Annotated in this window: 44 protein-coding genes and 2 pseudogenes (2 of these 46 running past the window's edge); 19 read left to right on the forward strand and 27 right to left on the reverse strand. The window is 58.4% G+C overall.

Annotation, left to right across the window (positions count from 1 at the left end):
- The 3 genes in view from B3N48_RS03485 to B3N48_RS03495 are tightly spaced (at most 27 nt apart) and all read right to left on the reverse strand, a layout consistent with a single transcriptional unit that may run on beyond the window.
- Positions 1–27: the 5' portion of a hypothetical protein gene (locus B3N48_RS03485; protein WP_296179447.1), read on the reverse strand. Its footprint begins 1,617 nt before the window's first position; the window shows 27 of its 1,644 coding nt (coding positions 1–27); its start codon is at positions 25–27; the stop codon falls past the left edge of the window.
- Entirely contained in the window at positions 20–1,213 is a 1,194-nt protein-coding gene (locus B3N48_RS03490; RefSeq protein ID WP_296179450.1) for a hypothetical protein, read from the reverse strand. Before B3N48_RS03490 ends, B3N48_RS03485 begins: the two co-directional genes overlap by 8 nt.
- Positions 1,214–1,240: 27 nt before the next feature.
- Positions 1,241–2,407, reverse strand: a complete 1,167-nt coding sequence (locus B3N48_RS03495; protein ID WP_296179453.1) for a hypothetical protein — start codon at positions 2,405–2,407, stop codon at positions 1,241–1,243.
- A 137-nt stretch (positions 2,408–2,544) separates the two neighbouring features.
- Here B3N48_RS03495 and B3N48_RS03500 point away from each other — a divergent pair.
- Positions 2,545–2,796, forward strand: a pseudogene (locus B3N48_RS03500) (phosphate-starvation-inducible protein PsiE); the annotation flags it as partial.
- 58 nt (positions 2,797–2,854) lie between these two features.
- Here the strand turns inward: B3N48_RS03500 and B3N48_RS03505 are convergent.
- The 3 genes from B3N48_RS03505 to B3N48_RS03515 all read right to left on the reverse strand — a co-directional run bounded on the left by B3N48_RS03505 (position 2,855) and on the right by B3N48_RS03515 (position 4,572).
- The gene (locus tag B3N48_RS03505; RefSeq protein ID WP_296179456.1) at positions 2,855–3,199 is read right to left on the reverse strand and encodes a YXWGXW repeat-containing protein; all 345 of its coding nucleotides are present in this window, start codon (positions 3,197–3,199) and stop codon (positions 2,855–2,857) included.
- Positions 3,200–3,396: 197 nt separating this feature from the next.
- A complete protein-coding gene (locus B3N48_RS03510; protein ID WP_296179459.1) occupies positions 3,397–3,726 on the reverse strand; it encodes a DUF3509 domain-containing protein in 330 nt (109 codons plus the stop codon).
- A gap of 426 nt (positions 3,727–4,152) precedes the next feature.
- On the reverse strand, positions 4,153–4,572 hold the full coding sequence (locus tag B3N48_RS03515) for an HPF/RaiA family ribosome-associated protein (protein ID WP_296179464.1): 420 nt from the start codon (positions 4,570–4,572) through the stop codon (positions 4,153–4,155).
- A 568-nt stretch (positions 4,573–5,140) separates the two neighbouring features.
- Between B3N48_RS03515 and B3N48_RS03520 the strand changes: the two genes are divergently transcribed.
- From B3N48_RS03520 to B3N48_RS03530, 3 genes are read left to right on the forward strand one after another with little or no spacing between them, the layout of a single operon-like run.
- Complete coding sequence (locus B3N48_RS03520; protein WP_296179467.1) at positions 5,141–5,749, forward strand: RNA polymerase sigma factor; 609 nt, start codon at positions 5,141–5,143, stop codon at positions 5,747–5,749.
- A complete protein-coding gene (locus B3N48_RS03525; protein WP_296179469.1) occupies positions 5,746–6,750 on the forward strand; it encodes a FecR family protein in 1,005 nt (334 codons plus the stop codon). Before B3N48_RS03520 ends, B3N48_RS03525 begins: the two co-directional genes overlap by 4 nt.
- A gap of 54 nt (positions 6,751–6,804) precedes the next feature.
- Positions 6,805–9,186 (forward strand): TonB-dependent siderophore receptor, encoded by a 2,382-nt coding sequence (locus B3N48_RS03530; protein WP_414704202.1) that lies wholly within the window; start codon positions 6,805–6,807, stop codon positions 9,184–9,186.
- Between the two features lie 60 nt (positions 9,187–9,246).
- Here B3N48_RS03530 and B3N48_RS03535 read toward each other — a convergent pair whose 3' ends face one another.
- Positions 9,247–10,119 carry a helix-turn-helix domain-containing protein gene (locus tag B3N48_RS03535; RefSeq protein ID WP_296179472.1) on the reverse strand — a complete coding sequence of 291 codons (873 nt, stop codon included), beginning with the start codon at positions 10,117–10,119 and terminating at the stop codon, positions 9,247–9,249.
- A 209-nt stretch (positions 10,120–10,328) separates the two neighbouring features.
- On the opposite strand from B3N48_RS03535, the gene B3N48_RS03540 reads away from it, so the two are divergent.
- Complete coding sequence (locus tag B3N48_RS03540) at positions 10,329–11,228, forward strand: DMT family transporter (protein ID WP_296179475.1); 900 nt, start codon at positions 10,329–10,331, stop codon at positions 11,226–11,228.
- Positions 11,229–11,445: 217 nt separating this feature from the next.
- On the opposite strand, the gene B3N48_RS03545 is transcribed toward B3N48_RS03540, so the two are convergent.
- The gene (locus B3N48_RS03545) at positions 11,446–12,420 is read right to left on the reverse strand and encodes a 2-hydroxyacid dehydrogenase (protein WP_296179477.1); all 975 of its coding nucleotides are present in this window, start codon (positions 12,418–12,420) and stop codon (positions 11,446–11,448) included.
- Between the two features lie 144 nt (positions 12,421–12,564).
- Entirely contained in the window at positions 12,565–13,512 is a 948-nt protein-coding gene (locus B3N48_RS03550) for a LysR family transcriptional regulator (protein WP_296179479.1), read from the reverse strand.
- A 181-nt stretch (positions 13,513–13,693) separates the two neighbouring features.
- Between B3N48_RS03550 and B3N48_RS03555 the strand changes: the two genes are divergently transcribed.
- The 4 genes from B3N48_RS03555 (at position 13,694) to B3N48_RS03570 (ending at position 18,747) form a co-directional block, all read left to right on the forward strand.
- Positions 13,694–15,205: an efflux transporter outer membrane subunit gene (locus tag B3N48_RS03555; RefSeq protein WP_296179482.1), complete on the forward strand. Its 1,512-nt coding sequence runs from the start codon at positions 13,694–13,696 to the stop codon at positions 15,203–15,205.
- 290 nt (positions 15,206–15,495) lie between these two features.
- Entirely contained in the window at positions 15,496–17,682 is a 2,187-nt protein-coding gene (locus B3N48_RS03560) for an FUSC family protein (RefSeq protein WP_296179484.1), read from the forward strand.
- Positions 17,672–17,872 carry a DUF1656 domain-containing protein gene (locus B3N48_RS03565; RefSeq protein WP_296179487.1) on the forward strand — a complete coding sequence of 67 codons (201 nt, stop codon included), beginning with the start codon at positions 17,672–17,674 and terminating at the stop codon, positions 17,870–17,872. Before B3N48_RS03560 ends, B3N48_RS03565 begins: the two co-directional genes overlap by 11 nt.
- 17 nt (positions 17,873–17,889) lie before the next feature.
- Positions 17,890–18,747: an HlyD family secretion protein gene (locus tag B3N48_RS03570; RefSeq protein ID WP_296179489.1), complete on the forward strand. Its 858-nt coding sequence runs from the start codon at positions 17,890–17,892 to the stop codon at positions 18,745–18,747.
- Here the strand turns inward: B3N48_RS03570 and B3N48_RS03575 are convergent, their stop codons facing one another.
- The 3 genes from B3N48_RS03575 to B3N48_RS03585 form a co-directional block, all read right to left on the reverse strand.
- Positions 18,748–21,426 (reverse strand): hypothetical protein, encoded by a 2,679-nt coding sequence (locus B3N48_RS03575; RefSeq protein ID WP_296179492.1) that lies wholly within the window; start codon positions 21,424–21,426, stop codon positions 18,748–18,750.
- A gap of 182 nt (positions 21,427–21,608) precedes the next feature.
- Positions 21,609–22,433: an SDR family oxidoreductase gene (locus B3N48_RS03580; RefSeq protein ID WP_296179495.1), complete on the reverse strand. Its 825-nt coding sequence runs from the start codon at positions 22,431–22,433 to the stop codon at positions 21,609–21,611.
- A 29-nt stretch (positions 22,434–22,462) separates the two neighbouring features.
- Positions 22,463–22,927: a multidrug transporter gene (locus tag B3N48_RS03585; protein WP_296179498.1), complete on the reverse strand. Its 465-nt coding sequence runs from the start codon at positions 22,925–22,927 to the stop codon at positions 22,463–22,465.
- Positions 22,928–23,436: 509 nt separating this feature from the next.
- Between B3N48_RS03585 and B3N48_RS03590 the strand changes: the two genes are divergently transcribed.
- A complete protein-coding gene (locus B3N48_RS03590; protein WP_296179500.1) occupies positions 23,437–25,893 on the forward strand; it encodes an RHS repeat-associated core domain-containing protein in 2,457 nt (818 codons plus the stop codon).
- A 109-nt stretch (positions 25,894–26,002) separates the two neighbouring features.
- Entirely contained in the window at positions 26,003–28,783 is a 2,781-nt protein-coding gene (locus B3N48_RS03595) for an RHS repeat domain-containing protein (RefSeq protein ID WP_296179503.1), read from the forward strand.
- 77 nt (positions 28,784–28,860) lie between these two features.
- On the opposite strand, the gene B3N48_RS03600 is transcribed toward B3N48_RS03595, so the two are convergent.
- The 13 genes from B3N48_RS03600 to yaaA form a co-directional block, all read right to left on the reverse strand.
- A complete protein-coding gene (locus B3N48_RS03600; protein WP_296179506.1) occupies positions 28,861–30,315 on the reverse strand; it encodes a mannose-1-phosphate guanylyltransferase/mannose-6-phosphate isomerase in 1,455 nt (484 codons plus the stop codon).
- Between the two features lie 358 nt (positions 30,316–30,673).
- Positions 30,674–31,354, reverse strand: a complete 681-nt coding sequence (locus tag B3N48_RS03605) for an alginate O-acetyltransferase AlgF (RefSeq protein WP_296179509.1) — start codon at positions 31,352–31,354, stop codon at positions 30,674–30,676.
- 13 nt (positions 31,355–31,367) lie between these two features.
- Positions 31,368–32,543 carry an alginate O-acetyltransferase gene (locus B3N48_RS03610; RefSeq protein WP_296179512.1) on the reverse strand — a complete coding sequence of 392 codons (1,176 nt, stop codon included), beginning with the start codon at positions 32,541–32,543 and terminating at the stop codon, positions 31,368–31,370.
- 10 nt (positions 32,544–32,553) lie between these two features.
- Positions 32,554–34,119, reverse strand: coding sequence for an MBOAT family O-acyltransferase (locus tag B3N48_RS03615; RefSeq protein WP_296179514.1), 1,566 nt, complete (start codon positions 34,117–34,119; stop codon positions 32,554–32,556).
- Between the two features lie 247 nt (positions 34,120–34,366).
- Positions 34,367–35,512 carry a mannuronate-specific alginate lyase gene (locus B3N48_RS03620; protein WP_296179518.1) on the reverse strand — a complete coding sequence of 382 codons (1,146 nt, stop codon included), beginning with the start codon at positions 35,510–35,512 and terminating at the stop codon, positions 34,367–34,369.
- Between the two features lie 7 nt (positions 35,513–35,519).
- The gene (locus B3N48_RS03625; protein ID WP_296179519.1) at positions 35,520–36,959 is read right to left on the reverse strand and encodes an alginate O-acetyltransferase; all 1,440 of its coding nucleotides are present in this window, start codon (positions 36,957–36,959) and stop codon (positions 35,520–35,522) included.
- Positions 36,960–36,972: 13 nt separating this feature from the next.
- On the reverse strand, positions 36,973–38,622 hold the full coding sequence (gene algG / locus B3N48_RS03630; protein WP_414704191.1) for a mannuronan 5-epimerase AlgG: 1,650 nt from the start codon (positions 38,620–38,622) through the stop codon (positions 36,973–36,975).
- Between the two features lie 27 nt (positions 38,623–38,649).
- Positions 38,650–40,161 (reverse strand): alginate export family protein, encoded by a 1,512-nt coding sequence (locus tag B3N48_RS03635; protein WP_296179521.1) that lies wholly within the window; start codon positions 40,159–40,161, stop codon positions 38,650–38,652.
- Positions 40,158–41,561 carry an alginate biosynthesis TPR repeat lipoprotein AlgK gene (algK, locus tag B3N48_RS03640; protein WP_296179524.1) on the reverse strand — a complete coding sequence of 468 codons (1,404 nt, stop codon included), beginning with the start codon at positions 41,559–41,561 and terminating at the stop codon, positions 40,158–40,160. The genes B3N48_RS03635 and algK overlap by 4 nt, the downstream gene beginning before the upstream one ends.
- Positions 41,562–41,563: 2 nt before the next feature.
- Positions 41,564–42,736, reverse strand: a complete 1,173-nt coding sequence (locus tag B3N48_RS03645; protein WP_296179529.1) for a PilZ domain-containing protein — start codon at positions 42,734–42,736, stop codon at positions 41,564–41,566.
- A gap of 43 nt (positions 42,737–42,779) precedes the next feature.
- Positions 42,780–44,261 carry a mannuronan synthase gene (gene alg8 / locus B3N48_RS03650; RefSeq protein WP_296179532.1) on the reverse strand — a complete coding sequence of 494 codons (1,482 nt, stop codon included), beginning with the start codon at positions 44,259–44,261 and terminating at the stop codon, positions 42,780–42,782.
- A 134-nt stretch (positions 44,262–44,395) separates the two neighbouring features.
- Positions 44,396–45,712 carry a nucleotide sugar dehydrogenase gene (locus B3N48_RS03655; RefSeq protein WP_296179534.1) on the reverse strand — a complete coding sequence of 439 codons (1,317 nt, stop codon included), beginning with the start codon at positions 45,710–45,712 and terminating at the stop codon, positions 44,396–44,398.
- A 990-nt stretch (positions 45,713–46,702) separates the two neighbouring features.
- Positions 46,703–47,482, reverse strand: a complete 780-nt coding sequence (yaaA, locus tag B3N48_RS03660; protein ID WP_296179537.1) for a peroxide stress protein YaaA — start codon at positions 47,480–47,482, stop codon at positions 46,703–46,705.
- Positions 47,483–47,782: 300 nt separating this feature from the next.
- Here yaaA and B3N48_RS03665 point away from each other — a divergent pair.
- The 5 genes and pseudogenes from B3N48_RS03665 to moaE all read left to right on the forward strand — a co-directional run.
- A pseudogene (locus B3N48_RS03665) lies at positions 47,783–48,931 on the forward strand (polysaccharide deacetylase family protein); the annotation flags it as partial.
- Between the two features lie 428 nt (positions 48,932–49,359).
- Positions 49,360–50,754: a PhoH family protein gene (locus B3N48_RS03670; RefSeq protein WP_296179539.1), complete on the forward strand. Its 1,395-nt coding sequence runs from the start codon at positions 49,360–49,362 to the stop codon at positions 50,752–50,754.
- Between the two features lie 189 nt (positions 50,755–50,943).
- Positions 50,944–51,429 (forward strand): cyclic pyranopterin monophosphate synthase MoaC, encoded by a 486-nt coding sequence (gene moaC / locus B3N48_RS03675; RefSeq protein WP_296179542.1) that lies wholly within the window; start codon positions 50,944–50,946, stop codon positions 51,427–51,429.
- Between the two features lie 2 nt (positions 51,430–51,431).
- Positions 51,432–51,677 (forward strand): MoaD/ThiS family protein, encoded by a 246-nt coding sequence (locus B3N48_RS03680; protein ID WP_296181568.1) that lies wholly within the window; start codon positions 51,432–51,434, stop codon positions 51,675–51,677.
- Between the two features lie 2 nt (positions 51,678–51,679).
- Complete coding sequence (gene moaE / locus B3N48_RS03685; RefSeq protein ID WP_296179545.1) at positions 51,680–52,129, forward strand: molybdopterin synthase catalytic subunit MoaE; 450 nt, start codon at positions 51,680–51,682, stop codon at positions 52,127–52,129.
- A gap of 69 nt (positions 52,130–52,198) precedes the next feature.
- Here moaE and rhlB read toward each other — a convergent pair whose 3' ends face one another.
- Positions 52,199–53,668: an ATP-dependent RNA helicase RhlB gene (gene rhlB / locus B3N48_RS03690; RefSeq protein ID WP_296179547.1), complete on the reverse strand. Its 1,470-nt coding sequence runs from the start codon at positions 53,666–53,668 to the stop codon at positions 52,199–52,201.
- A gap of 109 nt (positions 53,669–53,777) precedes the next feature.
- The gene (locus B3N48_RS03695) at positions 53,778–54,434 is read right to left on the reverse strand and encodes an alpha/beta hydrolase (protein ID WP_296179549.1); all 657 of its coding nucleotides are present in this window, start codon (positions 54,432–54,434) and stop codon (positions 53,778–53,780) included.
- 488 nt (positions 54,435–54,922) lie between these two features.
- On the opposite strand from B3N48_RS03695, the gene B3N48_RS03700 reads away from it, so the two are divergent.
- The 3 genes from B3N48_RS03700 to B3N48_RS03710 all read left to right on the forward strand — a co-directional run.
- Positions 54,923–55,954: an amino acid ABC transporter substrate-binding protein gene (locus B3N48_RS03700; protein ID WP_296179552.1), complete on the forward strand. Its 1,032-nt coding sequence runs from the start codon at positions 54,923–54,925 to the stop codon at positions 55,952–55,954.
- Positions 55,955–56,020: 66 nt separating this feature from the next.
- Complete coding sequence (locus B3N48_RS03705) at positions 56,021–57,202, forward strand: amino acid ABC transporter permease (protein WP_296179554.1); 1,182 nt, start codon at positions 56,021–56,023, stop codon at positions 57,200–57,202.
- Between the two features lie 10 nt (positions 57,203–57,212).
- Positions 57,213–57,671 carry the 5' end (the start) of an amino acid ABC transporter permease gene (locus B3N48_RS03710; RefSeq protein WP_296179557.1) on the forward strand. The gene runs 639 nt beyond the window's last position, so the window shows 459 of its 1,098 coding nt (coding positions 1–459); its start codon is at positions 57,213–57,215; its stop codon lies off the right edge, out of view.

A 57,671-nucleotide genomic window follows, 5' to 3' on the forward strand; every position in this document is an offset into this window, starting at 1 on the left:
CTTAGTAATATCAGTTTCCTTAGGCATGTTCTCTATCCCCATTCGTGGGGAAACTGAAATTTTTGATTATGCTGTACGCGTCGCTGTAAGCTTTTCTCATATGTTGAAGTAATTCAGTGTAAATTAGTTCGTGTGAGAAATTTTCCTCAGGAAGCTCTAAGCGTAAATTTATAGTTTTCATAATTCTGATCAAGTCATATTCGGATTGAAGATGTTGAAATAGCCCTCGGTAATCATTCAGCACAAAAAAAGGAGTCATTATCTTGTAAGCACTTTCTTTATCGCTTAATTTTTCTATGAGCAGTGATAGAAGTTTCAACCCCTTTAGATTTTTGGTCTGAGTTAAAGGGGGAATTTTATTTATAGCTATTTTTACGGTTTTTTCATCTATTGATTCAACAAATATTCTATTTAGGGCTTCAGTGAGATTGGCGACGTGTATATCAGTCCAAAAGATGGGTTTCTGTAAATTCCCTATAGTTTCAGCGATTTCTCCTTCGAGTTTGTAAAGGGGAGTGCTGAAAACAATTTCTACTAGCGCTGACGTATCTTCTCGAAGTGTAAATAATTGACTTTCAATATTCGGCTGCGCCCATTCATTTTCTATTTGCGCGTTATAAAATTGTGAGTGTACGTCGAACTGTGGTTCCACGTTTTCTGAAAGTAGATAGAATTTTTCATCTAAGGGGAGTTCGTCTATATCGCCGAGCCACATTATTATATTTTTGGATGCATTAACGCCGAACGAAATTTGCCATTCGTCTAATTTGGTTATACTGCCATACGTTGATGAAAGTAAGGTAAGGCTATAGGATGGATGCAATGCATATTTGTTTAATACCTCTGGTTTGAAGTATATGGGAGCTAGAAATCCGGAATTGCTGAACTCGTGGGCTAGGCCTGGTGTTGATAAATATTCCACCGCAGAGTAAGCAAAATCTAAATCTTTGCAAAGTGCGTACTGGGTTTTTTTTATTTTCTCTGGCATTTTCACAATAATTTTCAAAGCTCTGCTTTTTGTTTTTATTTCGTCGAAAATTAGTATTTCGGATAATTTTGTTATATACAGCTGCTTGGTTTTTGGCTCTATTAGAAACGGCAGGTCTTTAGCAACTATATGTATCTCGTTGACTTTAAATTCACGCTTCGCAATAGATAGTTGTAGTGGGTTTCCATTTTTGTCGAATAGCTCTCTGCATAACTCTGGTAGCATCTGGCTTTTCTCCAATTTCCATTTTTATTAAATACTAGAAGTTATCGCGTGGAAAGACTCTCTCAGTTTTGCTATCAACGCATCATGTACTTCGAGGGTAGTACTGCTCTCATCAATTTCTAGTTCTAGTTTGATCTCATTGATTTTTTTATTTTTGCTTGCCTCTGAACCTGTATGTGCATGAATTAATCTAAGATCCTGCAGCAAAAATAACGGTTGCATTATTCGTGTCGCTTGCTCCTCTGATGATACTGCTGCGATAAACAGCTTTAGCCTCTGCAAGACCCCAAGATTTACAATTTCCTTTTGTGCGCATTCTTTTGCAATTGCTTTGCTTAAAATGTTTTTGTCTAAGGATTCTACATATACTTTGTAAAGGTTGTTGATTAATTTTTTTTGCTCTGTTGGTGTGTCAAGCGTCGGGCGGGTAATACTTAGCGAAATCTCTAATACTTCTTGGTCAAGCCTCGATACTTTTGTGCCGAAACGTGCGTAAAAAGACTCGATGAAATTTGACCGTTCTTTAAATAACTTGTCTTCGGGAGTTAGGTCCGTAAATACACATTCAATTTGGCCATCGTAGAATTCGCTGCCAATACAGTGGTCAGATATAACATTTTCGGATCTTAGATAATATTGCTCTTTTATAGGCAGTCTGGATATGTCTCCCAACCACATTACAATTTTTTCATGTTTATTTATACCGAATGGAACGCTAAAGTCATCATTGCACCATATTGTTCCATAAGTTTTGGAGGCGAATTGCACTCTGTATGATGGGTGAGAGTCGTATTTCACAAGTACTTCTTTATTGAAGAATACCGGTGTCAAAAAACCTTTATCAAAATCTCTTTCCAGGCCAGGTATGTATAGATAGTCATCTGAATCATAAATGAATGGTACCTTGGTAAAGCCAAAATCATTTTGAGTCTTTTTTCTATCAGATGTAATCATGTCTGAGCCTTTTTCAAAAGCTTGACGATGTAGGTGTAATATTGCAGACTTTGACCTGTCAGGTAAATACCGTATCTGACATTGAATGCAGCGAAGAAATGGAAGTCCGTTGATTTTAAAGTGTACGCCGGAAATTATTTCGTCCAGTACCTCAAATACTAAACTCAAATGTGAAGAGCATTTTCCGCAATAAATTCTTTGGACAGAACTTGCCGAGTCTATTAATTCATGAATTTCCATTTCATTACTCTTAAGGTCCGGTTAATTTAGGAAGAGTACACACAAGTAAACTCGAATTCCAGTGGTGTAATTCGAGATATGAAAGTGAGTTTCCTCCTTGCCGCAGAATGTCATCCGATTGGGCTGCACTCGTCGTCAAGACCAACCACATGCCCGTGCGCTTCCTGATCTATGTGGCAATCACGGCGCTGACCCGCCTGCTGATCTCAGACGTCTCGCACCATGCGCCGCCGGATTTGGGGGTCGTGTACCTCAGTGGTGCGATTCTATTGTTGGCGTTCGCGATTCTGGTGGTGCGTTACGCCTCGTCGCAGTTTCCGTCGGTAAAAGTGCCGGACCCGCACAGCAACAAGAAAGGCGCGGTCATCGAGGAGAAGGGGGAGGTGTGAAGGGCGGGTGAGCGGCCCATCGGTTGAGCCGCTCGCGTCACAGAGCGCTGGTGTGGACTCAGTTCACCCAGACCCCAACGTGGTAGTGCCAGCCATCGCCACGGTTTTCCCAGTAGGGGTGCTGATAGCGATAGCCTGGGCGCACGACCTCCCAGTGTCCATGGACGGGCACGTAGCGGTTGCCTTCCCAGCGCCAGTAGCCACGGGACCAGATGTAGCCGGGACGCGGCGCCGGTTCTTCTTCGACGATGCGCGTAGGAGGCGCTTGGGGGGCGACGACTTCGACGTATTCGCCGCGAGGCGCCGGTCGTTCGACGACGCGACGTTCATGCACGACTCGCTCTTCCACACAGCCGGTCGCCATCACCAGTGCACCCACCAAGGCCAGATAACGTAACGACATAAACACCTCTGCTCATCCACGTCGCCCTTTCAGCGTCGTGCTCGGGGCGGCGTCTTGTGGATTGGTTGTAACAGGTGGTGTCTGTCTGGGGGCTGAACTGGGACGTGTGTCGAAGGGGGTAGACGACCAAAGGCCTGGCCGGACACTGCGAAGGGGAGGCGATGAGGGATCGCCTCCGTCAGATGCGCGTCATGGGATCAGATGCCCACGTTCAGTTGAGGTCTGTTGAGAAAAGCGTTGCGCGCAGGGGGCGGGGACAGCTGCTTGAGGTCGCCATCGGTCATGGCGGCCAGGATCTTGATGGCGCTGTGGCCTTGTTCGATGGCGATGCCGAATTGCACGCTTTCGATCAAGCGGCGCAAGCGCGTTGGAGAATTGCGCTGTTCAGCGCTGATCAAGCGTTTGGCAACAACGCCTGACTCATTGGAAAGCGTCAGCATGATGGTGCCGTCGAGGCCCTGGATGCTCAGGTTGACCCGGTAGTCTGGGTGAAATGCATCGGTGATCTGTTGAAAAGGATTGTCCATGGGCTGCTACCTGATTATCGATCTGCATGAGTTGACTTGGGATGGGTCCCTTTAGTTCTCGACGCAGGATCAACGGCGGTTGAAATCAGCGTCTGAGTTGACTAGTCAGCTGCCCGTCGAGCCAGAAATGGCGGGGCTTGCAGAGGTGGAGGCTCGACGAAGGGAGACTTGCAGAGTTCGGGCCATTCAGGACGAACGGTGCATTTAAAAGAGGTATGAATCCTTTCAGCGGTTAAACGCTGAAGAGATTTACCCTTTCGAATGAATACTTTAGTAGTAGCCAAATGCCCAGTTGATCAGATAAGCGCCCTGTTTGAGCGCTGGACGCTTGCTTTGAGTGCGACAGACCCTGTTCGACCCGGCACAAAAAAGGGCGGGCCTGTGTGCACAGGCCCGCCCTTCGTATCGTTGTTCAGGCCGCCGGTATTAACCGTGCAAGGCCTCGTCTTTCTCTAGAAATTCTTCCTGCAGCAGCGCATCCGGGTTTTCCGAATCGGTGCCTTGGACGGGGTCGATAGACGCCACACCTCCACGTTTGCTGCGCAATTTGCCGAACAGATGTTCGAGCGCGTGATCAAGTTTGACAGCAGCGCCGTCAACAGCCTGGTCCAAGGTGTCAGCCTTGTGCGTTACGGAAATGGGTTGGTGTCCTTTTGGCCGGGCTTCCATCTGGCAGCGGATGTCGTGCGGGCCGGGTTTGTCGCCGTTCTCGTCGCGGATATGGACTTCGATACGGGTGAGGTCTTCTTCATAGCGGTCGAGCGTGGTTTCAACGGTGGTTCGTACCCACTCCTCCAGTCGGATGCTGCTTTCGATGTGGTTATCGCTGTTGACCTGGATTTGCATAGTTCTTCCCTTACTTTGGCTTGCTCGGGAGAGTCTCGACGAAGGTGAATTTCCGTCTGCCCTCGAGCACAGTGTTGGCCCCGAACGGAGAACAATTCAACCCCCAAATCGAAGAAATATTTCATTGCAGAAATTAATGTGCAGCTCGGCGGAAGATGCTCTACCTCAGGGAACATCCCCTGCTTTAGCGGGTCATGGCGCCGAGGATGCTCGAATGCATCGACCAAGCGGACGTCTTGGCTGAACCATCCCACACCAAAAGCAGCTCATTCGGCCGGTCTGCCAGGCCAATCACTGACGTGAGTCAACGTATCGGCAGGCCGCTGCAACGCGCTCGACCGCAACGGCCATCAGACTCTTTTGCATATGAGAATATTTATCATTAATATTGCGTCTTTTTGTGCGTAGCGGCCTCCTTTGGCCGAGTCTCAGGAAAATCATCTGCATGTCGACGCGTTCAAAAAGCCCCTCCAATGTTCACTCTGTCGACGTTGCCGCCCTGTTGGCAGTGATCCGAGCGTCGCTGGTTCCAATGGCCGCCTGCCTTCAAGTTCTGGCCTGAGCTCACATGATCGACCTCACCCCACCGACGCCCGATGCGTCTTCTGCCGACGATGACCAGGACGCCCCCAAAGCCGCCCGCGCGCGCTTTCTCAAGGCGTTTCTGTCCCAACGCCCGCAGATGGAGGCGTTGGTGAGTCGCCGTGTCGGATGCCGAGCCACAGCGGCGGATCTGATCCAGGACCTGTTCGTGCGTTTCTGGCGACGTCCGTTGGTGCAGGTCGAAGAACTCAACACCTATCTGCTGCGCTGCGCGGGCAACATCGCCATCGATCACCTGCGCAACGAAGGCACCCGCGCGCGCCTCAACGAAGGGCTGATGCCGGACGCGCCGACGCCGCACAGTGACGAACCGCACGCCGCGCTAGTGGCCAGCAACGATCTGCGTCATATCGAAACGGCGTTGCGTGGCCTGCCCGAAAAGACGCGGCATATTTTTCTGCTCAACCGCATCCACGGGCGCACCTACGGCGATATCGCCAAGGCCATGGGGCTTTCGCAAAGCGCAGTGGAAAAACATATGATGCGCGCCCTGCAAGCCTGTAAGGCGAGTCTGGATCAGCACGCCGCGCAGGCGACCCCCCTTCGTGCGAAGTCCGAGGACGCGGGTCGATGAAAGCGCTTCCGGATTCGGCATTGATGATCACCCCTGAACAACACCAGGCCGCTTTGAGCTGGCTGAGTCGGCTGCATGACCAGCCGAGTGCGGCGGATCAAGCGCGTTTCAAGCGCTGGCTGCACGCCGACCCTGCGCACGTTGAGGCCTATGCGCAGGCGCAGGTCGTGTGGGAAATGAGCGAGGCGCCTGCTGTCAGACTCGCCGTTGAAGAAGCCGTTGCGCTGGAAACGTTGCTCAGCGCGATGGATGCGCCAGTGGCCGAGAAGCGTCGGTCGGTGCCGCGCTGGGGCGCAGCTTTGGCGATGGCGGCGTGTCTGGTGATGATGGTCGGGGTCGGTCTGGGCTGGCAGCCGAAGCGCTGGGTCGATGACGTCGGCGCCGATTTCGTCTCCCCGCCGGGGGAGGTGAGGACGGTCACTTTGGCCGATCAATCGCAGGTGACCCTGGACGCCGACAGTGCCATCGCCGTGCATTTCAGCAAGGGCGAGCGTCATGTGCAGGTGCGGCGCGGCGCGGCGTTTTTTCAGGTAACGCACACCGGTGAACCGTTCGTTGTCGAGGGCGGGCGCGGCGAAACGCGCGTACTCGGCACGCAATTCGAGGTGCGTTTGCTGCCCGAAGGCGCGCAGGTCACGGTGTTGTCCGGGCGCGTGGGCGTGAAAGCCGGCGCCGACTTGCCGCAGCAGATACTCACGGCGGGGCAGCGTGTCCGTTACGACGCGATCCGCACCACCGCCCTGCAAGCTGTCGACAGCGAGCATCAACTGGCTTGGCGTCAGGGCTGGCTCAATTACTACCGCACGCCGCTGGCCGACGTGATCGACGACCTGAGCCGCTACTACCCCGGCCGCATCGTGGTGCTTAACGACGAGCTTGGGGCCAGAAAAGTCAGCGGCAGCTTCCCCAGCAAAGACCCGGTGGCAGTCTTGGCGGCGTTGAAATCCGTGGTGGGTTTCGAGCAATACGAAGCGTTTGGACGGGTGATCGTGATTCGTTGAGCAAGCCGGCTGCCACGGCACTTGCGTTGAGTCATTGAAATCCGCGACGCGTGAATAAAGGGGACCTCATTGAACGTCTGGCTCGGCCTATCCATCCTCACCGCCTGGACCTCATCGGTTCAGGCGGCGGAGCCTGCCTATGACTTTTCCATTCCCGCCAAGCCTTTGCCTCAGGCCCTCAGCGAGTTCAGCCGTGTCACCGGCCAGACCGTCATTTACCTGCAAGACTCGCCCTACGGCATCCAGGCTCCAGCGCTGAAAGGCACGTTCACCGCCGAGCAGGCGTTGCGGCAATTGCTCGATAAATCTGGCCTCAATTTCCGCCGCGCCACCGACAGCGCCTTTACCCTCGAGGCCGCGTCCTCTGCGGGGGCGATCACCTTGGGGCTGACGCAGATCGACTCGCGCCGCGAAGCCGCCGACCGCTATCTGCCGCCGCGCGCTACGTCAGTGATGCGCACGTCGACGCCTCAGCTGGAGATCCCTCAAGCCGTAAGCGTGGTGCCTGCACAGGTGTTGCGCGATCAAGCGCCGCGCAACCTCGACGATGCGTTGACCAACATCAGCGGCGTGACCCAGGGCAACACCCTCGGCAGCACACAGGACACCCTGATGAAACGCGGCTTCGGCGACAACCGCGATGGCTCGATCATGCGCGATGGCATGCCAGTGGTGCAGGGCCGCAGCCTCAACGCCACCGCCGAACGGGTGGAAGTGCTCAAGGGTCCCGCGTCGCTGCTCTACGGCATTCAAGACCCCGGCGGGGTGATCAACGTGGTCAGCAAGCGTCCGGCGTTGCAGTCGCACAGCGAGCTGACGGCGCGGGGTTCGAGCTATGGCCCTGGCAAGCATGGCAGCGGCGGCGTGCTGGACAGTACGGGTGCTTTGGACGGGACGGATCTGGCCTATCGTCTGATTCTCGATCACGAATACGAAGATTACTGGCGCAATTTCGGGGTGCATCGCGAATCATTGGTCGCGCCGTCGCTGGCTTGGTATGGCGAGAGCACGCAAGTGCTGGCTGCCTATGAGCACCGCGAATTTCTTTCGCCGTTCGACCGAGGCACAGCCATCGATCCCGGCACTCGTCGTCCGCTGGACATCCCCTCCACGCGGCGTCTGGACGAACCTTTCAACAGCATGGAAGGGCGCTCGAACCTGTATCGCGTCGAGGTCGATCATTCATTCAATGACCGCTGGACGGGCCATTTGGGCTACAGCTACAACCGTGAAACCTACGACGCCAGCCAAGTGCGCGTCACGGCCGTGAATCCGGATAACGGCACGTTGACACGCTCGATGGACGGCACGAGCGACGCCCTTGGCACTGACCGGTTCACTACCCTGACCTTGAACGGCGACGTTGAGGTGGCCGGCATGCGCCACGACCTGTTGTTCGGCGCCGATGACGAGTACCGCAAGATTTATCGCGGCCAGCTGATTCGGCAAAAGAGCCGCACCACGTTCAGCTACGTGAATCCGGTTTACGGCCAGGAAGCCGAAGGCGTGCAAGTCAGCGTTCCTGACAGCCGCCAGCTGGACATGTTGCGCAGCGATTCACTGTTCGTTCAGGACTCGGTGCATCTGACCGATCAATGGATCGCCGTGGCAGGCGCGCGCTATCAGTGGTTCGATCAGCAGGCCGGGAAGGGCACGCCCTTCATCCGCAACACCGACCTTGACGGCCAGAAATGGGTGCCGCGCGCCGGGTTGGTGTACCGCTACAACGACGCGCTGTCGCTCTACGGCAGCTACACCGAGTCGTTCAAACCCAATGCCAGCATCGCTGCGCTGGCGGGCGGCATGGTGTTGGATTCGACAACGCTGCCTGAGCAATCCAAGGCTTGGGAGCTGGGCGCAAAATGGGACGTGGACGAGCGCATCAGCGGCACGCTGGCGGTGTTCGATATCCGCAAGCGCAACGTGCTGGTGGCCAATTTTGACTCGCTGACCGCGAACACGGTTTACACCACAGCGGGACAAGTGCGCTCGCGGGGCATCGAGCTGGATTTGAGCGGGCAGTTGTCGGAGCGCTGGAGCGTGATCGGGGGCTATGCCTTCACTGACGCGCGGGTGGTGGAAGATCCGACCTTGGAAGGCAATCGGCTGCAGAACGTGCCGAGACACAGCGGTTCAATGTCGGCGGTGTACGACCTTGGCAGCGTGCTTGGCGCAGACCGCCTGCGAGTGGGAGCGGGCGCCCATTACGTCGGTGCGCGCGCAGGCAACCCCGATAATGATTTCGACCTTCCCGGCTACACCGTCGCCGATGCCTTCGCGACGTATGAAACGAAACTGGATGGGCAAATGCTCAAGTTTCAACTCAACGTAAAGAACCTGTTCGACCGCACCTACTACAGCTCGGCCGTCAGCCGGTATTTCGTGTCGCTGGGAGATTCACGGCAGGTGGTGTTGGCGACGACCCTGGCGTTTTGAGGTTCAAGGTCCGGTCACTTCGTTCCTGTGGGAGTGTGTCAGCTGTCGATGTAGGGGCTTTCACTGAAACGCCAACCGATACTCCCCCGGCGTGGCCCCCATGGCCTGTCTGAATCGGTTGCTGAAATGACTGGCGCTGGCAAAACCGCAATCCAGCGCAATATCGCCGAAGGCCAGGCGTGTCGTGCGCAGCAGGTGCCGGGCGCGGTTCATGCGCCGGGCCAGCAGGTATTGATGAGGCGGCAGGCCGAAGCTTTCGCGGAACATGCGGGCGAAATGGTACTCCGACAACGCACACATCCCGGCCAGTTGCCCCAGACTCAAAGGCTCGGCGAGGTTCAGTTCGATGAACTCTACCAACCGCCGACGCACATGGGGCGCGAGGCCTCCTTTCAGGCGCAAACCGTCGCGCAGCCCCACCTGATTCAACATCATGTGATCGAGCAGTTCGTGGGCGAGGGTGCTGGTCTGCAGGCGCTCGCCCGGTTCGTGCCAGTTCAGGCGAATCAGCCGATGAAAACGCTGAGCCTGCAGCGGGTCGTCGATGAAGGTGTTTTCCTGCAGCATCATTTGCCGAGGCTCGCGGTCCAGCAGCGTGACGCAGTTGAGCGCGAACTGTTCGGGGCTGATGTAGAGATGCGCCAGTCGGATGTCGCCGTTGACCACCCACGACGACTGATGCCCGGCGGGCAGGACGCAAAGCTTGTCGGGCGCGCCTTTCTGGTCCGGGCGATCCCGGCGATAGGTGCCCGTGCCGCCACCGACGTAGCACGACAACGTGTGATGACTCGGCCCGTGGTAGTCCTGCGCGTCATGCCGGTTGTTCCACAAGGCTGCCACGACGCCGTCACCCAGGGATGCGCTCTGTTCCAGCTGCGCATGGGGCGAGCGGTTGAGCGATTGAAACACCTGGATTTGATCGAGTGATGACATGTGGGCGCTCGTGGAACAGGGCTGAACAATGACCTTTGGGGTAGCACCCCCTCTGAGGGAGTGAGCATCGACTGCGGTATTGCGTGAAGCGAGACGTATCGTACTCCGCCGTTGCGTTGCTGCCATCGGGCCGCCGATCAAATGCGCAAGATTACGCAAATGGTCGCCTTCACACGCGCACAGACTGAGGCTTCACTGAGGAGCCCGTCATGAACATCTCGCTGTATCTGCTGACCGTTTTGATCTGGGGCACGACCTGGATCGCCCTGAAACTGCAACTGGGCGAAGTGGCGATTCCGGTGTCGATCGTCTACCGCTTTGGCCTGGCGGCGCTGATTCTGTTCGCCATGCTGCTGGTCAGTGGCAAGCTGCAAAAGGTGAATCGGCGTGGGCAGTGGATCTGCCTGGCCCAGGGAGTATGCCTGTTCTGCGTCAACTTCATGTGCTTCTACACCGCCAGTCGCTGGGTGCCGACCGGGTTAGTGGCCGTGGTGTTTTCCACGGCAACCCTATGGAACGCGCTGAATGCCCGGGTGTTCTTCAAACAGAAAATTGCTCGCAACGTGTTGATCGGAGGGGCGTTGGGATTGGTGGGGCTGGGCTGCCTGTTCTGGCCCGAACTGTCCGGGCACAGCGCCAGCCGTGAAACCCTCATCGGTCTGGGCCTGGCCCTGCTCGGCACGCTGTGCTTCTCGGCGGGCAACATGCTGTCGAGCCTGCAACAGAAAGCCGGGTTACGCCCGCTGACCACTAACGCCTACGGGATGTTGTATGGCGCCGCGATGCTCTGCGTGTACTGCCTGATCAGCGGTACTCCGTTCGCTTTCGAATGGAATGCGCGCTACGTTGGCTCGCTGCTGTATCTAGTGATTCCGGGTTCAGTGATCGGCTTCACCGCCTACCTGACGCTGGTCGGCCGCATGGGGCCTGAGCGCGCGGCGTATTGCACCGTGCTGTTCCCGGTGGTGGCGCTGAATGTTTCGGCGTTCGCCGAGGGTTACCAATGGACCCTGCCCGCGTTGATGGGGCTGGTGCTGGTGATGATGGGGAATGTGCTGGTGTTCAGGAAGCCGAAAGCCGTGGTGCCGGTCGAGGCAAAATTGGCGTGATGAGGTCGCTGGGCTGGTTGAGTGGTGATCATGCTCACGCTCTGAGTGGGCATGTTCACAGAAGCATCGCGAGCAAGCTCACTCCTACAGGATGGCGCTGTTCATAGAGCGCGCAAGCTCACTCCTACAGGATGGCGCTGCTCATAGAACGCGCACTCAACACATACCTGTAGGAGTGAGCTTGCTCGCGATTGGATCTTCCAGGCGGTGACGTTGATCAGCCTTTCCACACCTGCTGATTCACCAGATCCTGCGGTTTCTCGCCCAGCAACGCGGCACGCAGGTTGTGGTATGCCCGATCCGCCATGGCCTGTCGGGTTTCGTGGGTGGCAGAGCCGATGTGTGGCAGGGTCACGGCATTGCTGAGCTGGAACAGCGGGGATTCGGCCAGCGGCTCTTTCTCATAAACGTCCAGACCCGCGCCGCGAATGGTGCCGTTCTGCAGCGCTTCGATCAGCGCGGCCTCGTCGACGATCGGGCCACGGGCGATGTTGACCAGAATCGCGCTCTTCTTCATCAGGCCCAGCTCGCGGGTGCTGATCAGGTGTTGGGTCTTTTCGCTCAACGGCACGACCAGGCACACGAAATCCGACTCGGCCAGCAGTTGGTCCAGCGTGCGGAATTGCGCGCCCAGTTCCTGCTCGACTTCGGTTTTGCGCGAGTTGCCGCTGTACAAAATCGGCATGTTGAAGCCCAGACGACCTCGACGCGCAACGGCCGCACCGATGTTGCCCATGCCGACAATGCCCAGCGTCTTGCCGTGAACGTCCGTGCCGAACTGCGGTGCTTCGATGCTGCGGGTCCACTTGCCGGCTTTGGTGTAGGCGTCCAGTTCGGCGACGCGGCGAGCGCTGCTCATGATCAACGAAAAACCAAGGTCTGCGGTGCTTTCGGTCAGTACGTCCGGGGTGTTGGTCAGCATGATGCCGCGCTCGGTGAGGTAGCTGACGTCGTAGTTGTCGTAACCGACCGAGATACTCGACACCACTTCCAGCTGTTTCGCGCTTTCCAGCTGTTCGCGGCCCAACTTGCGACCTGCGCCGATCATGCCGTGACTGTGGGGGAGGGCTTCGTTGAACTGCTCGTTCAGATCACCCTTTTTCGGGTCCGGGATGATCACGTTGAAGTCTTGCTGCAAACGCTCAGCCATTTCCGGGGAAACGCGGCTGAAGGCAAGGACAGTCTTTTTCATCGGATAGCTACTCTCGGGCAGTTCAGAGGGGAAGTGCGTAGCACGCTAACATTCTTGTTGGTGGATGTGCAGGGGGGACTGAACGCGCACCGTGGGAGCCGGCTCCCACCCGTATGAAGCTCGCAGGCTCGCGCTCTTTTGGCCTTACCCCACCTGCGGCAACACGTGAGTCTGCAAATCCGCTTCGTGGGCAGCCATGATTTCCGGCAGCGAGCCGCGCAGGTATTCGACCCAGGTCTTGATCTTGGCATCCAGATACTGACGCGACGGGTAGATGGCGTACAGGTTCAGCTCCTGGGAGCGGTACTGCGGCAGCACACGCACCAGCGAACCGTTGCGCAAGCCTTCGATGGCCGAGTAAATCGGCAAAATCCCGATGCCCATGCCGCTGCTGATCGCCGCTTTCATCGCGTCGGCCGAGTTCACCAGAAACGGCGAACTGGGAATGGTCACCGTTTCCTGACCTTCGGGCCCGTCGAACGCCCATTTTTCCAGCGGAAACACCGGGCTGACCAGTCGCAGGCACGCATGATTCAGCAAGTCGGCGGGCTTGTAGGCCATGCCGAACGCCTTGATGTACGCGGGCGAGGCACAGACGATGCTGTACGTAATGCCCAGCCGCTGAGAGACGAAGCCTGAGTCCGGCAACTCGCTGGCCAGCACGATGGAGACGTCGTAGCCCTCTTCGAGCAGGTCAGGGACGCGGTTGGTCATGGTCAGGTCGAAGGACACATCGGGATGATTGCGCCGATAACGGGCGATCGCGTCGATCACGTAGTGCTGACCGACGCCCGTCATCGAATGCACCTTCAATTGCCCGGCCGGACGCGCATGGGCATCGCTGGCTTCGGCTTCGGCTTCTTCGACATACGTCAAAATCTGCTCGCAGCGCAGCAGGTACCGCTTGCCGGCTTCAGTCAGGGCGATGCGACGGGTCGTTCGGTTGAGGAGTCGGGTTTGCAGGTGGGCTTCAAGATTGGAGACGGCGCGCGAGACGTTGGCGGTGGTGGTGTCCAGCTGGGCGGCGGCAGCGGTGAAGCTGCCAGCCTGCGCCACGCAACTGAAGGCGCGCATGTTTTGCAGAGTGTCCATTGGCCGTTCTCTGGTGAGATGGCAAATTGTGACATGAAGTTACTGATCCATGTCAGCCATACCAAAGGATTATCCTCCGTTCTGTAATAAAGATTCACAAAACGCCCGGCTTATCGCTCTAGCAGGCGCCACCTAGAATCGCGGCTCGATTCACTTGCTCCTCATTCGGGAAATTGCAGCTGTGCCGCGTCGCATCGTCAGGGGGCTGAAACCCCTTAGTGTCTGGGCTTTTACGTTACTCATCAGCGGCTGCATCGGAACCGGCGGAATCGCGCCTCAAGGAACGTCGGTGTCACCTGACGCATTGGCCACCGACGACGCCATCAAGGCTGCGGCCAAAGATGCCCATTGGCCGGACGGTCAATGGTGGCGCGCCTATGGCGACGACCAACTCAACCACTGGATCGAACTCGCCGTCCTCGGCAGCCCGAGCCTGGCGATGGCGGCGGCCCGTGTGCGTCAGGCCAAGGCCATGGCAGGCATTGCCGAGTCGGCGGAGTCCTTGCACGTCAATGGCGACAGCTCGCTGAAACGCCATAACTGGCCGACGGATCCGTTCTACGGGCCCGGCGATCTCTCGAACACCAGCACCTGGGACAACAACGCTTCACTGGGCCTAGGCTACTCCCTCGATCTCTGGGGTCGGGAAAGCAATCACAGCGAGCAGGCGCTGGACCTGGCGCACATGAGCGCCGCCGAGGAGCGTCAGGCACAGTTGGAGTTGCAGGACAACATCGTCCGCGCCTATATCCAGCTGTCGCTCAATTACGCCCAGCGCGACATCGCCGAAGCGACCCTCGCTCAGCAGCAACAGATTCTCGACCTGGCGCAACGTCGTCTGAAAGGCGGCATCGGCACGCGCTTCGAAGTCAGTCAGGCCGAAACGCCACTGCCTGAAAGCCATCGCCAGATCGATGCGTTGGATGAAGCCATCGCCCTCAGCCGAAATCAGATTGCGGCGCTGGCGGGCAAAGGGCCGGGGGATGGCGCGAGCCTGCAACGCCCGACGCTGTCACTCAAGACCTCGCTGACCTTGCCGTCTGCGTTGCCTGCGCAACTGCTTGGCCAACGTCCTGACGTGGTAGCCAGTCGTTGGCGGGTGGCGGCGCAGGCCCGTGGCATCGATGTCGCCCACGCCGGGTTTTACCCCAACGTCGATCTGATGGGCAGCCTGGGTTACATGGCCACCGGCGGCGGCATGCTTGAATTTTTGGCTGGCAAGAAATTCAACTACAGCGTCGGCCCGGCGATCAGTCTGCCGATTTTCGACGGCGGTCGTTTGCGCTCGGAACTGGGCGTGGCGTCGGCGGGGTATGACACGGCGGTGGCGCAGTACAACCAGACCTTGGTGAACGCGCTCAAGAGCATTTCCGATCAGTTGATCCGGCGCGATTCGATGAACAAGCAGCAGGCGTTCGCCGATCAATCCGTGGCGGCGGCGCAGAAAACCTATGACATCGCGATGGTGGCGTACCAACGCGGCCTTACCGATTACCTGAACGTGCTCAACGCGCAGACGCTTTTGTTCCATCAGGAGCACGTGCAGCAGCAGATTCAGGCCGCGCGTTTGACCGTGCACGCGGAATTGGTCGTGGCGCTGGGGGGTGGATTGATGGCTGGCAGTGATTCGCCAGCAGCCGACAAGACCATGGCGCCCAAGACCCCGGCGTTGCTGACGGTGTTTGATAAATGAACGCAGCAACCTGTAGGAGCGTGGCTCGTCCCGCGATCGACGGGGAACCCGTCGCAAAATCTGCCGGTGGCCATCTTTCTGACACACCGCAGTTATCGGATCTGCTGCCGGTTCCCGGCAGGTCGCGGGACAAGCCACGCTCCTACAAAGAGGTAGGAGGCCGATGGAAATGTTGCGCTTGACACGGCCTCTTCGCGGGCAAGCGCGCTCCTACGTTGGAATGCGGTCGCCTGTAGGAGTGAGCTTGCTGGCGATAGCCACCTTGCGGTTAATCCAGGTATTGCACTGACATGACCCAAGCCCTGCATTGGCTCAAATCCCTCGAATTTCGCCGCGAGCTGAACGGTTGGGCGCGCAGTGACGGGGTGACGTGGATCTACATTTTCAAGGTGCTGACGGCCGCGTTCCTGACCTACTGGATCGCCATGCGTCTCGAACTGCCGCAACCGCGCACGGCGATGATCACCGTGTTCATCGTCATGCAGCCCCAAAGCGGCCACGTGTTCGCCAAGAGCTTCTATCGCCTGATCGGCACCTTGGCGGGGTCGGTGGTCATGATGACGCTGATGGCCCTGTTCGCGCAGAACAGCGAGCTGTTCCTTGGCAGTCTGGCCATCTGGGTCGGTATCTGCTGCGCTGGCGCGGCTCGCTATCGCAACTTCGCGGCGTACGGTTTTGTACTCGCTGGCTACACGGCGGCGATGACCGGCCTGCCTGCGCTGGCTCACCCTGAAACCTCGTTCATGGCGGCGGTGTGGCGGGTGCTGGAAATCTCCCTCGGTATCGTCTGCTCGACCTTGGTCACGGCGGCGATCCTGCCGCAAAGCTCTGGCGCGGCGATGCGCAACGCGCTGTATCAACGCTTCGGTGTGTTCGCGCAATTCGTCGTGACCGGCCTGCGCGGCGAGGGTGAGCCTGCGGCGTTCGAGGCCAGCAACGTGCGTTTCATCGCCGATGCCGTAGGGTTGGAAGGGCTGCGCGCGGTCACGGTGTTCGAAGACCCACACATGCGCCGCCGCAACGGTCGCCTGAACCGCTTGAACAGCGAGTTCATGACCATCACCACGCGTTTCAACGCCTTGCATCAGTTGCTGGAACGTCTGCGCCGGCGTGGCGTGACGCCTGCCGTCGCGGCCATTGAGCCAGGCCTCGACGCCTTGGCCGAGCTGCTTCAGCGCTTCGCCGGTCGTGCACTGACCAACGCCGATGCCGCGCTGTTGGCCCGTCGGCTGAGCGATTTCAAGGCTGATCTGCCCGAGCAGGTGCGTCGGCTTCGGGCCGAGTTCGTCATGACTTCGCCCAGGGACGATGACCTGCTGGATTTTCATACCGCCTACGAGTTGATGTATCGCTTCGTCGATGACCTGCACGATTACGCCGAGACCCATGCTTCACTGGCCGACCATCGCCACGAGCGCGAGAAATGGGTCGAGCCGTTCGTCTCCACCACCAACTGGATGTCGTCCGTGGCGTCGGGCGTTCGCGCGACGTTCATTCTGGCGGTGATGTCGGTCTATTGGGTCGCGACCGCCTGGCCCAGCGGCGCGACGATGACCCTGGTATCGGCGGCCACTGTCGCGCTGTCGGCGACCACCCCGAATCCCCGGCGCATGTCGTTCCAGATGGCGTGCGGCACGTTTCTAGGCGCGCTCCTCGGCTTCTTCATCACCTTCTTTGTGCTACCGCGGATCGACGGCTTTCCCTTGCTGTGCATGGTGCTGGCGCCAGTGTTCGTGCTCGGCACCTTCTTGACCACGCGCCCGCAGTGGGTCGGCTACGGGTTAGGGCTGCTGATTTTTTTCAGCATCGGATCGGCCCCGGACAACCTCACGGTCTACAACCCTTACACTTTCATCAACGATTACATCGCAATGGTCATCGGCATGCTGCTTTGCGCGGCGGCCGGAGCGATTATTTTGCCGCCGAACAGCCGCTGGCTATGGCAACGGCTGGAAGGGGATTTGCGCCAGCAGGTGGGGTTCGCGATCAGCGCGCCGCTGCGCCGAATCCGCTCGAGTTTCGAGAGCCGCACCCGCGACCTCATGCACCAGGCTTACGGTCTGGCAGCGGGTAAACCCGAGGTGCAGCGCAACCTGCTGCGCTGGATGCTGGTGGTGCTGGAAATCGGCCACGCGATCATCGAGTTGCGCCGCGAGCAGGACGTGCTGCCCGTTCACCCAAGCTACGCGGCATTGCAGCCGTGGCGTCAGGCGATTCGGGCGATGGGCCGTTCGCTGGTGCGCCTGTTCCTGCAACCCGACCCGCACAACCTGGCGCGCAGCTTGGCAGCCGTGGACCACGCGATCGTCTGCGTGCAAAACACCGACGAACCGTTCGCCCCGCACTTCGATACGTCGGCGCTGCGCCGGGTCAAAAGCTACCTGCATTTCATCCGCACCTGTCTGCTCGATCCGCAATCACCCTTGGCCACATTTGTGCCTGCCCGCACTGCGCAAGGACGTTTCCATGCCACGTGAAATCGCCTTCCATGGCGTTTACATGCCGACCGTGACTGTGATGTTTCTGGTCGCCATGGTGCTGTCCTGGGCGCTGGACCGCTTCATGTCCGGCCTCGACCTGTACCGTTTTTTCTGGCACCCGGCGTTGCTGCGCCTGAGCCTGTTCAGCTGCATTTTTGGCGCGATGGCGCTGACCGTTCACCGTTGAGGCACTAGTCACCCGAGATGAAAAAGCTCATCAGTCTGATCGCAACGTTATTGATTCTGGCGCTGGCCATCTGGATCGGCCGCCTGCTGTGGATTCACTACATGGACACCCCGTGGACCCGCGATGGCCGTGTCCGCGCTGACGTGATCAACGTCGCCGCCGATGTCAGCGGCGTGGTCATCGACGTCCCCGTCAAGGACAACCAGCCGGTGAAAAAGGGCGACCTGTTGATGCAGATCGACCCGGAGCATTACCAATTGGCGGTCAAACAGGCCGAAGCCCTGGTCGCTTCGCGCAAGGCCACGTGGGAGATGCGCAAGGTCAACGCCGCCCGCCGCAAGGACATGGACGCGCTGGTGATTTCTGCCGAGAACCGCGAAGACGCCTCCAACGTCGCCAACTCCGCTCAGGCCGATTATCAACTGGCAGTGGCGCAACTGGAAGCCGCTCAACTCAACCTGCAACGTACCAAGGTGCTGGCAGCCGTCGATGGTTACGTCACCAACCTCAATGTGCATCGCGGCGATTACGCGCGCATGGGCGAGGCGAAAATGGCGGTCGTCGACAAACACTCGTTCTGGGTGTACGGCTTCTTCGAGGAGACCAAATTGCCACATGTGAAGATCGGTGACCCGGCGGACATGCAGTTGATGAGCGGCGAAGTGATGAAGGGCCATGTCGAAAGCATCGCCCGTGCGATCTATGACCGCGACAACCCGGAAAGCCGCGAGCTGATCGCCGACGTCAACCCGACCTTCAACTGGGTCCGCCTGGCGCAGCGTGTGCCGGTACGCATCCATCTGGATGACGTACCGGACAGCGTAGTGTTGGCGGCGGGGATAACGTGCACGGTGATCGTCAATCCGCAGCCCTGATCAAGCGCTTTCGGGAACCGGCGGGCTGACGGCGGCCGCGACCGCCAGGGTGGCCAGCCGGCGAAGTTCCTTGATGGCCAGCTCACGGGCGTAAATCCTGATGCCGACCGTGTTGGCGATGAACCGGCCTGCGGCGTCGTAGGCACCCAGGATCGCAGTGCCGGGAATGCCATGGCCATAGTTGATCTCGGTGGGGGAGAATTTGATCGGTTTGGCGTTTGGATAGCTCGCGTTGTAGTGGTTCTGATAAAGGTGGTAGCCATCGAACTTGCGCGCATCGATCAGGTAGGTGTAGCCGCCTTTCTGCCCGCCGTAGACATATGCACCCACGTTGTTCCTGTAATAGTAGACCGACGTGGAAATGCCTTTGCCGTCGGGGTCCAGCGCGTCATGGCCGCCACCAAAACCACCGCGTACGCCAGTGACCTTATGAATGTCTTTCTGGATCTCCTCTGCAGGCGTTCTCAGCTCGAAGCCCTTCTTGAATACCTCGTCGGGCGCGCGCATGTCGCCTCGAAATACCCTGCCGCGATAGATGACCAGATCATGGCCTTCGACTGTCCGGTTGATGAGTTGGCTGTTCTGGTTCACCAGTGCCTGAGCCTGATCGGGACCTTTGGACAGCTCATTGACGACAGTGCGTCTGGCGCGTGCAACTTCGGTCGGGTCCAGTCTGAGTCTTTTGTATGGGGCTGCCTGACCGGGAAAAGACCGTGTCTTTCTCATGTAGCGGTACACCGATCTCGCGATGCTTGATCGGCTGGCTGCGGAAACGGCTTTACCGACCAGCTTTCCGGCGATCGGCCCGACCAGTTCAAGGATGGCTCCGAAGAGTGCTGCTCTGTAGTGGGCGTTTGCTTCTTCGGGAATATCGGCATTGGCGCCGCGCAATGCCTGCAGCGCGACGGCGCTGTAGCCCAGCAGGAACGACACCAGCAGCCGCACACTCACCGCGCCCGGCCCGAGAGGCAGTGTCGCGATCAAGGATAGACCCTGAAGCATGTACATCCCGGCTTCCAGCCACTGGTCGGTCAGGCGTTCATTATCGGTGGACACCAGCGTGTCGATGTCAGCGAGCATCCGCTTGATCCTGATCCCGTGCAGGGCTGCGAAGGCATCATCGGTGTCGAGGAAGTTCAGCGGGGGAAATCGCGTGGGATACGGGCCAATCTGCGTGATCCAGTACGCCAGGGGGCCATTGCCTTTTCTGATCTGCGCATACAGGGGCAGCCTCTGAGTGATCAAGCGCGCAAGCCAGGGCGAGTGTTCGATGAAGGCGCGGCGATTGGTCCCGGGTAGCGCGAAGACAGCCTGATCCTGCTCGGCGTCAAGAAAGATCAACAGGCCCGTGGCTGACTTGGCGTCGGGCCAGGAGAGGTAAAGCGCCTGTGCGACGTCAGCCTTCCAGAGACGAGTCCGAAACTCAATGGTCTGAAGTTTGGCGTCACCCCGGGTATAAGCGTCTACCAGTTGCTTCATGGACTCAGGGGTGTGAGGTCGCTTGACGTAATGGTCCAGACGATCCTGCACCTCTACCCTGGCCTGCAACTGCAACATGTATCGAGCATTCGGCGTGTTCAAGCGTTGCTCGATATCTGCCTGATAACGCGATTGCAGGTCTGCCGAGTCCAGCGCTTGCACCAGGTCTTGGGGATAGTTCGAGGGCCATTGGACTTGCACATGAGCGTGACCATTGAGTTCTCGCCGAAAGGCGTCGGTAACGATTTCATCAAGTGTGTAGGTCTTGTCTTTCCGGTGTCCGATAATGGTGTCGATCGCACCGAACAGCGCGTCCGACCCCACCAGTCCACCGGACGCTGGCGGTTTGGGCATGTAGCTCACGTTGATAGGCGTTTTTTCGTTAATGCTGTTTTTGAGCTTTTCCGAAGCGCTTGAACTGTCGACGATCTGGCGGATGGACCGATTGATATATTGCACGGGGTCCAGCAGTTCAGGGTCATAGACGCTGTCGAACAGCGCGATCATGTCGTCGACGGTGCGGGCCAACTCTTGCTCAGTGAGGTCCGAAGCGTCGAAATCGGCTGCCGTACTTGCGCCCAAGGACGCCTCGATTTCATTGAGTTCATCCAGATCATCTTGATCTTCGATGTCCAGCTCAGGACCCTCGGTTTCGAAGTCGGTGGCCAAAAGCTCTTCCGCCTGCCCTCCGAGACCCGATTGGGTCCCGGTTCCGAAGAACTCCTCGACCGGGAACTGGATGTCTTCGTAACCATTCGCTTGGGCCTCGGTTCCGAAGAACTCCTCGACCGGGAACTGGATGTCTTCGTAACCATTCGCTTGGGCCTCGGTTCCGAAGAACTCCTCGACCGGGAACTGGATATCTTCGTAACCATTTTCTTGTGGCCTGGGTCCAAAGAACTCTTCGACCGGGAACTGGATGTCATCATCGTCATCGACAACATCGCCTCGTCCTGCAAGATCGGGCTCAACGATGGCGCCGGAACTGGCGGCATCCCCGGCTTCAACAGAGTCATGACTGGCAGATTCAAGCTTGAGGAGAAGCGCTTCGAGCTCCATGAGCAACGATATCTGGAGGTCTTCATCGTCTTGCGCGAGGTCGATCTGGAGGAACAGCGCCTGGAGATCTGCGAGTGTTGAACGTTGGGCGTTGCTGCCATCGCTGAAAGGGGGTGCGTCGTGTGGCGATACGCTATTCATGGTGTCTTCCTTGACAGTTGATCGGCCCCCTCATGAGGCCGGTTGGATCAGCCCTGCGTTCAGGGCGGCTTCAGGCAATACTGACGCAACAGCGGACGAATTTCTGTAGCCGGTTTCCTCAGGCTGCAGAGGATTTTGGTGTCAGGCCGCACAAGATAATCCGCTATCTGCTGCGAGATGGATTACAAAGGCCCGTGTAGCCTGAACCGCTTGCTCAGAATCTTTTCCAGCAGCGCCTTGGGCAGCAGTCGCGCCATCAGCGGCAGCGCCCGGCTGCCATTGCCGGAGCGCAAAAGCCGTGGCGGGTTTGCCTGCTGCACGGCCTCGAGTACGTCGCGAGCGAAATCGCGGGCCGGGGTAGGATGGGTCTGTGAAGCATTGGCCCGGGCGCGGATGCCTTCGCGTAACGGCCACCACGGCGAGCCTTCGTGGATAACCTGCTCCGCTTCGTGGCCGGCATTCCTGGCGAACTGCGTGTCGATGGCGCCGGGCTGGACTTCCATCACGCGCATGCCAAACGGCGCCAGTTCCATGCGTAACGCATCACTCATCGAACTGACGGCCGCTTTCGATGCGCAATAGGCGCCGCCAAACGGCGTGGTCAGCACTCCGGAAACACTGCCGATGTTCACCACCAGCCCCTTGTTGCGACGCAGCAGGGGAAACAGTGCGCCAGTCACGCCGACCATGGAAAACACGTTGGTCTCGAACTGCCTGCGGATGGCGTCGACGCCGCCATCGAGCAGTGGGCCGATGCCGCCGTAGCCGGCGTTGTTGATCAGGATGTCGAGCCCTTTGCCATGCTCTTCCAGCTGCGCCGTGAGCCGCTCGAGTGCCTCGCTGTCATTCACGTCCAGCTCGACTGCCGTGAAACCGGCGGCGCTGAGGGCCTGCACGTCGGCTGGCTTGCGTGCCGTTGTCCAGACCTCATGGCCTGCGTCCTTGAACGCATCTGCCATGGCGCGGCCGATGCCGCTGGAACAACCGGTGATCAGAACGACAGGCATGGGTTTCATTCCTTGAAGGGCAAATGGCGTTAATCGGAGAAGGTGCCTTGCAGGCGCTCGGCGCGGAATTCCAGGGTTTGCGGGCGATAACCGTTGCGCAATGGCGGCAGCGGCAGGCAGTCCTGCCATTGGCTGTCGGGCAGCAATTCACCCGGCCCCCGGTAACGGGGCGCGGTGTAGGTATCGTCGGCGAGGTTGACGGTATCCCCCGACGCGTACGCCGCCACTTTCCAGCGCAGTTCCTTCAGCGGCACGTTGTTGCCGTTATCGATCAGCACCAGCAGCGGCTTACCTACTGGGCATTGTTGTGGCGCGTAATTCAGCCGGAGTTGGAGTCGCTCCAGTCGCGAGGCATCGCGCTTGTCTTCCCAGACCACGAATCCCGCGACAACGGCCAACCCGATGGCTGCCGCCAGCGACACCGGCAAGGCCTTCGCGGGGTAACGCAACAGCAGGATCAGCCAGGTGAAGATCAGTATGGCGCCAATGATCATTGTTCGATCTCGAAAGGGCAGGTGATCCGCATCGTACCGAAAGGGGAACAGGACACCAATCGGCGTTTGGACCAACGCGCGGCTGACCAATGGTCCCTTCCCAGGCTTGTAGGCCCGCTACGCTTGAAAAAACGTCGCAATGGATTGCAGTCGTCATGGGTTCTCTCTCGCCTGTTCACTCTCATACTCCCACCCTGAGCGCCGTTGACCCGCGCGGCCTCGCTGTGCGCCAAATTGCATTCCATCGAACCCACTTCGACGACCCCGCCTCCGAGCGAGTCCATCGCTCCTTGCATGACGCCGCTGGCCGACGGGTACGGCAATGGGACCCGAGGCTATGGGCCGCCGCCCACAATGACCCTGACGCCGCTGCGAATCTCCATGTCGTCCATTCCCTCACCGGGCAAACCTTGCTCAATGACCATTCGGACGCGGGTTGGCGTGTCGAATTGCCGGGTGAGGCAGGAAAGCGATGCTTTCGCTGGGATGCTCAAGGCCACGGACAGCGCATGGAGTACGACCTGCTCATGCGTGTGCTCGCAGTCTTCGAGATGAGCGACGGCCGGGAGGCGTGCGTCGAGCGCTTGACCTATGGCGCCCCCGATGGGGCTGATGCCAATCAATGCGGGCAGTTGATTCGGCATGATGATCCGGCCGGTTTGGTGATCAATGCTGCCTTTAGCCTTACAGGGCAGGTAAGTGAACAAACGCGCCGATTCTTGAGCGAACTCGCAGTACCTGATTGGCCCGAGTCTGAAAACGAGCGTGATTCATTTCTTGAACCGAGTGCGGGAGCCACAACCTGTTGGCGATTCAATGCGGCTGGGGAGGCAACAGAACAGACCGACGCTGTGGGAAATACTCAGCACTTTGGACACACCGCTTCAGGTCAGTTGAAAAGCACGCGACTGCAACTGCTTAACCAGTCTATGCAAACTCTCGTCAGCGATATCCGCTACGACGCGCACAATCGAATCAGGGCTGAAACGCTGGGCAACGGCATCGTCACCACCCTTGATTACGACCCTGTCGATGGCCGCTTGCGCAATCTGCGCGCTGATAACGGAAGGCTTCAGGACCTGCACTACGCCTACGGTCCGGTCGGGAATGTGGTGAGCGTTGAAGACCGCGCTCAACCGACGCGGTATTTCGCCAATCAGCAGATTGAGCCTCTTCGAACGTTTGCTTACGACACGCTTTATCAACTGATCGAGGCGACAGGCTACGAATCGGCCACAGCGAAGAAAGGGCCATCGACGCACCCTTTTTTTGCAACTGACAATCAGCTGAGCAATTACGTCCAACACTACGAATACGACACCGGTGGCAATCTGCACAAGCTGATTCACACCGGCGCTCGCAACCATACGCGGACTTTCGCAACTGCCCGCTACAGTAATCGCACTCTGCTGCAAACAGACGAACACTCGCCGACTGAAGAGCAAATAGCGGCAGGCTTCGATGCCAACGGGAATTTGCGAGAGTTGTCGCCGGGCCAGACTTTGAGTTGGGATTTACGTAATCAATTGAGCGAAGTCACGCCGGTTGAGCGGGAGTCTGGCTTCAATGATCGCGAGATCTACCGATACGATGCTGCTGGCGCCCGCGTGCGCAAAGTACGTGTCACTCAATCAAGAGCGCTGACTCATTTGAGCGAAGTGCGTTATCTGCCGGGGCTGCAAATCCGAACTAACAGCGCGACCGGTGAAGTACTGCATGTGGTCACCGCGCAGGCGGGACGCAGCAATGTGGGGGTATTGCATTGGGAAACGGGACGCCCGACCGATATCGAAAACAATCAAGCGCGTTACTCCCTGACGGATCACCTTGGATCAAGCACGCTTGAGGTGGACAACCACGGGCAACTCATCAGCCATGAGGCCTATTTTCCCTTCGGCGAAACCGCGTGGTTTGCCGCGCGAAGCGAGTTGGAGGCCAAATACAAGACCGTTCGCTATTCCGGAAAAGAGCGAGATGCGACGGGGCTTTATGACTACGGTTTGCGCTATTACGCACCTTGGCTGATGCGCTGGATAAACCCCGATCCTCAAGGTGAAGAGGGCGGAGTGAACCTTTACCAGATGGTGGTGAACAACCCGATCAACTACATAGACCGGCATGGGGAGAAACCTGAAGTGCCGCAAGAGATCCACTATATATGGATCGGCAAGAGCGACTCACTGCCTGAAAAGTATTTAGCTAATATCAGGGACGCCGCAGCGCGCAATCCTGGCTTCAACATCACCCTGCATACGGATCTGCGGGATGATGATGGCGGTGTCGAGAAGCTAAGCGAACGATTGGGGGCCGCTAAAAACCTGAGTGTGACCCGGCTTCATGATGAGGCGTTTTTCACATCCTTCAGCTCATCGCCCTCCGGTTCTATTTATAGCGACCTTTTTGGGAGCGACCCTCGCAATTATGCTGCTGCCACGGATGTGCTTCGATATAGCTTGATCAACCATTACGGAGGCATTTATGCCGATGTGGATGATAAGTTCAGGCGCCCGGTCAGATCAGGTGACTTCATCCCCAAAAAGAATCGTGTCTTTACGATGGGTATTGTCGAGATGCCTTGGGCGCGCGGAACGTACTCGATCAACAATAATGCCTTCGCGTCTCATGCCCAAAATTCCACGCTGAGTACGCTGATAAAGGAGATCAACAAAAAGTACGAACCGTACAGAGAACGAGGCCTGGGGGCGACTCTCACTTCGATGCCGGCCCACACCTCTGATCAAATTAACGAGAAGATGAAGATTGTGTCTGAAACAACCGGGCCCGGCATATTCACGCGGGTACTGACGAACCAGGATTCCAAACTGAAAAAGCTCTACACCAACGTCGTGGCCGATGTGAGGGGCGAGAAGGACGTTGTCAATCTGAGTCGCCACGAGGCCCAGATTGAAAAAAGGATGAGAATGAGGGGCATCATTAGCTTTGGAAATGCGCACTCTTGGCAGTGAGATGTTCGTCGCGTTTATAAGTTATGACAGCCTTGCGGACCAGCGGTTGGGATGGGTATTCAGGCAGCCCGCTACTCTTCAGGAATTTTACGCAACGGATTGCGAACATATGCCCTCTATTTCCGCCCTGCACACCCAAACCCCTGTGTTAAATGTCATCGAGCCTCGCGGCTTGCATGCTCGTTCGGTGTCGTTCCATCGAACGCACGTTGATGAATCCCCCTCTGAGCGTATTGATCACTCGACTTACGATGCCGCAGGCAGACGTGTCAGCCGCTGGGACCCCCGATTGTGGGCAGCAGCGAAGAAACTGCCGGATACGCCAAGTAATGTCAGCACCTTGAGTTCTCTGTCAGGCCAAGTGCTTTTCACTGAAAGCGTAGATGCCGGATGGAGCGCCGAGTTGCTGGGCGAGGGCGGGTACCGGGTTTGTCGATGGGATGGGGCAGGGCATTCGCAGCGGGTTGAATATGATCAGTTGTTGCGTTCTGTGGCGGTGTTTGAAAACGATGGGGCTCGGGAAAGCTGCACTGAGCGACTCAGCTATGGCGGCCCTGATGCATGGGATGCGAATCAATGCGGGCAATTGATTCGGCATGATGATCCGTCAGGCTCGGTGATCGGCTCAGCGTTCAGCCTGACCGGGCAGGTGATCCAACAAACGCGCCGTTTTCTGAACGAACTTGCTGGACCTGACTGGCCCGAACTTGAAAGTGATCGTGATTCATTTCTTGAACCGAGTGCGGGAGCCACAATATGTTGGCGATTCGATGCGGCTGGGGAGGCAGCAGAACAGACCGACGCCATGGGGAACACTCAGCGCTTTGGTCAAACCGTTTCGGGTCAGCTGAAAAGCACGCGACTGCAGTTGCTGAACCAGCCCCTGCAAACCCTCGTCAGTGATATCCATTACGACGCGCACAATCGAATCGAGGCTGAAACGCTCGGCAACGGCATCGTCACCACTCTCGATTACGACCCATCCGATGGCCGACTGCGTAACTTGCGTGCTGATAACGGGCGCCTTCAGGACCTGCATTACGCCTACGATCCGGTTGGGAATGTAGTGAGCATTGAAGACTGCGCTCAGCCAACGCGGTATTTCGCCAATCAACAAATCGAACCCCTGCGTACTTTCATGTACAACACGCTTTACCAACTCATTGAGGCGACGGGGTACGAATCGGCGACAGTAAATAAAGGCCCAACAACGCAATCTTTCGCAACAGCGAATGAACTGAGCAATTACATTCAGCGCTATGAATACGACGCAGGCGGCAATCTGCAAACACTGATTCACACCGGCGCTCGCAACCGCACGCGGGCCTTTGCCACTGCCCGATACAGCAATCGATCGTTGCTGCAAACAGGCGTTAACCCGCCGACTGAAGAGCAGATCGCGGCAGGCTTCGATGCCAATGGCAATTTGCGTGAAGTGTCGCCGGGCCAGACTTTGAGTTGGGATGTGCGTAATCAATTGAGCGGAGTGACGCCGGTGGAGCGAGAAAACGGCGTGAATGATCGCGAGACCTATCAATACGATGCTGCTGGCGCCCGCGTGCGTAAAGTACGTATCACTCAATCAAGAGCGCTGGTTCATTTAAGTGAAGTGCGCTATCTGCCTGGCCTGGAAATCCGCAGCAATGCCGCAACCGGTGAAGTGCTGCACGTGATCACTGCAACCGTAGGGCGTAGCTATGTGCGGGTGCTCCATTGGCAAACGGGACGCCCGACCGATATCGAAAATAATCAAGCGCGTTACTCCCTGACGGATCACCTTGGATCAAGCACGCTTGAGCTCGACAACCACGGGCAACTCATCAGCCATGAGGCCTATTTTCCCTTCGGCGAAACCGCGTGGTTTGCCGCGCGAAGCGAGTTGGCGGCCAAATACAAGACCGTTCGCTATTCCGGAAAAGAGCGAGATGCGACGGGACTTTATGACTATGGGTTGCGCTATTACGCACCTTGGCTCATGCGCTGGCTTAATCCTGATCCTGCAGGGGAGAAAGGGGGCCTGAATCTGTTTATGTTTGTACTCAATCGGCCTCTTTGTTTGATGGATCGACAAGGGCTTGAGCCCGTGAGAATAGCGACGGGAATTTCGGCATTTCCAGATCGCTCGCAACAGAAAATGCGTGAGGTACTAGAGCTCAGCAAAAACATAATTGAGCTCTTAACGACCAAGGATGTGTCAGACGAGGCTCGGAATGCCAGGCAGGCCGCATTGGCAACCAGCTTCGGCGAAGTCAGGTCACCGGGTTTCGATGAAGCAGTCGGTAAAAAGCTGAATAAGTTGAGGGAATTCTTGATTTCTCTGGAAGGCGATCATGAGGCTCGACTGGTTTTGGCAGAGCTACCTCAGGGGGTGAGAGGAGAAACTTCGGACGCCAAGGCTGGGGGAGATCGCACTGTTTTTTTGTCGTCGAGGCTACTCAAGGAGGGACATCCACTGGACGTCGCCAAAACTCTGATTCATGAGGCCAGCCATGCTGTTCACAACACTCGCGATTTTGCTTATGTAGGTTTGGGTATCAACACGCCGCAAAGCAACCCGAAGTCAGTAGCGCAATACGTGCAAACCTTGAAGGACTCTTCGCACAGGTTGTTATCAACGGGGCCTGACGAGTCTCAGATGCAGACGTGGGATGTTTTTCATTACGCCAAGCTCATGACGCGGTACGGCGCCCCGCCTCGTGACAGTGCCGCACGGCAGCAGTTATTTTTGAACGACCCTAATGTCAGAGGCAATGTACTGCTCAATAACGCAGACTCCCTCGCAACCTACTCTGTCATCGCTTGGCACAATATGCGTCAGCAAATGGGCCATGCCCGGGCTAGTGGCTCAGGTGCGTCATTTGTGCGACGTCTGAAATCTCTTTTCAAATAAAAAAGCCCCCCACCCAACCCTGCGGATGGGGATACGCAGGAGGGGGCGGGGGCAGTACAACGGGTTTTGCGGGTGTATCAGCGTGCGATGGTCTGGGTTCTCACGCCGGCTTCAATGCCGGGGGTCGAACGGCCGTAGACGTCTTCGAAACGCTCGATGTCGTCTTCGCCCAGGTAGCTGCCCGATTGCACTTCGATGATTTCCAGCGGGATCTTGCCCGGGTTGCGCAGGCGGTGGACCGAGGCGATCGGGATGTAGGTGGACTGGTTTTCGGTGAGCAGGAACACGTTCTCGTCACAAGTGACTTGCGCGGTGCCCGACACGACGATCCAGTGTTCGGCGCGGTGGTGGTGCATCTGCAACGACAGGCTGGCGCCCGGCTTGACCGAGATGCGCTTGACCTGAAAACGCCCGCCCATGTCCACGGAGTCGTACGAGCCCCACGGGCGATAGACTTCGAGGTGGTTCTGGGTTTCGGTACGGCCCTGCTCGTTGAGGGTGTTGACCATCTGCTTGACGCCCTGAACCTTGTCTTTGTGGGCGATCATCATGGCGTCCTTGGTTTCGACGACCACAATGTTGTCCAGCCCGATCACGGTGACCAGTTTGCCGTTGCCCTGAATCATGCAGTTGCGGCTGTCCTGGATGACCACGTCGCCTTTGGTGACGTTGCCGTTTTCGTCTTTCTGATGCACGTCCCACAGCGACGACCAGCAGCCGACGTCGCTCCAACCCGCTTCCAGCGGCACCACGCAGGCGCGCTGGGTTTTCTCCATCACGGCGTAGTCAATGGAGTTGTCCGGGCAGCAGGCGAAGCTGGCTTGATCCAGGTCGATGTTGTCGCCTTCGCGCTTGCTGCGCTCAAGGGTCAGCAGGCAGTTGTCGTAGATGTCCGGATCGTGCTTTTTCAGCTCTTCCAGGTAGCGGCTGGCGCGGAACAGGAACATGCCGCTGTTCCAGTAATAGCCGCCCGCGTCGACGAATTCGGCGGCGCGTTTTTCGTCAGGTTTTTCCACGAATTGAGCCACGCGGCTTACGCCTTCCGGCAGCAGGGCATCGGCGGTGGACTTGATGTAGCCGTAGCCGGTTTCCGGTTTGGTGGCCGGCACGCCAAACAGCACCATTTCGCCACGCTCGGCGGCCACGGTGGCCAGGGCCAGTGCGCGTTGCAGGGATTTCTGGTCGTCGATGACATGATCGGCGGGCAGCACCAGCATCAGTTCATCCCGGCCTTCGTTCGCCAGCATCATCGCGGTGATGGCCACGGCAGGCGCGGTGTTGCGACCGAACGGCTCCATGATGATGGCCTGAGTGTCGAGGCCCAGCGCATCGAGCTGCTCGCCGACGATGAAACGGTGATCTTTGTTGCACACCACGACAGGGTGCTGCATGCCCTCGAATTGCAGGCGCTCGAGGGTCTGCTGGAAGAGGGTGTGTTCGCCGGTCAGTGCCAGGAACTGTTTCGGGAACTGTTTGCGCGAAAGAGGCCAGAGTCGGGAACCGCTGCCACCTGACAAGATCACTGGAATCATTTTGTTTCTCCAAAATTTCGATAGCGTTTGTTTGGGCTATACGTCGGTTGTTTCTGTCGTTTCGGGTGTTTCTAGTTGTACCGCTGCGGTCGGCGTCCTCACGGTGGGCTGCTCGCCCTACCTGACGCCGAACGCTGATCTCTGCCGAAGCCGCTGATACTTGTGGGAGCGTGGCTTGTCCCGCGATCGACGACGCAGTCGTCGTTAAACCTGTTCGCGCGGTGGACCAGAATGACCGCATTCGCCAGGTCTGCTGGCGCTTCCCACCAGATCGCGGGACAAGCCTCGCTCCTACGGCCTATCGGCCAGAATCAAAAGCCAATTGCGTGCGCTACGTGGGCAGCGCACAACTTCGGTATTACTGAGTCGATGTCGGGCGCTTGACCCACACTGGCGACAAGTTGCTGCCATTGCCGGTGACATACAGCACTGCCGCCTCACCGCGCTCCAGCGCGACAGGCTTCAGGTCGCTGACTTTCTTGTCGCCATCGAACAGCGCGAAGCTGACCTTGACCGGGTTGATTTCACGCTCGCCGGTGCCTTTGGCTTTGACCGAATCCACTACGGCAGTCTTGCCGTCGGCGGTTTTCAGGGTCAGGGCCTTGTCACTCAGGTTCTGGACGCGCACCAGCGACTTCTGCTTGTTCTTGAACGGTGGCTCTTCCACCAGTTGCGGGGCGCCGGAAGTGTTGTTGACGATGGTGTAGTAGTGATCGCTCGCCAGTTTCACCGGCAGGGTGTTGCTGCCGATCTTGGCGCTGTAGTCGCCCTGCGGCATGAAGCTGAAGTCACTGCTGGCCAGCGGGCCGATCTCATTCAGGCTGGTGTTGCCGACGCTGGCGCTGACCTCTGCATTGCTGGCGTTATAGACGCGAACGAAGGTCGAGCCTTTAGGGGCTGTCGGGCCGTACAAAGCGGCGTCGCCTGCAGCGAAGGCCGAGAGAGATACGAAGCCCAGACTGGCGGCCAGGACGCAGGTTTTCAGCAAGCCGGACTTGGCGGAGCGTGCTGGCATGTGAGTGGTGGTCTGCATAGTCATGTGAGGATTCCTCTCAGTTTTGCGCCCGGTTGGGCGTTTCGGCGTTATTGGCGTTCTGAGCCAGATTTTGTTGAGGGTCACGAGCCTTTTTGAGTTCGGCGATCCACTGCGGATCGAACTCGGTCAGGTCGTTGTGGGCCGGGAGGTAGCGCTCCGGGAATTCCCAGATCAGTACCTGCGGCGGGCTGCTCTTGAAGGCATCGGTTTGCAGATATTTGAGCATCGGCAGAATCGGGCCATGACCGTCTTCGGCGTAGTTCACGACGTCGCTGTGCAGGGCCTGCTTCAGCGCGCCAGCGAAGTTCCAGTTGGGGTTGGCGCTGTAGCTGGTGCCGACCAGACCGACTGCCACCGAGTTGTCGGCGAACAACGCATCGCCGCCTTCACCTTCGGCTTGCGCCGGGTTGGTGCTGCGTTGTTGCAGATCGTCCGGCTTGGGCAGCAGGTTGCTGAACAGCGGGTCCAGCGGCAGGAAGTTGGTCAGGTCGCCCTTGTACGGCGCGCTGGCCTTGGCTTCAGTGACGAAGGTTTGCGGGTCGCCACTGAGCGGGGTCTCTTTCGAAATCGCCTCGCCCAGTTGCTGCGCGACGACTTCAGCCCCCATCGGCGTCCAGTGGGTATCGGTGCGCAGGAACACCTGGCCCTTATCCTTGGCGCTTTGCAGCGGTGCCAGCAGATCAGGGGCGAGGATGCCAGCCTGGCTGACCTGCGCGTGGAACTGCTGATACAGGTCGGTGTGCAACGTTGAAGGTTTGTTGTCGCCGACGTGCTCCGGGTACAGACGGGTCTTCGCCGGAACAATCGCCAGCACCAGTTGCGTGCCCTGTTTCTTCAAGGTGTCGCGCACGCCCTGGATGATCGCCAGGTTGTCGGCTTCGTTCTGCTCGCCATTGGCGACTGCGTCGAACTCCTCATCGGTGTACAACCACTGATCTTTGCCAAGAATCACGCCTGGACGACCTTCGTTGAACACTTTGTAATCCAGCGCTGCCCAGAGGTTGGTGCCCAGGCGCTTGATCGGGAACTCGTCGTCGTAGTGCGTCTCCACGGCCTTGGTCCAGTGACCGTTAAGGACGGTGGTTTCCTTCGACGTCGAGAAGCCGACAAAGCTGCGCAGCGACCACAGGCCCAGCGCCAGCAAGATCGCCAGAAACAGGAAGATGTAGAGGAAACGTAATGAACGGGTCATGTCAGGCTCCTCAGAACTGGAAGTACAGGAACGGCGAGAAGCTGGCCGCCGAGAGTTTGAGAATCGAGGCCACGAACATCAGCAGGATCAGCGCGCGCATGACGTAGCGCGACCAGTCGGCCGTCCAGTAGGCAGGCTGAACCTGCGCTTCGGTGCCGACGATGTAACCCGGTTGATGAATGCTGCCTGGGGTGTCACCTGGTACCGCCTTGATCATGCCCGGTACGGCCGAAGCAGGGCCGTCGGCTTGAACCGGCGTGTCACCTTTTGGTTTTTCCGGTGCGCGGTTGCGATAGAAATCGCGCAGACCGAAGAACGCCAGGGTGATGTACGCCACGATCAGTGTTGCCACTTGCAGGCCGGTGAGGCTGGCACGGTTCAGATCTGACAGCTCCCACTCACTGAAGCTGAACATAGCGCCGTACATGCGGGCGGCGACGTGCAGGTTTTCAGCGCGGAAGATCACCCAGCCCATCACCACCAGAAGGAACGTGAAAGCCCAGCGAACGACGTTGAAAGTGCGTGGCGTGGTGTTCAGCCCCAACGCTTTTTCGATGGCCAGCCACACCCCATGCCAGGCGCCCCAGACGATGTAGGTGATGTTGGCGCCGTGCCACAGACCGCCCAGCAGCATGGTCAGGAACAGGTTGCGGTAGGTCGCGACCTTGCCGCCACGGTTACCGCCCAGGGTGATGTACAGGTAGTCACGCAGCCAGGTGGAAAGGCTGATGTGCCAGCGCCGCCAGAACTCGGTGATCGACTGGCTGATGTAGGGCTGTTTGAAGTTTTCCATGAATCGGAAACCCATCATCAGACCCAGGCCGATGGCCATGTCGCTGTAACCGGAGAAGTCGAAATACAACTGCGCGGTGTAGGCCAGTGCGCCAAGCCAGGCATCGCCCGTGGTCGGTTGTTGCAGAGCGAAGCAGTGATCGACCACTACGGCCAGGGTGTCGGCAATGAACACCTTCTTGATGAAGCCCTGCATGAAGCGGGTCACGCCTTCGGAGAATTTGTCCAGCGTGTGGGTGCGGTTATTGAACTGATCCACCAGGTCGCGGAAGCGCAGCACGGGGCCGGCGATCAGGTGCGGGAAGATCGCCACGAACGCCGCAAAGTCGATCAGGTTGCGCGTCGCTGGCGTGTCGCCGCGGTAGACGTCGATGATGTAGCTGATGGACTCGAAGATGTAGAACGAGATCCCGATCGGCAACAGCACGTGGGTCAGGATGAACGGCTCAAGACCGAACGAGGTCATGATCGCGTTGATGCTGTCCACGCCAAAGTTGGCGTATTTGAAATAGCCCAGGATGCACAGGTCGACCGCGACACCCAGCAACAGCCAGCGCTGCGCGGGTTTGGTCCTGACCCCGGCGGCACCGACGCGCAGGCCGATCCAGTAGTTCCACAACGTCACACCTGCGAACAGTGCCAGGAAGTCCACTCGCCACCACGCATAGAACACGTAGCTGGCGACCAGCAGCAGCAGGTTGCGATAGCGTTGCCCGCTCAAGTAGTACAAGCCGAGAAACACCGGCAAGAACAAGAACAGGAACACGTTGGATGAGAAAACCATCCTTATCTCTCCGTTTGTCCAGCATCAAGGGCCGAAGCCCCCCCAAACCCCCCACGAACAAAATGGAGGGGTGAAACATTTCCAGCTCACGACGCGGTACTTAGCTGTGGGAGCCGGCTTGCTGGCGAATGCGTTGGATCAGATACCTCAACGCTAAATGACACACCGCATTCGCCAGCAAACCGGCTCCCACAAGGGGCATCACCAGACAAGACACATGTCTCGTACCTGGAAATGCCCATCGCTCTTACGAGCCGCCTTTCTCACCCTTCTCATGACTTGGGTCATAGGTGCGGGTCAGGTCACCGCCAAGGCGGAAGTTCTTGAACGGCTGCATCTTGTGCTTCTGTTCCAGCACATCCGGGCCGCAGTCGTAGAGCGAGCAATAGGGTTCCAGCCAAGCGAATTTCATGTCGGTTTTCAGGTCCGTCATGTCCTGTTTCTGGCCGTCTTTGGCCTGGAACTCATCACCCGAATCCTTGACCCCGGCCAGCACGCGATCACCCAGGCGTTTCAACGCGCCATTGTTTTCAGCACGCAGGTCGACGCCATTGGCCTGAGCGAAACTGGCGATCATTGCCAGTGGCGGCAAAGCGTAGTTGTGGTACGCCAGCGCGCGCTGTTTACGCTTGAGTTCGTTAGGCAGGAAGCCTTGCTGATCGACCTGATTGGCCGCGACCTTGAACTCTTTTACGGACCAGTCGAACAAATCCTTGCGGTTGGTGGCCACGGCAGTGGACATCACCGACCAGGCCGCCCAGTACGAGTGGTTGTTGGTCTTGTCCAGTGGAAGGTTGTCCCAGTCGCTGACCACTTGATCGGCGAGCTTGCTGAACCAGGCCTCGATCACCTGAGCGTCTTGCTGACGAGTGGCCAGCGGATGTGACTCCGAGAACTTCAGGCGCAGGTAAGACGACGACATGCTGCCCAACGCCCATTTGCGCATCGACTTGCCGGTGTGGTTGAAGTCCTTGGACTCCAGCGCATCGGCCTTGGCCCATGTGGTGAGCATGCCCAGTGCGCAATCCAGCTGTTCCGGACGCCCGTCACGCATGTACTGCATCACCACTTTGCTGGTGTTGCGTTCCATGGTGGTGATGTCTTTCGTCGTGTCGCGGAAGGCTTTTTCCGACGCGACGTTCAGCGTCGCGCGGGCCTTGTCCGAGCCTTCGTATTTGCTGCGGAATTGCAGCGAGCCGGTGTAGGGCTGCGGTGTGGCCTCACAGGTGAATTTGTTGTCACCGGTTTTGTACTTTTCCACGCCTTCGTAATAGCCCTTTGGGGGTACCAGAGTGGAACCGGTCGTCACGCCGCTGTTAGCGCTCGTGCAGCCAGAGATCGACAGCAGCGCCATCGACAGAAGGGTAGGGAGCATCAGTTTTGGAGTGTGCATAGGAGCCTCATAACCCGGCTTGCGCGTTTTTATGCGCGACATTCGGGAACACGTTGCGTTTGCATACTTTCGCTTCGACCTGCTGAGGTGCAGTGCCCGCTTCAGGACCCTGCACTTCCACTGCGAGCAATTGCTGGTCGGCCCAGTCGTTGTCGTCACGCAGCTCGAAGGCGAAGCGCCCGTCGGTTTCGGATGTTTCAGGTTTTTCGATTTTCAGGTCTTCGTGGCGGCCATTCATGTACCAGAGGCGCGCATGAAGGGCTTTCACCGAGGTGTCAGCGAACTTGATGTCGACCTGATTACTGCCGTTGCGCACGTCCTTGATGCCTGTTTTGCCATTGACCAACAGTTCGTTAGGGCCTGGCTTGAGGGAGGTTTTGGTGGTCATCAGCGCGGGTTTGCCCTCGCAACCGTTGTCCAGCAACGACATCATCTGGCGATAGATGGTCTCCTGGTCGAGGCGGTACAGCGGCGAGAATTCCCAGATGAGAATCTTCGGCGGATGTTTCTGGAAGTCGTCGCTGCCCAGGTATTGCAGCATCGACCCTTCGAGGCCGCCGCCGGGGAAGGCGACGTTCAGCACGTCGGCACCGATGTATTCCTGTAGAAAGCCGGCGAAGTTGTAATTCTTGCCGCTGTGGCTGGTCCCGACCAAGGTGATTTCCGGCGTGCCGGAATCGCCGAACAGGTCGCCGTCTGCCGCTTCGCCTTTCGGTTCGGTCTCGAACTGATCCATGTACTGGATGGCGTAACTGGTGCCGCACAATTGACCGGCCATATTGTGCAGAGTGCCCTTCTTGCCCATGCGACCTGACAGATGGGTCTCGAATTCACGCTTCGGAATGTCCTTGAAAGCCGCCATCTTATGTACCGAATCGGCGACGATCTTTGCCGTGCGCTGGGCGCCATACGGCGTCCAGTGCTGGTCACCGCGGAAGTAGAAATCATGCGCCTGCTGTTCGTTGGTCAGCGGCGACAGGTCCGGCACGGTGTAGCCCATTTTCGCGAAGCGGCCGAGCATGGCCTGGTAGTTGCGCAGTGCCGTGTTGTAGTCGAACTTATCGCGGTCGGCAGGGAACAGCTTGTTGCGATCCACCAGGCCGCGGGTCGGTTGGTACACCACGACCAACTCGACGCCCTTGCTCTTGAACGCGTCGTGCAGCTCTTGCATGCGACGGTAGCCTTCCGGCGTGGTGTCGAACTCGGTACGCAGGTCTTCACGGGTGCGGAACAGCCAGTCGCCCTGGGCCTGGACCAGCGTGGTGAAGTTCTGCTGGTAACGGGTGACGTAATTTTTCTCGTCGTGGGCTTCCGGGCAGAGGCTGCAGCAAGGCTCGGCGGTGAACGTCGGCGCGGTGGCGTCGTCGGCATACGCGGCGTTGCTGGCAGCGAACAGTGCTGCGGTCAGGCCCGAGAGGCTGAGCAATTTAATCAAGTGTGCGTGCATAGAGATGGCTTCCTCAGTCCCGGAGTTGTTTCTGGCTTTCGACCGGGTCGATCAACACGGCTTTTTGTTGGCGCACCAGCAGATCGAGGATTTCATCCTGGCGGTCCCCGAGGACGCCGTTGAAACTGATCCCGGTGCTCTTGGTCGGCGCAAGCATCGATACCTTGTACAGCTCGACGCTGAGCGGCGAGTCGATGGACAGGGGGCCGGAACCGTTGGAGGTCAATTCGCCGCCGACCATGATCAGCGACACTTCGGCGTCGAACGGGTCAAGCTTGATGTCGCGGTCGGTGTCGGACAGGTCCTTGATGTGACCGTAAACGCCCATCAGGCCGTTGCCGATCGCCAAGTTCTCGTACAGCTTGATGTTGGTGCTGTTGCGAACCCGGATACCGTGGCGTTTGTTGGCGAAGACGCGATTGCCCCACAGCAGGTTGTCGGCGCTCTCGTACAAGGTGATGCCGTCGGTGTGGTTACGGTAGATCTCGTTGTAGGCCACCAGGTTGTTGACGCTGTTACGGTCCAACACGATGCCGGACAGGTGATTGTCGTAGCTCTTGTTGTTGATGATGAAGCTGTCGTTCACCTCACGAGAGACGATGATCCCGTGCTTTTTCTTGGTCCCGTACACCGTGTTCTCGGCAATGATCAGGCCGTGAGAACGGTCGTGTGGGTCGATGCCGTAGATGATGTTGTCGTGGTAGGTGTTGCTCTTGACCACGAAGTCGCGCGTTTCATAGCAGTAGAAGCCGTACCAGAGGTCCGTGAACTCGGAGTTGACGATCCAGCCAGTGGGGTCCGGGCGGTTCATCTTCGCCTTGGTCATGGGCGTGTACTGGGAAATACTGACGCCGTACGACTTGCTGTTGTTGTAACCCAGATTCGCCATCTTGGTGTTGAAGATGTACGTCTGGGTGCCACCCCAGGCCAGCAGGAACGGACGGAATTCCTTCGGCGCCTTGAACGTGGACGGCCCGTTGGCCTTCTCGCTCCAGCCGGTCAATTTGGTGTCGGCCATGAACAGCTGGTTGTCGTTGATCAGAAACGCACCGGCGTCCTGCGACAGGCGCAGTTCCACGGTTTTCTTGTCGATCTCCAGGATGCCCTTGTGGCCGACCACGATGGGCAGCCGCGCGAGGAACACACCTGGCGAAGTCTCGCTCAGGTACTGTTTCGGCACCTTTTTCGCGAGGTCTTGCAGGTTCATGTAGCCATCGTCGATAAAGATTGCCTCGGGAATCCCGTGCTGGCGCGCAACCCACTCGGCCATCTTGTTATCGCCGCCGATGAATTCCTTGAGCGAGTCTTCCTGCATCATGCGGCGAATCGAGACCTTGCCCGGTTTGCTGCGCACGATCTTTTTCTGCATGGCCTCCAGGGTGTAACCCGACAGGTCCGGCAGCTTGGGTTTGTCCATCTTCAGCGGCTCGGTCGGCGCGCTGCTGATGGTGTAGGTCTTGGCCTGGTGCAGACCTTTGACTACTTCTTCGCCGCTGGCAGATTGCTCGGCCGCTGCGGGCTTTGGCAGGGGCACCGGGCTGTTGGCCATGACCTGCGCGCTGGCCATCAGCAAGGCGCTGCTCAGCACCGCGCTTTCGAGCAGGGCGTGAGGCCAGGTACGTGACCGGGTCAAGGGCCGCAAACGGTTTGCTGGGCTGTTCATGTCATTGCACTCCTATAGCGGCTTGCATCAGAAGCGCCAGATGACGTCGACGATGGCGCGGTGCATGTAGTCGTCGACACCGCTGTGATACGCATCGCCCGGCTTGAACACGCCTGCGCGCAGACGAATCAGCGCGGACGGCTCGTCGAAGGACTGGCTCACCGAGGCCGGCAGCAGGCCTTGTTTGAAATATTTCGTGACCACCAAATCCATCTCCTGACCCAGATCCTTGCGGCCATCTTCCAGCGGCAGGGAATCGAAGGTGCCGGTCGCGACGCCGTCGGCATCGACGTTCTCGCGGGCCGGATTCACGCCTGCGCCACCGATGCCGGAATGGCCATCGACGCGACGGAACTTGTGGTAGATCAGCGAGGCGTCGTAGTCCTCCTGCATTTGCCAGGAGGCGAACAGCGAGCCCGATTCCACGTTGGCCATCTCGCCCTGGAAGGCTTCGCCGAAGCGGTGTACGCGTGAGCGAGTACCGGTCCAGTTCGAGCGGTTGCTCTCCAGGCCGTTCTGTTCGTAGTTCTTGCTGGCGCGGGAGTACGCGCCGCCGACCTGCCATTGCGGATCGAGACGGAAACGCAGGCCCAGGTCGGTGGCCCAGCCGTTGACGTTGCTGCTGTCTTTCTGCCCCGCCAGGTATTGATCGGTGGTCGCGTCGTAGCGTGTGCCGATCTGATCCCGGTTACCGGTCAGCCAGGTCAGGCTGCCCCAGTAATTCACGGTGTTCAGGTTGCGGTAGTTGTACGCATCGCTATTGGCTTGAAGGCCGAGCCAGGTCAGATCGCCACGGCTGGTCTTGTCCAGATCGTCGATCGATTCGCCCTGATGTTTCAGGCTGCCACCGTCATGGCTGTGGTGCGCCCGGATACCGGCCCACTGGCCTGGCGTCCACTGGTAGGCCACGTCGCCGAAGACGTGTTGGCGATCCTTGTCCTGCGCCGACAATTCGGTGAGGTCGGTGCGGTATTCGCTGAAGCGCTGAGCGGCGCCGATTTCGGCTTTGAGCAGCGTGGTGTCGAAGGTCCAGTTGAGGGCTTCGATGTTGGTGTCGTGCCACTGGCCGTCGTCATTGCGCAGGCGTTGACGACCGAATTTGAGAATCTCGCCGGGATACGGCGTAAAACCGCTGTAACCGACCCAGAACTCACGCAGGGCTGCGTAGCTGTCGTCCACTTTGCGGCTGCTGGAGGTCTTGCGCGCACGCTGGCTGGTCTGGCCATCGGCGTTGTCGACTTGCTCGTCCAGCGGGTCGGTCTGGATGGTGTCGGTGGCGGTGACCACTTGGCCCATTGCGTAGCCGCTCCAGTCGCCCCATTGGCCATACGCCCATGGGCGCAAGTCCAGACCCAGGCCGTTGACGTCGCCGCCGCCACGGGTACCGAGATCGCGGTCGTCTTCCAGCTGGCCAGTGGCTTTCACTTCGATACCGAAATTCTTGTCTTCGGTCAGCGCAGCCAATGTCGGGGTGGCCCAGATCAGGGTGAAGCCCAGACCGAGCCCGGCCGCCATCAGAGGGTTCAACTTAAGCTTCATAGAGGTGCGTCCTCGCCGTCTTTTTCTTCTTGCAGGGTTTGCAAGGCCAGCGCGTTTTGCGCTGTGGTCCCTCGGACCTGCTGTTCGCGTTGGAGAAGACTCTGCGCCTGCGCACGCTTCTCAGGCGGCAATTGATCGTTGAGCTGCTGCATCAGGTCCGCTGCCTGCGGAGTGGCCTGGACCTGCGCGAGCTGCCCAAACACCCAGGCATTCACGGGATCGGGTTTGATGCCCTTGCCGCCCGAGAACAGCTGCGCGAGGGCGAAGTCGGCGCTGGCCTGACCGCCACGGGCCGAGGTCAGCAGCTCGTTCACGGCACGCTGCGGATCGGGATGGCCGAGGTAGCCACGGCGGTACAGCTGGCCCAGGTAGTAATGCGCGGAGATTTGCGTCGGTGCGGCCTTGGTCAGGTGCTCCTCGGCTTTCTTGGCATCCGGCAGGACCAGCTTGCCTTCGTAATACAGCTTGCCCAGCAACAGTTCGGCGCGGGGTTGGTCCGCGGCGCGACCGTTGTCGAGGTATTCCATCATCTTGTTGACGTCGCCCAACTCGGGATAGTCGTACAGCAGCTGCGCGAGACTGACCCAGGACGCCGGGTAGCCCGGAGCGACCTTCTCCAGCAGTTGCTGAGCGGTTTTCTCGTCAGGCTTGCCAAGGGTCGCGTCGGCCAGCACCCGGGCGACGGAATCGACCCGCATGGCAGGTACGTTGCTGCTGTCCATCTGCTTGAGCAGCGCTGCCTGTTTGTCGGCTTCGCCGCGCTTCTGGTAGACCGTGGCCAGTTCGGTGTAGCAGACGTCGCTGGTGCGCAGCGCCTGTTTGCAGATGCTTTCAACGTCCGCCAGATGCTGGTCGTAGGTGCCTTGGGTGCGATACAGCAGCACCTGCGCGAGGCCCGCTTCCGGGTAACCCTGCGCACGCCATTCGTTGATCTTCTGCTGCGCGTTCACGTTGGGGAACGTGTGCGGGTATTGCAGATAGAGCAGCGCCAGCGGCACCAGCGTGCCGGCTTCACCATTGGCAAACGCCTTCTTCAACAGGCCCTCGGCTTCGCGCTGCTCCGCTGGCGTGGAGTTGGGTTTCACCGCCAGCAACTTGCCCAGGCGTGATTGCGCCCGAGGCGAGGTCTGCGCGGCAGCGCGGTAAGTCGCTTCAGCCTGCTTGATCAGTTCCGGGTCGCGCGTGCCGACCTGAATGTCCGCAAGACCAACCTGTGCATCGCTATAACCCAGGTCCGCCAGTTGCCGATAGTTCTGCTCCGCCAGTGCGGTGTCGCCGCGTTGCAGGGCTTCGTTGGCCAGGCGCTGGTCAGGCAGGTTGAGACCACAACCGGCCAGACCCATGGCAATCGCCAGGCTCAACAACGTAGGGGCTGACAAGCTTCGTAGTGGGCTAGCCATGTTTAGAGACCTGCGGCCGTGGCTTTATCGATCAGCCAGTTCAGCGAAGGGCCACGATCGCTGACGACTTCCACTGGCAGGCCTGCGAGGCTGCTGTTCAGGGTTTCGTCCGGCTGGATCTGCACGCGGATATCGGAGGACAGGTCGGCAGGGCTCAATGCAGTGGCGCTGACGATCTTGCCGCGATGGGTGGTGTCATCACCGGCGACGGTGAAGTTGACGCGAGCGCCTGGCTGCACGTCGGAGAATTGGCGATAGGTGAAGCGTGCGTCGACATTGGCCGCCACGTTGCGCGGGATCATCTGGAAGATGACCTGGCCTTTGCTGGCGTACTGCCCGTCCGCTACCAGCTGCTTGCCGATGACGCAGTCGCAGGGGCTGGTCATGGTCCCGGCCAACTGACGACCGAACAATTCTTCAATCTTCGCCGGCTGCATCTGGTCCGGGTCCAGATTGCCTTTCAACATGTCGAGCATGCTGGTGTTGAACGTCGCCAGCGGTGCGCCTTTGGCAACTTGACCGTTCGGGCCGACTAAGCTGGTCAGGGTACCTTCACGGGGCATGGTCACATCCATGGTCGGTACGCTGACCAGACCCGACGTGGAGTGGCTGACGAAGTACATGCCGTACACCGATTTGGCGACGAAACCGAACGCCACCAGGCCAACCACGAAGATACCGGCGCTGAAGGTCACCGCGCGCAAACGACCGAATGCGCTCATGCCGCTGCCACTGTCCTTGACCTTGCGTGCCTTGGTGAAATTGTCGCGCTGCAGGGTCGCCAGCACTTCGCCCATGCTGACGATGTCGCCGGACAGGTGCGAGGTGATCAGGTGACGCAGGGTGGCGATGTCTTGCGCTTCGAGGTGCTGGAATTGGCAACCGACGCGACCACTGACCGGATCGTAGGCGCGAATCTGCAATTCGACGTCCATCGCCAGGCCCAGGTTGTCGATCAGGAATTGCAGACGTCCCTTGATGACCTCACCCACGGTCGGCCGCAGGTTCGCCGGAGCGATGTAGCTCAAGCCACCGGCAGACAGATCTTCGACGCGCACCAGTGGAGCATTGGGCTGACCATTGAGCAGGCGCAGCTTGGCGGGGATTTTGATCCGGGCGTGCTGACGCTGGGCTTCGGATTCATGGACGACGTTTGCATTCACGGCTGTATTCATGGCGTTGGTTTTCCTGAGTAATCGAGTTGATCCATTAGTGCGGTCAGACCATTGTCAGCAGCACGGCAACGAAGATGCTGCCAGCCGAGAAAGTCATGGTTCGAGACGACCAGGTGTTGAACCAACCCTGGAAGCTGGCCATGTCGCGGCTCAGTTTGGTGTCCTGGCGGGTCCAGGACTGGCGGTCGAGGCGGAAGAAGACGTAGATCTTCATCAATGCGCCGACGATTTGGTTGTAATAAAGAATCACGGGATAGGCCGGGCCGATGCTGTGTCCCGAGCAGGACAGCAACAGGGTCAGGATCAGGCGAGTGATGCCGATCCACAGCAGGTAGGCCAACAGGAAGCTCGCGCCGTATTTGAGGCTGGCGAGAATCGCGACGGTCAGGCCGAGGATCGACGTCCACATCGACACGCGCTGATCGAACAATACGATGCTGGTGAACACGCCCAGGCGACGAACCCCCAGACCCAACGCGCGCGAGTTCTGGCGCAGGTTGTTGCCGTACCAGCGGTACATCAGCTTGCGGCTGGCCTTGAGAAAGCTCTTCTCCGGCGGGTGCTCAACCGTGTTGATTGCAGCGTCTGGCACGTAGAAGGTGTCGTAGCCGAGGCGCATCAGGCTGAACCAGCTGGACTTGTCGTCGCCGGTCAGGAACTTGAAGCGGCCCAGACGCCAGTGTTGCAGCGAGTCGCTTTCGACGTCGGCGATGAAATCCGGGTCAGTCACCACAGTGGCGCGGAACACCGACATGCGGCCGGTCATGGTCAGCACGCGTTTGGACAGGGCCATCGAACACATGTTGATGTGGCGTTGGGCGAAGCGCAGCTTGTGCCATTCGCTCATGATGTAGCCGCCGCGCACTTCGCAGAATTCGTTGGTGGTCAGGCCACCGACGTTGCCGAACAGCTGGAACCACGGCACGGTTTTCTTCACCACGCCTTCGGCCAGTACGGTGTCGCCATCGATCACGGCCACGACTGCACGGTCGTCGGGCATGTGGCGCGAGATGGCGCGGAAACCGAACGCCAGTCCGTCGCGTTTACCTGTCCCGGCGATGCGGACGAAGTCGAGGGTAACGTGGGAGGGCGGGTTGTATTTCGCCCACAGCGCCTTGACCAGCAGCTCGTCGGACATTTCGACCAGCGAACACACCACAGTGGTCGGGTAGCCGCAGGCGATCGCTTCCTCGATCACCGAGCTGTAGACCTGCGCGGTGGTCAGCGCGTCGATGCGAAAGCTGGTGACCATCAGAAACACATGGGAAGGGTCAGCTTCTTTGCCCAGCTTGCGAACTTTGCGGCGCAAGTGGGGATACACGATGTAGAGAAAAATCATGCCCCGCACAAAGTGCGTTGCGCCCATCGAATAACGCCAGATACCGACGATACCGACCAGGAAAATAAAATCTTTCGACTGTGAGTCGAACAGCGATTTAGGCAAGGCCATGGCGATAGCTGCCAGCACGCATAAGTAAAACAGCCAACCGGCGGCTTGAAGCAAGCCTTGTCTGAGCCTGTGCATAGTCGAAACCTTTGAAAGTCAGTTGCAATCAAGCGGCAAGCCTCAAGCTTCAAGCTGCAAGCGGGTGAACGCCTGAAGCCCGGAGCACGAAGCTTGAAACTTGCAGCTTGCGGCGTGTAACTAGCCGCGGCCTCTTACCAGCAGATGCCTTCGGTCTGGCCGTTTTCGGTGGTGGTGCCGGTCATGAAGCCGACCAGGTCGATGACCTTTTTACCGGCTGGCGCGTTGTTGGCCAGAGCGCGGAAACGCTCGTCACGGTTGCCCAGAATGATCACGTCGGAACCGTTGACGACTGCGTCGAAGTCCGAGTTGAGCAGGGAGGACACGTGAGGGATTTTCGACTCGATGTAGTCTTTGTTGGCGCCGTGAACACGGGCGTACTCGACGTTGGCGTCGTAGATGCTCAAGTCGAAACCTTTGCCGATCAGCATTTCGGCCAGTTCGACCAGCGGGCTTTCGCGCAGGTCATCGGTGCCCGCTTTGAAGCTCAGACCCAGCAGGGCGACCTTGCGGTTGTCGGTGGCGGCGACGATGTCGAACGCGTTTTGCACCTGGGATACGTTGCTGCGCATCAGGGAGTTGAGCAGCGGCGCTTCAACGTCCAGCGTGCTGGCGCGGTAGGTCAGGGCGCGCACGTCTTTCGGCAGGCAGGAGCCGCCAAACGCGAAGCCAGGACGCATGTAGTACTGCGACAGGTTCAGGGCCTTGTCCTGGCAGACCACTTCCATCACTTCGCGACCGTCGACGCCGACCGCCTTGGCGATGTTGCCGATTTCGTTGGCGAAAGTGACCTTGGTAGCGTGCCAGACGTTGCAGGTGTACTTGATCATCTCGGCAACGGCGATGTCCTTGCGGATGATCGGTGCGTCGAGTTCTTCGTACAGGGATTGCAGGACGTCGCCGGAGGCCTTGTCGAACTCACCGATGACGGTCATTGGCGGGTGGTCGTAGTCCTTGATCGCGGTGCTTTCGCGCAGGAATTCGGGGTTCACTGCGACGCCGAAATCGACACCGGCTTTCTTGCCCGAGCAGTCTTCCAGGATCGGAATGACCACATTGGCGACGGTGCCGGGCAGCACGGTGCTGCGCACGACGATGGTGTGGCGCGAGGATTTTTCACGCAGCACGAAACCGATTTCGCGGCAGACGGACTCGATGAAATCCAGCTCCAAATCGCCGTTTTTCTTACTTGGCGTGCCGACGCAAATCATCGACAGGTCGGTGGCGCGAATCGCCTCGGAGAAGTCGGTGGTCCCGCGCAGTTTACCGGTCTTGATCCCGTTCTCCAGAAGCTCGCCCAGACCGGGTTCCACGATCGGAGACTTGCCCTGGTTGATCAGATCGATCTTGGCGCTGGAGATATCCACGCCCACCACATCATGACCACGCGCCGAGAGGCAACCAGCACATACTGCACCGACATAGCCCAAACCAAAGATGCTGATATGCATCGTAATCTCCTCGATTTTTACGCCATTAGTTGGCTGGATATAAGTACTGTCTTACACGTTTCGCGCACTCGTCCGCACGGCAAGTTAATGTCGTGGCACAAGCACAGGCAGAATTAATAGGAGCGGCCTTGTGTTAAAGGCGGGCCCGAATATTACAGATTACAAGCGTCGAGTGACCCATATATATGTAGTAGGGTTCCCGATCTGGGATATGGCATAACACTCCACCGGATAGTTGTGAGTCGCTGCCGTGCGTCTAGATCAAGGCTTTTGGCCATGATCAGTAAGGTCCTGCCCGTCAGTGGCTTTACAGCACCCGATTGGTGCTTGCTCGATTTACTTCAACTAGCTTGGTGCGTTCTCTCCTTGCACGTACCACACAGACCCTCAGGTCGAACTACGTTGATGAGTAACTTCCAGATCTGTCCTTATTCCATGTAAGAGATGTCTCACAAGGTGGACGAGAATTGTTACGGGATGTAGGAGCATGGGGTTTCCCCATAAGTTCCTGGCCGCTCGTCCTCTTTTCGAGAATTTCCATGGGTGACTCGATTTCAAATGTAGTTGCACTCTGATAGCACTTTCGGTTTAGTCCTTTAAATAAAGGGGGTTAGCAGTGAGTCATGTAATTCTGCCATCAGTGCATATAAGCGATAGGCCACCACAAAAAAAAGTTGTTAATTTTTTGAGAAAGAGCGGGGCGATGTCAGTTGCGTTCAGTAATTGACGTCAAACGAATGTCAAACAGGCCGTTCGTCTGCCGATGCGAGCATTTGGGAACTTCGAATAGTGCCCTTTCGAGCCACTTTCTTCATTGCAAATGCATGGACTGTGAATGGGTGCACGCTTTTTGAACTTACCCCAGCGCACTCTTTTTGCGCGAATGACTGCAAGTTGGGGGAAGGCTGTTCCTGATCCAAAGGTGTGCACTGAAGCGGTGGGTTGCGGTGGGGCGGGAGCCAGCCGGTCGAAAGGCTGGCCCTCACGTCATCACTGCGCCTCTTCATCCCGCAGAAACACCAGTTTGTCGGCGGTCGATAGTGCCTTGGCATACCGATATCCCTGTACGTCGAAATCCTTCAATTGCTCAGGCTTCTTTATGCGTTCAGAGATGACGAAGCGGCTCATCATGCCGCGCGCCTTTTTGGCGTAGAAGCTGATGATCTTGTACTGGCCGTTTTTCTGATCGCGGAATTCGGCGTCGATGACGCGCGCCTTGAGGGCAGGGCGTTTGACTGCGGAGAAGTATTCGTTGGAGGCGAGGTTCAGCAGAATATCGTCACCTTGTTCGGCCAGGGCCTCGTTCAGCCATTCGCTGATGCGATTGCCCCAGAACGCGTAGAGGTCTTTGCCACGGCCGTTGGCCAGTTTGGTGCCCATTTCCAGGCGATACGGCTGCATCAGGTCCAGGGGACGCAGCAGCCCGTAGAGGCCGGAAAGCATGCGCAGGTGTTGTTGGGCGTAGTCGAAGTCGGTCTCGTCGAGGGTTTCGGCGTCAAGGCCGGTGTACACGTCGCCTTTGAACGCGAGGATCGCCTGCTTGGCGTTCTTGGGTGTGAACGCCGGGGTCCAGCTGCCGAAGCGCGCGGCATTGAGTCCTGACAATTTGTCGGACAGGTGCATCAATTCGCCGATCTGTGCCGGACTCATCTCGCGCAGCTGAGCGATAAGTTCCTGAGAGTGGTCCAGGTATTGCGGCTGGGTGAAGCGTTTGGTGGTGGGCGGCGTGTCGAAATCGAGGGTTTTCGCGGGGGAAATCACCATCAGCATGCGGTCGTCTCCTGTAATCGTGGGGCGATTCTAGGGGTTGCCGGCGCCGGACTCCAGCGATGGGGGTGATAGATAACGCAGGCCTGCCTATAAAATGCGCTCGTGTGGGAGTCGGCTTGCTGCGGGCTGCGATCGGACGAAAGCGGCATGTCAGTCAATGGAGAGAGAATGACACGACGCCTTCGCCACCAAGGCGGCCCCCACGGGGAATGAGGCGGTCTTTCGGTTGTAACCCGCAAATCCGCTATAGTGCCTCGCCGGTCTCGGCTTCTTCATTCAAAGGATTGGGAGCACGTCGTTTTGCGCATGTTGTTATTGATCGGTGCCTGTCTGTTGGGCCTGAATGCCCAGGCGGCGACCGGAGATATCGCGACGATCGATCGCAGTGTCTGGCCTGAGGTCCTGGAGACGCCGCAACTGTTTGATGTGGCTTCCCGCGCCGAGATACTGAGCTTCGCCCATCAGCTGCTGGAGAGTGAAAGCCTTAGCGACGTTCAATTGGCCGATCGGCTGGGGCTGCGGCAGCTCAATCTGGCGTCGATGAACCTGATCCGCAACCGCATGTGGACGCGCCTGTTCGAGAACTGGAAAGCCGCCGAGCAATCCTGTGAGGCCGATGCATCGTTCTGCGTGCTGGTCGATGACGTGCCGATGCTGCGTCAGCGCGCGGCGGAGTACAAAGTCGCGGATGACTCCTTTTATGCCCGCTGGGCAGCCCCCGCCGATGCGTTCAATCAGCGCTACCTGAACGAATTGCTGCGCATGGCCGCGCTGTTTCCTCAAACCAGCAGCGAGATCGAGCGCTATAACTCGGACGAGTTGAGCGGCGAGGAGATGCCGGATCGCACCTTCCTACTGAATTTCGAGAGCGGTCCGACCGTCGCGGACGGCGCAACTGACTGGCTCGCCGACTTCATGCGCCAGCAAAAAATCAATGCCACGTTTTTTGTGTTGGGCAAGAACCTGCAGAATCGCATCGACAGCAGTTCGCCCCAAGCGCTACAAACTCTCTACCGCCAGCAATGCGTGGGCCTGCAAGGTTGGGAGTATCGCTCCCACGCGCACTGGAACGGCTGGCAAGATTCCATCGAACGCAGCGCCGCACTGATCCAGCAGATGCTCCCGGACAATTTCGTGCCGCTGTTCCGCCCGCCTTACGGGCATCGTCGGGCGGACAGTGGGCAATTCTTCCGGGATCAGCAGTTGCGTGTGTCGCTGTGGAATATCGATTCTCAAGACGCGACCGGGCGCATCAGCGTCGAGCAGACCGCCAATCGGGTGTTGACCCTGATGCTGTTATGGCGTCGCGGCAATATCGTGTTTCACGACACCACCGACAAGGCCCAGCAAGCGGTGCCGTGGCTGATGGCCAACACCGCGCAGACCGGAATCGTCTGGGAAGATTGTCATATTTATCCGCAGCAACTGTCAGACGAAGCCGATCCGGATGCATCTGATGTCGAGGACAGCGACGCGTCCACTGAGGCGCCACCTGCGGACCAGGCGCAGGAATCCATCGATCAGGCCGAGAAGCCCGAAACACAAGGGGAATAAGGGATTTTACGGGGAGGCCTGTGGGAATTTTCCGAGGATTTCTCGCCGACAGGACTTCCGACTGTAAACGCGCCAAGGGCATCCGCCAAGGGCTATTCGTCATGCTGAGAAATAAACTTCAAATTGCAGTCAAAACGCTTTTTTATGTCATCGGTTTTGCGGTATTACGACAACAGACCGCCGAACCCTGCAACACAGGTGGCGTCACCCAGACCCCACTTTGAGCATTTTTCTCCTGCCTTAAGGAGAAAGCCTCGGCGGCCTTTTCGTAGCGCGGCATCACTGTGTGTCGCGTTATCTGGCTACTACAAAGGTGAGCGAGTATGGATGACCACGGACGCACCCCTTCCTCTAACCAGCCAATCCTTTATGTACTCGATACCAACGTATTGATTCACGATCCAAACGCGCTGCTGAATTTCGAAGAACATCACGTTGCACTCCCCATGACGGTCCTGGAAGAACTGGACAAGCTCAAGGCGGGCAAGCACTCGGTCGCCGCAGAATGCCGCCAGGCGATCCGGTTGATCGACAAGACACTCGGTGAAGCGACCCCGGAGGAGGTCGAACGAGGCGTACCGATCGATCGCGGTACAGGTGTTTTCAAGGGTTATCTGTCCATCCTGATGAACAAGCGCGAAGAGCCCAACAGCCTTCTGCCGGAGCATCTGAACGACAACATCATCATCAACCAACTCATCGACCTGCACGCACGCAAAAAGGAAATGCGCATTGTGCTGGTCACCAAAGACATCAACATGCGCCTCAAGGCGCGTGCGTGCGGCATCGAAGCCGAGGACTACAGCACCGATCAGTTGGTCGACGACGTGTCGATGCTGTCTCGCGGTTATCACACCATGACCGGTTCGTTCTGGGACCGCGTGAGCAAGGTCGATACTCGTCAGGATCACGGCCGTACCTGGCACAAAGTGCAGATGACCGAGCAAATTCCGTCGGTTCACATCAATGAGTTCATCATCGATGAGCAGGGCTTCGTCGGTTGGGTCAAAGGGGTCAAACCGGATGAGCTGCTGTTGCTGGACATGCACCAGGAACCGCTACTGCATCAGGAAGCCTGGGGCCTGAAGCCCCGTGACATTTATCAGGGCCTGGCGCTGTTCGCCTTGCTCGACCCGGATATTCACCTGGTCAACCTCTCCGGCGCTGCCGGTTCAGGCAAGACCATCCTCGCGCTGGCGGCTGCCATCGAGCAGACCATGGTCAGCAAACGCTATCGCCGCATCATCGCCACCCGTAGCGTGCAGGGCCTCGACCAGGAGATCGGCTTCCTGCCCGGCACCGAAGCGGAAAAAATGGAGCCATGGCTCGGCGCGATCACCGACAACCTGGAAGCGCTGCACATGGATGACGAAAACACCCATGGCAGTGTCGATTACATCCTCAGTAAAGTGCCGTTGCAGTTCAAATCCCTCAACTACATACGGGGTCGCAGTTTTCAACAGAGTCTGATTCTGATCGACGAATGCCAGAACCTCACGCCGCACCAGATGAAAACCATCATCACCCGTGCCGGTGCCGGTTCCAAAGTGGTCTGTCTGGGCAACCTGGCGCAGATCGACACCCCTTATCTCTCAGCCACGAGTTCCGGGCTGACCTACCTGACGGAGCGCTTCAAAGATTTCCCGAATGGCGTGCACATTACCCTGCAAGGGGTTCCGCGCTCGATCTTGGCTGAGTACGCTGAGAGTCATTTGTAATTAACGCCGCTGCTTAAACCTGCGGGAGCCGGCTTGCTGGCGAAAGCGTCCGACCAGACACCTCAAGGGTGAATGGTAAAACGCATTCGCCAGCAAGCCGGCTCCCACGGCCTTCGGCCAGAAGCGGACGGTTGAGTCACTCCTGCGATTCATTGTGTACAATTACGACTCCTGTCCAGGAGTCATCCCGTGCTTACTCATCTCGATTCCCAAGGTCGCGCCAACATGGTCGACGTCACTGAAAAAGCCGTGACGTCCCGCGAAGCCGTGGCCGAAGCGCGTGTGCGCATGTTGCCCGAGACCCTGCAAATGATCGTCGCCGGGGGCCATCCGAAAGGGGATGTGTTCGCCGTGGCGCGTATTGCCGGAATTCAGGCGGCGAAAAAAACCAGCGATCTGATACCTCTCTGTCACCCACTGATGCTGACCAGTGTGAAGGTCGAGCTGAACGCTGACGGTGCGGACACCGTTCACATCGTCGCCCGTTGCAAACTCGCCGGTCAGACCGGTGTGGAAATGGAGGCGCTGACCGCAGCAAGCGTGGCGGCTCTGACGATCTACGACATGTGCAAGGCGGTGGATCGCGGCATGGTCATCGAGCACGTTCGGCTGCTGGAAAAACTCGGCGGCAAGAGCGGGCATTTCGTGGCCGATGAAACGGTGGGCGCGTCATGAGCATTCACGTAGAGGTTCAATTCTTTGCCCGTTTTCGCGAGACGCTGAGCACTGAAAGCGAGAAACTCGAAGGCGAATTCGCGACCATCGACGCCGTGCGTCAGCATTTGCTGCAACGGGGCGGGGTGTGGGACGTGTTGAGCGAGCAGGGCATCATGTGCGCGCGTAACCACGAGCTCTGTTCATTGAACGAGCCTGTCGCACAGGGCGACGAAGTCGCCTTCTTTCCGACCGTGACCGGAGGTTGAGCATGGCCATTCGCGTGCAGGCCGCTGGGTTCGACCCGGGGGCTGAAGTCAACGCCATGCACGATGCCAACGTGGGCGTCGGTGCCGTGGTGAGCTTCGTGGGGTACGTGCGTGATTTCAACGATGGCCGAGAAGTGTCGGGAATGTTCCTCGAGCACTATCCGGGCATGACCGAAAAGGCGCTGGGCAAGATTGCTGACGAAGCCCGGCTTCGCTGGCCGTTGCTCAAACTTGAGGTGCTGCATCGCGTAGGGGCGCTGGAGCCGGGCGAGCCGATCGTGTTTGTCGGCGTGGCCAGTGCTCATCGCCAGGCGGCGTTCGAAGCCTGCGATTTCGTGATGGATTATCTGAAAACCCGAGCGCCTTTCTGGAAGAAAGAAAACACCGCGGAAGGCCCACGTTGGGTGGAAGGGCGGGAGAGCGATCACCGGGCGGCGGATCGCTGGAAATAAGGCTTCACAGCTGGACGCCGATACTGGCCTGTGGGAGCCAGCAAGCCGACTCCCACAGGTCAGCGGCCGTTATTCGGATTCGGCGGCAGGCTGTGCCTTCGATTTGCGCACAACAGCCCTGAGCAGCTCGGTCGGCGGCATTTCGCAGCTGATCTTGCGGCCCAACTTCTCTTCGATGGACGGCAACTGATACGAGTCGTCCTCACCCGCGAAGCTGATCGACACACCGTCCGCGCCAGCACGGCCCGTTCGGCCAATGCGATGCACGTAGTCGTCCGGCACTTCCGGTAGAGTGAAGTTGATCACGTGGCTGATGCCGTCGATGTGAATCCCGCGACCGGCAACATCCGTGGCCACCAGCACGCGAATCTTGCCTTCTCGGAAGCCTTCCAGCGTCTTGATGCGTTTGTGCTGCGGGACATCGCCCGACAACTGCGCGGCATTGACGCCATCACGCACCAGCCGCTCCTCGATCCGGCGTACTTCGTCCTTACGGTTGGCGAACACCATCACCCGCGACCAGCCGTTGTCATTGATCAGGTTGTACAGCAGCTTGTATTTGTCCGCCGCAGCGACCGCATAGATGTGCTGCTCGACGTTATCGCTGGCGACGTTTTCGGCTTCGATTTCGACGATCGCCGGATCGGTGGTCCACTGCTTCGCCAGGTTCATCACGTCATCGGTGAACGTTGCAGAAAACAACAGCGTCTGACGCTCGCCCTTGTGCGGCGTCTGACGAATGATCGAGCGCACCTGTGGGATGAAACCCATGTCCAGCATGCGGTCGGCTTCGTCCAGTACCATCACTTCGACCATGTCCAGATGCACTTCGCCACGTTGATTGAAGTCCAGCAGGCGGCCAGGGGTGGCAACGAGGATGTCGCAGTGACGGGCTTCAAGCTGCTTGAGCTGCTTGTCGAAATCCATGCCGCCGACAAAGGTCATGACGTTGAGATCGGTGTACTTGGTCAGCGCGGCGGCGTCTTTGGCGATCTGCACCACCAACTCACGGGTCGGCGCGATGATCAGCGCCCGGGGTTCGCCCATGTAGCGTTCTTTTGGCGGGGGAGTCTGAGTCAGCTGAGTGATGATCGAGATCAGAAACGCAGCTGTCTTGCCAGTGCCGGTCTGGGCGCGACCGATGGCATCTTTGCCCTTGAGCGTGAAGCCCAGAACACCTGCCTGAATCGGCGTGCAGTAGGGAAAGCCAAGGTCCTGAATCGCGTGCATCAGTTCCGGTGCGAGGGGGAAATCATGAAAGCGCGTCTTGCCTTCCTGAGGTTCCACTACAAAGTCTTCAATCTTCCACGGCACCACGACAGGTTTGGGCGCGCGTTCGCGCCGTGGGCGCTCGGCCTTGGGGCGTGATGGCGTGGAGGGGTCGCCAGCATGCGATGGCGCGGGTGCAGCCACCGCTGTGGTGGTTTCCTGAAAAGCGCTTTCAGTCGGACGGGGGGAGGCGGGGAGAGGCGCAGCGGGCGCGAGCGACTCAGCCTCGCTTTTTCCGAACATTTTTTTAAGTGCTTTGAGCACGGTCATCTCATCGATTGATTAAGGAATGTACGCCGGGCAGTGTAATGCAAGAATCGGGCGCGGCGTAGTGCCATACCAAATTCGCCTGACAAAAGAAAGGATCAAAACAGGCTGCTTAACGCAGCCGATCCGCTAGCCAGACGCCTATGTCATCGATTTCCTGCGGTAACACTTCATGGCCCATTGGGTACTCTTGCCATGTCGCGGTGACGCCCTGCGCCTTCAAATGTTCATAAGCGGTTCGCCCCATCGGGTTTTTCACGACCTCATCATGCTGCCCATGCAGGCAATAGGCTGGAATGCGCTGCTGACTGGCCGAAAGGTGCATGTCATCGCTGAAGGTCGGCGCGTAGGTCGAGAGTGCAAGAACCCCGCCCAGTGGGCCTTCCCAACGTAAATACGCCGTGTGCAGCACCACCGCGCCACCTTGCGAAAACCCGGCGAGAAAGATTCTCGCAGGGTCAATGCCGCTGTCTCGTTGGGCTTCGATCAGGGCAAGAACCCGCTGCGCTGACCCCTCCAGTTGATCGCGATCAATCGCACGGGCCGGGCTCATGGCCTTGATGTCGTACCAACTGGGCATCTCATAACCGCCGTTTACGGTGACGGCCCGCGTGGGAGCTTGCGGAAGAACGAAGCGTGTAGAGACCAACGATTGCTGGAGTGCTTCGGCCACCGGCATGAAATCGTAGCGGTCGGCACCCAGGCCGTGCAGCCAGATAACGCAGGCATCAGCCGGTTTTTCGGGCTCGATGATCAAGGGTTCGCTCATGTGCGCTCCATAAGTGTGCAGGCGATTGAGTGGATTGCCTCGGCTCGGTGCGCCGCTGATGGCATAAATGAAAGAAGATGTCGCAAGGTTACAAGTTTTCTACTTGACCTGTCGCTAATTCGAGTTCGCCACCATGGTGGTACGCGCTTTGCTACAAAACCGTCGGAGTGAAGGCGCTCACCTTGGGCGGTAACACTACTAGGCTATGCATCACGCAGCCCTAGTGTTACGCCGAGGCAGCATGGAGTCCATCGTCAGGATCTCCGGCACGATTCGCCCCGTACCTCTGGGTGCAGGGACATCACGGGGCTTCAGTCCACTTGAACCTGCCAATCCGATGACGCTGAGTGCGGAATACTTCGCGTCGGTCGCGGATCAAGGTTCAAACGTCGCGTGACCCAAAAACAAGCCAGCACGGGTCATGAATGCCTCACAAGGGTGCGACGGGCTAAAGCTCCCACACAACAAAGAGCAAACTGGAGGTTTGAATGAAGATGTTGAAATCCACCCTGGCTGTAGTGGCCGCCGCAGCAGCGCTCGGTCTGACCGGTTTCGCTCAAGCGGGCGCCAAACTGGACGCCATTCAGAAGAAAGGCTTCATCCAGTGCGGCGTGAGTGACGGTCTGCCAGGTTTCTCGGTACCGGACAAAAGCGGCAAGATCCAAGGTATCGACGCTGACTTCTGCCGCGCTGTTGCCGCTGCTGTCTTCGGTGATGCGACCAAGGTGAAATTCAGCCAGCTGAACGCCAAAGAGCGCTTCACCGCGCTGCAATCGGGCGAGATCGACATCCTCTCGCGTAACACCACCTGGACCAGCTCCCGCGACGCGAGCATGGGTCTGGAATTCCCTGGCTTCGTCACCTACTACGACGGCGTTGGCTTCCTGGCCAACAACAAGCTGGGCGTGAAAAGTGCCAAGGAACTGGACGGTGCGACCATCTGTATTCAGGCTGGTACTACCACTGAGCTGAACGTCTCCGACTACTTCCGCGCCAACAATCTGAAATACACCCCGATCACCTTCGACACCTCCGACGAAAGCGCCAAGTCGCTGGAATCCGGCCGTTGCGACGTGCTGACTTCCGACAAATCCCAGCTGTACGCACAACGCTCCAAGCTGGCTTCGCCGAAAGACTACATCGTTCTGCCTGAAACCATCTCCAAGGAGCCTCTGGCACCGGTTGTGGCCCGTGGCGATGATGAGTGGACCTCCATCGTTCGCTGGGTTGGCTACGCACTGTTGAACACCGAAGAAGCGGGCATCACTTCGAAGAACGTCGAGGCGGAAGCCAAAGCCACCAAGAACCCGGACGTCGCTCGTCTGCTGGGTGCTGATGGCGAGTACGGCCCTCAGCTGAAACTGCCGAAGGACTGGGTCGTCAAGATCGTTGCTCAAGTCGGTAACTACGGCGAAATCTTCGAGAAGAACCTGGGCAAATCCACGCCTCTCGAAATCGACCGTGGCCAGAACGCTCTGTGGACCAACGGCGGCATCCAGTACGCGCCACCTGTACGTTGATTGACCTGTGTCCGGCTGCGTACCCCGCAGCCGGGCGCTTCGTTGCATTTTCTCTGGGGCACTCCCATGCAAAATCAGATCAGCGCACCCAAGCAGAGGCTATCCCTCAGCGATCCAAAAGTGCGTGCGTGGCTATTTCAGATAATCACGGTTATCGCCGTAGTCGCGATGGGTTGGTATCTGTTCGATAACACCCAAACCAACCTGCAACACCGGGGTATTACCTCAGGTTTCGGTTTCCTGCAAAACAGCGCCGGTTTCGGCATCGCGCAGCACCTGATTCCTTTTACGGAGTCGGACTCGTACGCGCGCGTGTTCCTCATCGGTTTGCTCAACACCCTGCTGGTGACGTTCATCGGCGTGATTCTCGCGACCCTGCTCGGCTTCATCGTCGGCGTGGCGCGGCTGTCTAACAACTGGATCATCAACAAGCTGGCGACGGTTTACGTTGAAGTCTTCCGTAACATTCCGCCATTGCTGCAGATCCTGTTCTGGTACTTCGCCGTGTTCCTGACGTTGCCAGGTCCACGTGCCGCTCACGGCTTTCTGGGTTCGTTCTTCGTCAGCAGCCGGGGTCTGAACATGCCGGCGGCGATCACCAACGACGCCACCTGGCCGTTCGTGATCAGCATCGTGGTGGCCATCGTCGCTATTGTGGTCATGGCCAAATGGGCGAACAAACGCTTCGAAGCGACGGGCGTCCCTTTCCACAAATTCTGGGCAGGCTTGGCCCTGTTCATCGTGATCCCGGCGCTGTGCGCGGCGATCTTCGGCGCGCCGGTGCATTGGGAAATGCCGGTGCTCAAGGGTTTCAACTTCGTCGGCGGCTGGGTATTGATCCCTGAACTGCTTGCGTTGACCCTGGCACTGACGGTCTACACCGCCGCGTTCATCGCGGAAATCGTGCGTTCGGGCATCAAGTCCGTCAGCCACGGCCAGACCGAAGCGGCTCGCTCGCTGGGCCTGCGCCCCGGTCCGACCCTGCGCAAGGTCATCATCCCACAAGCCCTGCGGGTGATCATTCCGCCGCTGACCAGCCAATACCTCAACCTGGCGAAGAACTCTTCGCTGGCCGCCGGTATCGGTTATCCGGAAATGGTTTCGTTGTTCGCCGGTACGGTATTGAACCAGACCGGTCAGGCCATCGAAGTCATTGCCATCACCATGAGCGTCTACCTGGCGATCAGCATCAGCATTTCGCTGCTGATGAACTGGTACAACAAGCGCATTGCGCTGATTGAGCGGTGAGGAAACGCGCATGACATCCCATACTTTCAAACCCGATATGCCGCCGCCGAGCAAAGTCTTCGGCCCGGTGGCATGGATGCGCCAGAACCTGTTCTCGAACTGGATCAACACCCTGTTGACCCTGTTCGCGATCTACCTGATCTGGCTGGTCGTCCCGCCGCTGTTGAGCTGGACGATTTTCGACGCCAACTGGGTTGGCACCACGCGCGCTGACTGCACCAAGGCCGGTGCCTGCTGGGTCTTCATCGAACAGCGCTTTGGCCAGTTCATGTACGGCTATTACCCACAGGAGCTGCGCTGGAGGGTCGACCTGACCGTGTGGCTGGCGATCATCGGCGCGGCGCCGCTGTTCATCAAGGCCATGCCACGCAAAGCGATCTATGGCCTGAGCTTCCTGGTCATCTACCCGATTGTTGCGTTCTTCCTGCTGCATGGCGGCCTCTTCGGCATGACCGAAGTCGCGACCAGC

The sequence above is a fragment of the Pseudomonas sp. UBA1879 genome (assembly GCF_002338065.1).
Lineage (GTDB): Bacteria > Pseudomonadota > Gammaproteobacteria > Pseudomonadales > Pseudomonadaceae > Aquipseudomonas.

Coding starts and splice junctions, on each gene's coding strand:
- B3N48_RS03490 (WP_296179450.1), bottom strand. CDS start 1,213: ATGCTACCAGAGTTATGCAGAGAGCTATTCGACAAAAATGGAAACCCA.
- B3N48_RS03495 (WP_296179453.1), bottom strand. CDS start 2,407: ATGGAAATTCATGAATTAATAGACTCGGCAAGTTCTGTCCAAAGAATT.
- B3N48_RS03505 (WP_296179456.1), bottom strand. CDS start 3,199: ATGTCGTTACGTTATCTGGCCTTGGTGGGTGCACTGGTGATGGCGACC.
- B3N48_RS03510 (WP_296179459.1), bottom strand. CDS start 3,726: ATGGACAATCCTTTTCAACAGATCACCGATGCATTTCACCCAGACTAC.
- B3N48_RS03515 (WP_296179464.1), bottom strand. CDS start 4,572: ATGCAAATCCAGGTCAACAGCGATAACCACATCGAAAGCAGCATCCGA.
- B3N48_RS03520 (WP_296179467.1), top strand. CDS start 5,141: ATGATCGACCTCACCCCACCGACGCCCGATGCGTCTTCTGCCGACGAT.
- B3N48_RS03525 (WP_296179469.1), top strand. CDS start 5,746: ATGAAAGCGCTTCCGGATTCGGCATTGATGATCACCCCTGAACAACAC.
- B3N48_RS03535 (WP_296179472.1), bottom strand. CDS start 10,119: ATGTCATCACTCGATCAAATCCAGGTGTTTCAATCGCTCAACCGCTCG.
- B3N48_RS03540 (WP_296179475.1), top strand. CDS start 10,329: ATGAACATCTCGCTGTATCTGCTGACCGTTTTGATCTGGGGCACGACC.
- B3N48_RS03545 (WP_296179477.1), bottom strand. CDS start 12,420: ATGAAAAAGACTGTCCTTGCCTTCAGCCGCGTTTCCCCGGAAATGGCT.
- B3N48_RS03550 (WP_296179479.1), bottom strand. CDS start 13,512: ATGGACACTCTGCAAAACATGCGCGCCTTCAGTTGCGTGGCGCAGGCT.
- B3N48_RS03560 (WP_296179484.1), top strand. CDS start 15,496: ATGACCCAAGCCCTGCATTGGCTCAAATCCCTCGAATTTCGCCGCGAG.
- B3N48_RS03565 (WP_296179487.1), top strand. CDS start 17,672: ATGCCACGTGAAATCGCCTTCCATGGCGTTTACATGCCGACCGTGACT.
- B3N48_RS03570 (WP_296179489.1), top strand. CDS start 17,890: ATGAAAAAGCTCATCAGTCTGATCGCAACGTTATTGATTCTGGCGCTG.
- B3N48_RS03575 (WP_296179492.1), bottom strand. CDS start 21,426: ATGAATAGCGTATCGCCACACGACGCACCCCCTTTCAGCGATGGCAGC.
- B3N48_RS03580 (WP_296179495.1), bottom strand. CDS start 22,433: ATGCCTGTCGTTCTGATCACCGGTTGTTCCAGCGGCATCGGCCGCGCC.
- B3N48_RS03585 (WP_296179498.1), bottom strand. CDS start 22,927: ATGATCATTGGCGCCATACTGATCTTCACCTGGCTGATCCTGCTGTTG.
- B3N48_RS03590 (WP_296179500.1), top strand. CDS start 23,437: ATGGAGTACGACCTGCTCATGCGTGTGCTCGCAGTCTTCGAGATGAGC.
- B3N48_RS03595 (WP_296179503.1), top strand. CDS start 26,003: ATGCCCTCTATTTCCGCCCTGCACACCCAAACCCCTGTGTTAAATGTC.
- B3N48_RS03600 (WP_296179506.1), bottom strand. CDS start 30,315: ATGATTCCAGTGATCTTGTCAGGTGGCAGCGGTTCCCGACTCTGGCCT.
- B3N48_RS03605 (WP_296179509.1), bottom strand. CDS start 31,354: ATGACTATGCAGACCACCACTCACATGCCAGCACGCTCCGCCAAGTCC.
- B3N48_RS03610 (WP_296179512.1), bottom strand. CDS start 32,543: ATGACCCGTTCATTACGTTTCCTCTACATCTTCCTGTTTCTGGCGATC.
- B3N48_RS03615 (WP_296179514.1), bottom strand. CDS start 34,119: ATGGTTTTCTCATCCAACGTGTTCCTGTTCTTGTTCTTGCCGGTGTTT.
- B3N48_RS03620 (WP_296179518.1), bottom strand. CDS start 35,512: ATGCACACTCCAAAACTGATGCTCCCTACCCTTCTGTCGATGGCGCTG.
- B3N48_RS03625 (WP_296179519.1), bottom strand. CDS start 36,959: ATGCACGCACACTTGATTAAATTGCTCAGCCTCTCGGGCCTGACCGCA.
- algG (WP_414704191.1), bottom strand. CDS start 38,622: ATGAACAGCCCAGCAAACCGTTTGCGGCCCTTGACCCGGTCACGTACC.
- B3N48_RS03635 (WP_296179521.1), bottom strand. CDS start 40,161: ATGAAGCTTAAGTTGAACCCTCTGATGGCGGCCGGGCTCGGTCTGGGC.
- algK (WP_296179524.1), bottom strand. CDS start 41,561: ATGGCTAGCCCACTACGAAGCTTGTCAGCCCCTACGTTGTTGAGCCTG.
- B3N48_RS03645 (WP_296179529.1), bottom strand. CDS start 42,736: ATGAATACAGCCGTGAATGCAAACGTCGTCCATGAATCCGAAGCCCAG.
- alg8 (WP_296179532.1), bottom strand. CDS start 44,261: ATGCACAGGCTCAGACAAGGCTTGCTTCAAGCCGCCGGTTGGCTGTTT.
- B3N48_RS03655 (WP_296179534.1), bottom strand. CDS start 45,712: ATGCATATCAGCATCTTTGGTTTGGGCTATGTCGGTGCAGTATGTGCT.
- yaaA (WP_296179537.1), bottom strand. CDS start 47,482: ATGCTGATGGTGATTTCCCCCGCGAAAACCCTCGATTTCGACACGCCG.
- B3N48_RS03670 (WP_296179539.1), top strand. CDS start 49,360: ATGGATGACCACGGACGCACCCCTTCCTCTAACCAGCCAATCCTTTAT.
- moaE (WP_296179545.1), top strand. CDS start 51,680: ATGGCCATTCGCGTGCAGGCCGCTGGGTTCGACCCGGGGGCTGAAGTC.
- rhlB (WP_296179547.1), bottom strand. CDS start 53,668: ATGACCGTGCTCAAAGCACTTAAAAAAATGTTCGGAAAAAGCGAGGCT.
- B3N48_RS03695 (WP_296179549.1), bottom strand. CDS start 54,434: ATGAGCGAACCCTTGATCATCGAGCCCGAAAAACCGGCTGATGCCTGC.
- B3N48_RS03700 (WP_296179552.1), top strand. CDS start 54,923: ATGAAGATGTTGAAATCCACCCTGGCTGTAGTGGCCGCCGCAGCAGCG.
- B3N48_RS03705 (WP_296179554.1), top strand. CDS start 56,021: ATGCAAAATCAGATCAGCGCACCCAAGCAGAGGCTATCCCTCAGCGAT.